The sequence below is a fragment of the Streptomyces sp. NPDC052109 genome (genome assembly GCF_040680195.1).
GTDB lineage: Bacteria > Actinomycetota > Actinomycetes > Streptomycetales > Streptomycetaceae > Streptomyces.
Genome location: NZ_JBFAWF010000002.1, coordinates 55,396 through 110,796, shown reverse-complemented (window position 1 = coordinate 110,796; position 55,401 = coordinate 55,396). Strand labels below are relative to the sequence as shown.

Here is a 55,401-nt window from a genome sequence, read left to right as displayed (position 1 = left end):
CACCGAGATCCGCAGGGCGGACACGGTGGTCGTGGCCGCCCGGTCGACGCCCTTGATCAGCTCGTTGTTGTTGCGGCGTACGACGTCCATGGCGAGGTAGCCCTGGGCGCACACCGCGAGCTGGGTGAGCAGGTCCTGGTGCTTCTGCCGGAGAGGGAAGAGCACGTCGGCGCGCAGGGCGTCGGCCTGCTGCGGGTCGCCGACCCCGGCGATGTGCTCCTCGACCGCGGTGTCCAGGGCCTCGGTGAGCACGACGTACTCCTGGAGCTTGCCCATGGTCTCCCACAGGCGGACCCGCTCGGTCTGCAACGCGGCGTTGTCGCGCCGCAGTTCGTCCTGACCGCCGCGCAGGGCGCCCACGATCCGGTTCAACGTCGCCTGCGCGGAGGCGAACTTGGCCACGTGGTCGCGCAGCCTGTTTCCGCCGGGCAGCCGGGACAGGAACTTACGGCTCCTGCTCGCGGGCAGGTCGCGCGGGTCCAGGTCCTCCACGACCCGGCGCAGCTCCACGAGTGAGCCGGCGACCTTCGCCTGGGCGTCCCCGCCCTTGTCGGGCAGGCTGCGCAGGGTCCGCTCCAGCATGCGGTTGGACTGGGCGGCGGCGGTGCGCAGCTCGCCGCAGCCGAGGCCGGTGATCTCGCCGACCTTGCCCGCGAACGCGGGCGAGCGGGCGTCGAGCGCGGCGAGCGAGGCGACATAGGCGCCGGCCTTGCGCGCCATCTCCTCGCGTACCGTGTCCTCGACGGGCACGAGACCGCCGGCCTTGTCGCGCGGCACGGGAGCCACGGGCTCCGGCGGCGTGAGGCTGAACTCACTGTTTTCATCGGTCACTTGATACGTCCCCCCGTGTCATCCGCGCGCCCGGCGGGCCATCTCGTGCAGCACCTCGGAGGTGGGCACGGGCGCCTGCCGGACGCCGGTGAGCGTCTGGTTGAGATAGCCGGACCGGCCGGCGGTGGCCGCGACGAACTCGCCGGCGTCGCCCTGCGGCCGGAACCCGTGCCGGACGGCGAGCTTGCGCAGAGTCGGATCGCTGCTGAGCAGGTCCCCGAGGGCACGGCCGGTCGCGTCCAGCGGTACGACGGTGTGGTCGCTGGTGACGGTGGTGTCCGGGTAGAGAACGACGAGGTCGTCGACGGTGTGCTGTTGGGTCAGCAGGGCGGCGACCTGCGCCTCGTAGACGAGCACCAGCGGGTTCCCCGCGCCGCTGATGAAGTCCCGGAACACCGCGTCGCTGCTGGACTGCTGGGCGCCCTGGACGCTGACCAGTTTGTGCAGCAGGGGCGCGGTGCGGTCGACGTCGGCCCCGCTCGCGACGACCTTGCCGCCGTTGGCGACGTAGGAGGCGGCGGCGAGGTAGAGCGCACCGGAGTTGGAGGACTCCGGGTCGGTGCTCGCGATGTAGAGCGTGCCGGTCAACTCGCCGTGCGCCCCTGCGCCCTTGAGCTGCTGCCAGGTCCGGTCGTGCCGTGCGGCGTCCAGATAGGCGCCCATGGTGAGCGTGCCACGGTGCCTGCCGTCGAGCACGGCCAGTCCGTTGGCCGCGAGCACCTCGGCCGCGCTGCGGTGGGCCACGACGACCAGCGGCGAGTAGAAGGGCCGGGGCAGCGGCTCCTGGGCGTGGTACTTCGCGGCCAGCGCGTCGGCCGGGGCCTGGCTGCCGGGGAAGGCGAAGTCGTAGCCCTTGAGGTCCAGGTCCTCCATGGCCCAGGACCCGGAGGACTCGACCTTCACGGTGTAGCCCTTGGCGGCGAGGGCCTTCACCACATCGGGATCGGCGAAGAAGTCCGCCTTCTCCGACCCGATCACTCCGCGCACGGTCTTCGTTGCCGTGCCCTTGTCCTCACCTTGCCGGCCCGCGACGACAGCGGCCACCACGCCGCCGATCAGCAGCACCGCGAGGACGATTCCAGCGATACGTCTCACGTCGGCGAGCGTGCTCGCGGAACCCCAAGTTCCCCGCCCCGGCAGGTGAACGGGGGGTGACGGACCGATCCCGGTATGCAACCGGAGGCAGGACGTCCGGGACGGCGTGCCGCTCGGGCCTGGTGTGGGGTACCCGCCGCCCGCGGGCCCTCGGAAGGAGGGGGCTCAAAACCGGAGGGCCGGCCGCGCACCGGCCACCGGCACGTGTGGATCTGGTGGCTCCTGCCGGCGCTGCCGGCCCTCATCCTGTTCTTCATCTTCGTCCGAGGACGGCGGCCGTCCGGGGACGGTGGTCTTCAGGGCGGGGGTCGTCCGGGACCGGCGCTTTCCATGCTTCCGGCCGGCGCCGAGGCCGGCGGTGACCCGCGGCCACGGGTCGCGGTTCACGGCGGTGAGTGGATGTCGCAAGGCCCCGCGGCGGACCGACCCCGCCCGCGACGAAACGCACCGCACCCCAGGAGGTCGGTCGAGGCCGACGCGGTGTGTGGCGCCCGGTCCGCGCGTCGCTGCGGGTGCACGCGGACCGGGGCCGATCGAGGGACCCCGGCGGGGTCAGGCGGTGGTGCTCAGTTCCTGCGGCTCCGTCAGCGCCTCGGTGTGCGCGTCCATCCGCTCGGCGGCGAGAATCGCGGCCGCCGTGTCCGCACGCGAGGCGGCGACCACGAGCGCGCGGCCCGCGAGGGCGTGTGCCCGCCCGTGCAGCGCCGCGGGGTCACCGGCCGCGGACGGCGCCGCCCGCAGGGGGGCGCGCCCTCCCCGGAGCCGGGCCACCTGCTCGGCGAGCCGCTCGGCGGCGGTCTCCAGGTCGGGCGAGGGAGTCAGTCCGCGCAGTTCGTCGGTCACGGCTAGCAGCGCCGCGAGGTGACCGGCGAGCTGGATGTCCAGCTCCTCCTCGCGCGACCGATGGGGAAAGTCGCAGGCGGTGCGGGCCATCGTACTGTGGACCGACTTGGTGCGGATCGGCTCGTACATGGGGATGGCCTCCTGTGCTCTGACAGGAAGCCATCCTAGCTTGGATTTCGTCTAAAGTTGAGCCAGGTCACGAAATGTAGCCCGTCGACTACGGCTGGCTGTACCCGTCCAGGAAGTTCCCGATCCGGGTGATCGCGTCCCGCAGGTCGACGACCGTGGGCAGGGTCACCACCCGGAAGTGATCGGGCTCGGGCCAGTTGAAGCCCGTGCCCTGGACGACCATGATCTTCTCCTGGCGCAGCAGGTCCAGGACCATCTGCCGGTCGTCCTTGATCTTGAACACCTGGGGGTCGAGGCGCGGGAAGAGGTACAGCGCGCCCTTGGGGCGGACACAGCTCACGCCCGGGATCTGGGTGAGCAGCTCGTACGCCGTGTCCACCTGCTCCTTCAGCCGGCCGCCCGGCAGCACCAGGTCGTTGATCGTCTGGCGTCCGCTGAGCGCGGCGACCACCCCGTGCTGCCCCGGCATGTTGGCGCACAGCCGCATGTTCGCCAGGATCGTCAGGCCCTCGATGTAGGAGTCGGCGTGCGCGCGCGGGCCGGAGATCGACATCCAGCCGACCCGGTAGCCGGCCACCCGGTACGCCTTCGACATGCCGTTGAAGGTGAGGGTGAGCAGGTCGGGGGCGATCTTCGCGGTCGGGGTGTGCGTGGCGTCGTCGTAGAGGATCTTGTCGTAGATCTCGTCGGAGCACACCAGCAGGTTGTGCCGGCGGGCGATGTCCGTGAGCCCCTTGAGCATCGCCTCGTCGTACACCGCGCCCGTGGGGTTGTTCGGGTTGATGACGACGATGGCCTTGGTGCGGTCGGTGACCTTGCGCTCGACGTCGGCGAGGTCCGGCATCCAGTCGGACTGCTCGTCGCACCGGTAGTGCACGGCCGTACCACCGGAGAGGGAGACGGCCGCCGTCCACAGCGGGTAGTCCGGGGCGGGTACGAGCACCTCGTCGCCGTCGTCGAGCAGCCCCTGCATGGCCATCACGATGAGCTCGGAGACGCCGTTGCCGATGAAGACGTGCTCGACGTCCGTCTCGATGCCGAGGGTCTGGTTGTGCATGACCACCGCGCGGCGGGCGGCCAGCAGGCCCTTGGCGTCGCCGTAGCCGTGGGCGCTGGAGACGTTGCGGAGGATGTCCTCCAGGATCTCCGGGGGGCACTCGAAGCCGAAGGCGGCCGGGTTGCCGGTGTTGAGCTTGAGGATGCGGTGCCCCGCCGCCTCAAGCCGCATGGCCTCCTCGAGAACCGGGCCCCGGATCTCGTAACAGACGTTGGCGAGCTTGGTCGACTGGATCACCTGCATGTCCGTGAGCTTACGGCCCGGTATCGCCTCGCGGCTCGTGTTTTCCGACACGTGAGACGCGGAGATTTGCCCGAATATCGCCCACGGCTGTCTCAGGAGCAGCTTGCGTCCCTAAAATCGCGGTGCCGCTCCACCGGGTCGGACCGGTGGGCGGGGCCGTCCGGGGTGGGCCCGAGTGGGCGGCTTGTGTGTGCGCAGCGAGGCGGAGTGGGGCGGGGATGCACGAAGAGTCGGGGACCGACGGCAGACGCGGACCGGGTGAATCCGCCCAGGATCCGCCGAACGGGTACGACCGCACGTACGGCGCCGAGCCGACGCAGGCCCTGCCGCACGCCGGTGACACGTCGGCCTCGGCTCCGCCGAACGTGTACCTCCCCCGGGCGGCCGCCGCTCCGGCGTACGGCGGGTACGCGGACCCCGCCGCCGCCCACGGCTGGCAGAACGCCTACGACGAGACCCGCGAGCTGCCCCCGCTGACCGGGCTGACGGAACCGGCCCAGCCGGCCGGCCGATCGGGGCCGGGGGACGGGCGTGCCGCGCGGCGGCGCGCCGAGCGGCGCACGGGCGGCCGGCGCCGGGTGGCGGCCCTCGCCGGGGCGGTGGGCGTGGCCGGCGCGGTCGCGGTCGTCGCCGCGCTGGCGGGCGGCTCGGACTCGCCCGCCCCGGACGGCTCCGGTCCGGCCGGCGGCGGCCGCGTCACCGCCCGGGACTCCGCCACCGCGAGCCCCCGCACGGACACCGGCTCCCCGGCCGTGGCCCCCTCGACGACGGCCGCCGCCGCGCCCTCGGCCGCGCCGGCCCGCTCGTCCGCCTCCCCGCTCGTCCGGGTGTCGCTGGCGACCGCCGCCGGCCCGACCGCCCCGACCTCGGCCCCGGCCCCGGTGACCTCCAGCGCCCCCGCGCCCACCCCGACCACCTCCGCGCCCGGCTTCCCCGGCGGCCGGGGCCGCGGTCACGGGCCCACGAAGCACCCCCGCTGACCGGAGCGCGCGCGACCCGGTGGGGGACGCGGTACGCCGACGGACGCGTGGTCCGGGCCGCTTGGTTCACGGGCGGGCACGCGGGCCTCGTCGCGCCGCGGCGCCGGCGCGGCAGCGGGCGCGACCAGGGGACCGCGGCCTTCTTCACCGGCCGGATCACCCCGAACCGCATCGAGCGGTGCGACCGGCCGGGCGCGCGGACCCGCACCTCCGGCACGGCGCCGGCCCGGAGGGCCGGCGCCTTGCCGCGGGCCGCCCCGGACGCCCTTGCGGGGGCCTGTGCGTGTCCAAGTCGCGGGAGTCGCACCCGAGTTGCATGGACCGTCTGCGCACAGGGAAACCCCTATGACCTGAGCCGGCTCCTTGTTCCCGCCCCTCGCCTGCGTTGAGAATGCGCATGACAAACGAGCGGGCGACCGGAGACCTCCGGTCGCCCCAGTCGTCAGAGGGGACCCCCACATGAACAAGCCTCTCCTTGCCGCGCTCTCCTCCCTGGCCCTAGCCGGGCTGGGTGCCGCCCCCGCGGTCGCCGCGCCGCACACCGCCGTCAAGCCCAAGGTCACCGTCGACTTCGCCGGCACCGTCTCGCTCAGCAACTGCTCCGGTTCCGTGATCCGCTTCCCCAACTCCGCCGACAGCGACCCGGCGCTGGTGCTGACCAACGGCCACTGCCTGGAGACCGGTTTCCCGGACCCCGGCGAGGTCATCACCGGCCAGTCCTCCAGCCGCACCTTCGGCCTGCTGAACTCCACCGGCAGCAAGGTCGCCACCCTGCGCGCCAACCAGGTCGTCTACTCGACCATGACGGACACGGACGTCACCATCTACCGGCTGACCACCACCTACGCGCAGATCAAGAGCGCGTACGGGATCAGCCCGCTCACCGTGAACGACACCCATCCCACCGCCGGCACCGCCATCAAGGTCGTCTCCGGCTACTGGAAGCGGACCTACAGCTGCAGCATCGACGGGTTCGTGTACCGGCTGAAGGAGGGCGACTGGACCTGGAAGGACTCGGTCCGTTACACCTCCACCTGCAACACCATCGGCGGCACCTCGGGCTCCCCGGTGATCGACACCGGCACCGGCAAGGTCGTCGCCGTCAACAACACCGGCAACGAGGACGGCGAGACCTGCACGGTCGACAACCCGTGCGAGGTGGACCAGAACGGCAACGTCACCGTCCACCAGGGCACCAACTACGCCGAGGAGACCTATCAGATCCCGGCCTGCTTCACCACGGGCAACAAGCTGAACCTCAGCGCGTCCGGCTGCACCCTGCCGAAGCCCTAGACCCTGTCGCCGAACTCCCGCCTGCCCCGCGACGAAGTTTGACGACAGGGCCTAGCGGACGTTCGTACGGCGGACGGACCGGCCCGCGAGCACGTCCGTCCGCTTCCCGTCCTCGATGACGAACCGGCCGTCGACCAGGACGTGCGGAATGCCCGTGGGAAGCGTGCGGGGCTCGGCGAACGTCGCGCCGGGCGCCACCGTCTCCGGGTCGAACAGCACCAGATCGGCCCGGTACCCCTCGCGCACCAGCCCCCGGTCCGGCAGCCGCAGCCGGGCCGCGGGCCGGGAGGTGAGGTGGGCGACGCACTCCTCCAGCGAGAGCACGCCCAACTCGCGTACGTAGTGGCCGAGATACCGCGGGAAGGTGCCGTAGGCGCGCGGGTGCGGCTTGTCGCCCCGGAGGATGCCGTCGGAGCCGCCGGTGTGGGTGCGGTGCCGCATGATCGTGCGGACGTTGTCCTCGTGGCCGACGTGCTGGAGGACGGTCGTACCGAGCCGGTCCTCGGTCAGCAGCCGGCGGGCGGTGTCCCACGGGGCCTCGCCGCGCAGCTCGGCCGCCTCCCGGACGGTACGGCCCACCAGGTCGCCGAGGGCGGGCTCGCCGACGCCGGAGATCTCGATCGTCTCCCACTCCACCGGCACGCCGTGACAGCCGTCCGAGCCGGTCACCTCCAGGTCGTGCCGGAGCCGCGCGGCCGTCGCCGGGTCGGCGAGCCGGGCCAGGATCTCCTCCGGGCCGCCCTCGCTCGCCCAGCTCGGCAGCAGCGCGGCCAGGGTGGTGCAGCCGGGCGTGTAGGGATAGGTGTCCAGGGTGATGTCCGCGCCGGCGTCCAGCGCCCGGTCCAGCAGGGCCAGCAGCTCCGGCGCCCGGCCCTCGTTCACACCGAAGTTCATCGTCGCGTGGGCCAGGTGCAGCGGACAGCCGGCCTCCCGGGTGAGGGCGACCATCTCGGCGTACGCCGCCAGGGCGCCGGCGCCGTAGGAGCGGTGGTGCGGGCAGTAGTAGCCGCCGTACGACGCCACCACCCGGCACAGCTCCGTCAGTTCGGCGTCCGGGGCGTACATGCCGGGCGTGTACGTCAGCCCGGAGGACAGGCCGACGGCGCCCTGCTCCATCCCCCTCGCGACCAACTGCCGCATCCGGTCCAGCTCCCGGGGCGTCGCCTCCCGGTCCTCCCAGCCGACGACGAGCGCGCGGACCGTGCCCTGCGGGATCAGATAGGCCGCGTTGACGGCGATGCCCCGGTCCAGCCGGTCGAGATAGCCGCCGACCGACCGCCAGTCGAAGTCGACGTCGTCGCCGTACCCGTTCCATCCGGCGATCACCCGCCGCACCTCCTCCAGCGTGCGGTCGTCCACCGGCGCGTACGACAGCCCGTCCTGGCCGAGGACCTCGAGGGTGACCCCCTGGGCCGCCTTCGCACTGTGGTCGGGGTCGCGCAGCAGGGCGAGGTCGGAGTGGGCGTGCATGTCGATGAAGCCGGGGGAGAGGACCAGGCCCTCGGCGTCCAGCTCCCGCACGGCGCGCGGGCGCTGGCAGCCGGCCGCGGCGGCCTCCTTGACGATCGAGACGATCCGGCCGTCGCCGATCACCACATCGGCCCGGTACGACGGCTCGCCGCTGCCGTCCACGACATCGGCGTCCCGGATGACCAGGTCCTCCATGTCCCGCCTCCCTTTCACCGGCCCCTAGAAGAACGTACGGACGTAGTCGACGACCGTCCCGTCGGCCTCGGCCACCGGGATCAGCTGCCACTTGTCGAACGACGTGCACGGGTGGGACAGACCGAGGCCGATCCAGTCACCGACCTCCAGGTCCGCGCCGGCGTCGGTGCGCAGCCAGGCGTGCTGGTCGGACAGCCCGGTCACGGTGATGCCGTCGGCCGGACGCTCCACACCGCTGCGGCGTACCACCTGGGCGGTGGGCAGGTCCAGGTCGTAGGCCGCGTCGCGCTTGCCCGCGTTGGCGAAGGCCTGCTCGGGCGTGGGCCGCGAGACCACCTGCGCCCACAGCCGGAAGGCGGGCTCCAGCGCGCCTTCCCGCGGAACCCGGGTGAAGGGGGTCAGCCTGCGGTAGTGCCCGTCGTCGTGCGAGACGTACGCCCCCGAGCGCAGCAGCTTCAGCACGGGCGCGGAGAGCTCGGGAATCTCCGCGAACACGTCGGCCACCGCGTCGAACCAGGCGCTGCCGCCCGCGCTCACCACGATCTCCTCCGCGTCCTTCAGGCGACCGGCCCTGTCGAGCCCGGCGGCGAGCGCCACCAGCCGCCGCAGATACGACCGCACCCGCTCCGGATCGGCCTGCGGCACCTCGCCCTCGTACCCCGCGACGCCGACGAGCCGCAGCGTCCCGGTGCGCGCCACGGCATCGGCGACGGCCCGGGCGTCCGCCTCCGTCCGCACGCCGGTACGGGCCCCGTCGCCCGCACCGAGCTCGACCACGACGTCCACGGGCCGGGCGGAGCCCCTGAGCGCGGCGTCCATCAGCTCGACACCGGGCACGGAGTCGACGTAGCAGACGAACCGGAACCCGGGATCGGCGGCGAGCTCCCCGGCGATCCACCGCAGCGCGGAGGCGTCCACGACCTCGTTGGCGAGGAAGATCCGCTGGATCCCGAACGCCCGGGCGACACGCGCCTGGTGGGGCACCGCCAGAGTGATGCCCCACGCGCCGTGCCCGATCTGTCGGTGGAAGAGCTGCGGTGCCATGGAGGTCTTGCCGTGCGGGGCGAAGGCAAGCCCGTGCCGGGCGGTGTACGTCTCCATGAGCGCCAGGTTGTGCTCCAGGCGCTCGGCGGACAGCGCGAGGACGGGCGAGGTGAAGCCGTCGGACGCGGCGAAGAGGTTGCGGCGCTGGGCGGCCAGCTCGCCCACGGTGAGGCCGTCGGCGTTCGGCGGGAGGCCCTTGAAGCGGTGGTCGACGCGTTCCTCGGCCAGCCGGGCGAGCGCTTCGCTGCTCATGGAGCCCCTCTCTCGCCGTTGCATCCTCTGCAACGGGTATTGCACGGGTTGCTGAATGGTGTCTAGCATCTCGCCGACATCGGGTCAACGGAGCCGTGACCCGGACATCGGACAGGAGTCATCATCAACGACGCTGCTTACGCCGTGAAGGGTGCGGCCATGGACGTCGTGGACGTGGTCGCGCTCGGCGAGTCCATGGTCACCTTCCTGCCCAGCCGGCCGGGCCGCCTCGCGGACGTGCCCTCCTTCGACCGCGCGATCGGCGGCGCCGAGTCCAACGTGGCCTGCGTGCTGGCCGCCGCCGGACACAGCGCGCGGTGGGTGAGCCGGGTGGGGGCGGACGGGTTCGGGCAGCATCTGATCGAGCGGATCGCGGGATACGGCGTCGACGTCTCGTCCGTGTCCCGGGACCCGGCCCGCCCGACCGGCGTCTACTTCCGCACCGCCGGCGAGCGGGGCACGGGCGCCCACGAGGTGGCGTACTACCGGGCGGGTTCGGCGGCCTCCGCCATGTCCGTGCGGAACGTGGACCCGGCGGCGGTACGGGCTGCCCGCGTCCTGCACCTGACCGGCATCACGGCGGCCCTGTCCGACGACTGCCGCGCCCTGACCGGCACCCTGACCGCACCGCGTCCGGGACGCCCTCTCCTCTCCTTCGACGTCAACCACCGCCCGGCCCTGTGGCACACCCCCGGAGGACCACTCGTGCTGCTGGACCTGGCCCGCCGGGCGGACCTGGTCTTCGTGGGCGAGGACGAGGCGGCGCAGGCCTGGGGCGTCACGGGCGGCCCGGCGGCCGTCCGGGCGGCCCTTCCGGAGCCGGCGGTACTGGTGGTGAAACAGGGCGAGAAGGGGGCAACGGCGTTCCGGAACGGTCGTGCCGTGTCGCAACCCGCCCTCCATGTGGAGGTCGTGGCCACCACCGGCGCCGGTGACGCCTTCGCCGCCGGCTTCCTCTCCGGCACCCTCCGCCGGCTGCCCCTGCGGGACCGCCTCCGGCTCGGCCACCTCTTCGCCGCCGCGGCCCTCACCACCCCCGGCGACCTGGCCACGCCTCCCACCCGGGACCACGCCGACCGCCTGACCGCCCTGGACGACACCGCATGGGGGAGACTTCGACTCGCCCCCGGCTGGACGCAGGCCGAGCGGGCCACCGAGGAGGCGAACCCCCCATGAGTCAGACCGTCGACCGCGCCCTGAGCATCCTGCCGCTGCTGGCCGAGGGCCCCGCCGACCTCGGCCAGGTCGCCGACCGGCTGGGCGTGCACAAGTCCACCGCGCTCCGGCTCCTGCGCACCCTGCACGAGCACGGCCTGGTCTACCGCCAGTCCGACCAGCGCTACCGCCTCGGCGCCCGCCTCTTCGCCCTCGCCCAGGAGGCGATGGAGAATCTCGACATCCGCGAGATCGCCCACCCCCACCTGGTACGGCTCAACGAGGCCTGCGGCCACACCGTGCACCTCGCCGTGTACGAGGAGGGCGAGGTCCTCTACATCGACAAGGTGGACAGCCGCTACCCGGTCCGCATGTACTCGCGGATCGGCAAGCCGGTCGCCATCACGGTCGCCGCCGTCGCCAAACTCCTCCTCGCCGACCTGCCCGAACCCGAGCGCCGCGCCCTCGCGGACAAGCTCGACTACCCCCTGTACACGGCCCGTTCGACCGCCGGCGCCGAGGCCTTCCTCAAGGAACTCGCCACGGTACGCGAACAGGGCTGGGCCACCGACCTCGGTGGCCACGAGGAGTCCATCAACTGCGTCGCCGCCCCCGTCCGCGGCGCCGACGGCCGCGTGGTCGCCGCGATGTCGGTGTCCGCCCCGAACGTGGTCGTCACCGCCGAGGAACTCCTCACCCTGCTCCCGCAGGTCCGCCGTACCGCGGACGCGATCAGCGGCGAGTACTCCGGAAGAACGCCCGTGACGGACCCCACGAGGGACCCGCACGACCGACCCTGACCGACAAGGACCCCTATGACCGAGAAGATCGCCCTCACCCCCAGGACCCACACCACCCCGCCGGCGAAGTTCTCGCACGGCGTGAAGAAGGGCAACATCCTCCAGGTCGCCGGCCAGGTCGGCTTCCTGCCCGCCGAGGAGGGCAAACCGCCCACGCCGGCCGGTCCCACCCTGCGCGAGCAGACCCTGCAGACTCTCGCCAACGTCAGGGCGATCCTCGAAGAGGGCGGCGCGAGCTGGGACGACGTGATGATGATCCGCGTCTATCTGACGGACGTGGACCACTTCGCCGAGATGAACGAGATCTACAACGCCTACTTCGAGGAGCAGGGCCTCACCCAGCCGCCCGCCGCCCGGACCACGGTCTACGTCGGTCTCCCGGCCGGCCTCCTCATCGAGATCGACGCGCTCGCCGTCCTGAGCTGACGTCCCCTCACCTCCCGCACCGCCCCCACGGCGCGGCGGCTCCCACTCCCGGGCCGCCGTGCCGCGATCCCCCCTGCCCGAAAGCACCATGTACTTACCCAGAGGACCCCCGTATGCCCACCCCCTCCCTGGCCGCGACCGCGCCGGCCACCCCACCCCACACCGGCGGCCTGCTCCTCCTCCTCGACGGCACCCCCGGCCTCCTCACGGTCGCCGCCCTCGGCATCGCCCTGCTGCTCTTCCTGATCATCAGGGTCCGGCTGCAGCCCTTCGTGGCCCTCCTCGCCGTCTCCATAGCCGTCGGCCTGCTGGCCGGTCTCTCCGTCACCGAACTCTTCGGCACCGTCCAGCGCTCCGACGCCGTCTCCACCATCGAGTCCGGCATGGGCGGCATCCTCGGCCACGTCGCCATCATCATCGGCCTCGGCACGATGCTCGGCGCGATCCTGGAGGTCAGCGGCGGTGCGGAGGTACTGGCGGCCCGCCTGCTGGGCCTGTTCGGCCAGGAGCGCGCGCCCCTCGCGATGGGCCTGACCGGTCTGATCTTCGGCATCCCGGTCTTCTTCGACGTCGGCATCTTCGTCCTGGCCCCGCTCGTCTACGCGGCGGCGAAGCGCGGCGGCAAGTCGATCCTCCTGTACTGCCTCCCGCTCCTGGCCGGCCTGTCCATGACCCACGCCTTCCTGCCTCCGCACCCCGGCCCCGTGGCCGCCGCGGGCCTGCTGCACGTCCAGCTCGGCTGGGTCATCCTGATGGGCGTCGTCTGTGGCATCCCGGCCGTACTGGCCGCCTGGGCGTTCTCCGCCTGGATCGGGAAGCGGATCTTCGTCGCCGTACCGCAGGACATGGTCGAGGCGGCGGAGGAGGCGAAGCGGGCGGTCGTGGCCGAACAGCGCGCCCAGGGAGTGGAGCCCCAGGAGCGCCCGGTCCCGCTCGTCACGGTCCTGGCCATCATCGGCACACCGCTGGTCCTCATCCTCGCGGCCACCTTCTCCTCGATCGCCCTCGACCCGTCCCCGGCCCGCTCGGTCCTGGAGTTCTTCGGCAGCCCGTTCGTCGCCCTCACCCTCGCCCTGCTGCTGGCCTACTACCTGCTCGGCATCCGCCGCGGCTGGTCCCGCAAGTCCCTGGAGGCGGTGTCGACTTCCTCGCTCAAGCCCGTCGGCAACATCCTGCTGGTGGTCGGCGCGGGCGGGGTCTTCGGCGCCGTACTGAAGGCGAGCGGCGTGGCCCAGGCCCTGTCGGACACCTTCCACGGCGTGGGACTGCCGGTGATCGTCCTGTCGTACCTGATCTCTCTGGTGCTGCGGGTGGCCCAGGGCTCCGCGACGGTGGCGATCGTGACGACGGCGGGCATCGTGGCCCCGCTGCTGACCGAGGGCCACCACTCCCAGGCCTTCGTGGCCCTGGTCATCATGGCCATCTCGGCCGGCTCCATCTTCGCCTCGCACGTCAACGACGGCGGCTTCTGGATGGTCGCCAAGTACTTCGGCATCAGCGAACGGGACACGCTGAAGACGTGGACGGTCCTGGAATCGGTGCTGTCGGTCGCCGGGTTCGCGGTGGCGGCGGCGGTGAGCGTGTTCGTGTGAACGTGACCTGAGTGAAACAGGGGATGAGCGGGCTGACTGGTTCCGGCACAGGGAAGTCGTCCATACTGCCGCCGTGGAGCAGCGCATAGGAGCGAGCAGCAAGCCGTCCGAGGCCGAGCCGTTGAAGGCCGAGCCCGTGACGGGCGCCGGTTTCGACCCGGCGTTCATCCCCGGCATCGCGGTCCCGGCGCCGGCGAAGCCGGACGAGCCGGCGGACGCGGAACCGGAGGCGGCGCAGTCGTCGACGGCGCCGGAGCCGGCGGACGCCGTCCCGGAATCCGCGGAGGCCGAGGAAGAAGAGGCCGGGGGCCCGGTCTTCGAGGCCGCCGACCGCCGCGCGAAGATCGTGGCCGACCGCAAGGGCGTCCGCCTCCGCCTGGACGAGGAGTCCTGCGAGTTCCGCTGGGACGAGATCGCCGCGGTCGAGACGGAGACCCCCCGCTTCGGCAAGCGCTACACGATCACCGTGCACACCCCGGACCGCCGCTGGTACCCGATCGAGATCGAGGCGGCGGCCAGGGCCCGCTTCCAGGAGTGGGACGAGCAGCTGGACGCGGTGCTGGACGCGTACTTCGAGGACGAGCGCGCCGGAGCCGAGCCCGGCGAGGACGAGGCCAACGGTCACGAGGCCGCAGGGTCGGAGTCCACAGGGGAGAAGTCCGCATAGGTTGTCGTTCACAACCTACCGGAGCTCTTCAGGGCTTCGATGAAGGGGGCGAAGGCGGTCGCCGGGAAGGCGAGGGTGGCTCTGGCCGGGGTCTTCGAGTCGCGGACGGCTGTGTGGGTGTGACGGTTGGCTGCTTCCACGCAGGCGTTGCCCTCGCCGCCGCCTGAGTGGGACGACTTCCGCCATATGGAGGGGGTGGTCATGGTGCGCCTCACCGCTCCTTGCCCGCGTACACCATGGCGCTGTCGGCGCCGGCGAACGAGTCCAGTTCGAAGGGAGTACTGGAATCCCTGGCCGCCGCCCTGCGGACCATCGACCCCGACAGTGCCGCAGTGTTCGTGCCGTTCGTCGACTCCTGCCTGGCCGACCCCCAGGCGAAGCGGATGTGAAGGGATTTGATGACGGCGATCCAGTACTTCTGGCGACACCCGCTGGCCGAACAGGTACGCGAGGAAGGCCGCGAGTGGCGGAAGTTGCCCGTGCCCGATTCCGTCCGTGAGCGGATCCAGGCTTGCACGGACCTGGACCAGTTGGAGGTCTGGGCCAAGCGAGCCGCGCCCTCTCCAGACCGTCCCGGGCCTGTGCATCTCTGCTATGGCCGAGAGAACCGCTTCTCGCGCCCATGACGTGCGGGCAGTGCGAAGGATCAGTCTGTTGATGTGTGCTCAAGCCAGCGGCTGTGAACCTCGAACGCCTTAGCGCTCGGACCCACGCCCAGGGGCGCCAGCGGCCCTATCGGGGCGGTCATCACCTCGTGCCCCGCGTTCTTCAGGCTCTGCTCACTGCTCTGCAGGGCCTTGCCGAAGGACTTCTCGCTGTAGGCGGGGCGGCAGGCGTCGGCGGTGCTGTGCGCCCAGTGGCCCCAGCTCATCTTCTCGACGTCCGCCTCGGAACAGCACCCCCTCACCCTCGCTGCCCACCTCCAGGGCCACCCCGCACGGCCCCCACAGCGGGTACCCCCGCGTCCAGCAACCGCGCACCCAGCCACCGCTGGTACGGCCACTCGCGCTCGCCCTCACCCCGCGCCGGCGCGAAACGAGCCGGCGCCGACTCGTTCGAGAAGGCGTAGATCCAGCGGATGCCGCCGTAGTCGGCCGCCAGCGGCGCGTCGTCGTCCGCGTCCGTCGGCACCAGCACCGGCGTACGACGGAACTCGCCCAGCAGCACGGCGCACGCGCGGCGCCTGCGTGCGGCGGCGTCCGAGGCGTCGGTCAAGGGTGCCGCATGCTCGGGCAAAGAGGTGCCCTCGGCTTCGTCCGGCCCGGTCGTCTCCCCCTGGTCCGCGTCGGTTGCGTCCACGTAGTCATGCAGCTTCGACCTCGGAATTCGCTCAGTCGAGCCGGTTCCGCCCCCGTATTCGGTCATGTGTCGGAGTCGCACGACGACGACGCCCGGGCCGGCGCAGGCCCGGGCGTCGTCACCTCATCAGGTGGGTGTCAGGTCACGGCAGCGCGTGCACATGCGCCCCCACCGCGTTGGACCACGCGTTCCCCGCCGACGCGTCCCAGTTCGTCGACCAGGTCATCGCACCCCGCAGGTCCGGGTAGGTCCTGGAGGGCTTGAAGGAGCCGCAGTTGGTGCCGGCCGTCAGGCAGTCCAGGGCGTTGTCGACCACCGTGGGGGACACGTAACCGCTGCCCGCCGCGCTCGTGGAGGCCGGGAGACCGAGTCCGACCTGGGACGGGGCGAGGCCGCCCTGGAGCTGGATGCAGGCGAGGGCGGTGAGGAAGTCGACCGAGCCCTGGCTGTAGACCTTGCCGTCGCAGCCCAGCATGGAACCGCTGTTGTAGTACTGCATGTTGACGACCGTGAGGATGTCCTTCACGTTCAACGCGGTCTGGAAGTAGGAGTTGGACGTCGACTGCATGTCGATCGTCTGCGGGGCCATCGTGATGATCAGGGACGAGCCCGCCTTGGCCGAGAGGGACCGCAGCGCCTGCGTCATGTACGTGGCGTTGAGGCCGTTCTCCAGGTCGATGTCGACGCCGTCGAAGCCGTACGTCTGCATCAGCGAGTAGACCGAGTTGGCGAAGTTCGTCGCCGAGGCCGAGTCGCTGATCGACACCGTGCCGTTCTGGCCGCCGATCGAGATGACGACCTTCTTCCCGGCCGCCTGCTTCGCCTTGATGTCCGCCTTGAACTGGTCCACCGTGTAGCCGCCGAGGCCGGAGGAGTCCAGGTTGAAGGTCACCGCTCCCGGCGTCGAGGTGGCGTCGGCGAAGGCCACCGCGATGATGTCGTACGACGACGGGACGTCGGACAGCTTCTGGACCGTCGCGCCGTTGTTGAAGTTCTGCCAGTAGCCGGTCACCGCGTGCTTGGGCAGGGAGCCACCGCCGCCGCCACTGCTGCCGCCGGATGCCGTCGTGCCCGTCACCGACGCCGACTTCGCCGACTCGCCCGCCGCGTTCGTCGCCGTCACCTGGAAGGTGTACGACGTGGACGCCGACAGCCCCGTCACGGTCGCCGACGTGCCCGCCACGGAGGTCACCTTCGTGCCGTTCTCGTACACGTTGTAGCCCGTCGCGCCCGACACGGTCGACCAGGACAGGGAGACGGACGAGGACGTCGTGCCGGAGACGGCCAGGCCGGACGGCGTGGCCGGGACCGTGGGGGCCGGGTCGCCGCCTCCGCCGCCGTCGGGGCCGTAGACCGAGACGTCGTCGGCGTAGTAGGCCGCCTGGCCGTACCAGCCGTGCGTGTAGACCGTGACGGACGTCGTCGACGCGCCGGTGGTGAAGGTGGTCGACAGCTGCTTCCAGGACGAGGTGTCGGGGGTCCACGTCGAGACGTCCGTCGTGCCCGTGCCCGTCACGCCCAGGTAGGAGTAGCCGCCCTGGACCCACGCGCTGAGCGTGTACGTCGAGTTGGGCTTGACCGCGACCGTCTGGGTGCACTGGGCGTTGTCCTGGCCGGCCGGGGTCGCCTTCAGGGCCGCGGTTCCGCCGTGCACCGGGGAGGAGACGGTCGTGCCGCTGCCCGCCGTGCACGTCCAGTTGGCGAGGCCCGACTCGAAGCCCGCGTTCTTGACGTTGTTGACGTCCGCCGCGGAGGCGGGGCCGGCGGCGGCGGTGAGGCCCGCGACGGAGAGGGCCAGGGCCGTGGCCGCGGACCACAGGGTGATTCGCCGTCCGCGCGGTCTGGGTATGCCTGGTGCATGGTCCACTGGGGCCTCCGGTGGGGAAGTGGAGTTCGGAGAGGGAGCCTTGGCGGGGAGGGGGAGAAGCGGTGGCCACCGTCGGCCTACAAGTTGGTCCAGACCAATCCGGGTGTCAAGAGGTCCAGACCAAATGTGTTTCCGGTTCACGGCTCAACCTGTCCGGATTTGGCGGGACTTGTGCCGGGCGAGTTCCACGCGAGCTTCACAAACGCTGTTCTCCGGTCATTCGGCCATGGATACAGTGCTCACGTAGTCACGCAGTGAAGTCGTCCTGGCGCACGGGAGTGACCTTCGTGGGCCGGCGGGTGTGAAGAGCGGGGAGCTGCGCGTGCCAACTGCCATTGCCGTGACCAGTGCCGACATGGCACTGCCGGCACAGGACGAACGGACCGTACCGGCCGTCGTGCTGAGCGGCCTCGACCAGCGGCCGCTGGAGCACGCGCTCACCGAACTGCACGCGCTCACCGACCAGTACGGATACGTGATCGTCGTCTGCTCGACCGCCACGCCCGAGCCCGTCGTGCGCCGGCTCCACACCCTGCGCTCCCTGCTGGAGAGCGACCGCATCGCCCTCTTCCGGCCGCCCGAGCTGCCCCCGCTGGGCATCGCCGTGCTCGCCCGGCAGCTGCGCCAGCTCGCCTCCTGCGATCTGAGCCCCGGCGTGCTCGCCTCCGCCGGGCGGCTGCTCACCCACTACATCCACGCCGGGGCCGTGCTCGGCTCCGTCGCCAGGCTGGACCGGGTGCCGGTCTCGCTGAAGGCGCACGCCAAGTCCTGGGTGCCCGGCAGCCAGTTCGCCGTGCTCGCGCACCCCGAGCCGCAGCTCGTGCGCACGGGGCCGGGCGTCACCCTCAAGGGGCCCGAGTTCAACACCTGGATGCTCGTCGCGAAAGGACAGCAGGCCCAGGGGGAGTGGGTCGCCGGGCTCGCGGGGCAGTGGAGCGTGCACGGGCTGCGCGAGGTCCCGCTGCCCGCCGAGTCCGCGGAGTGGTGGGGAACCGGCCGGACGACCGAGTTCTGCAGCTATCTCGCCGACCTGTCCGTTCTGTATCAACTCGTCACCTCGGTGCGGCAGTCCAGCTGCCACTGGTGCGGACTCGACGTCATCGGCGACCGCTGCGTCTTCTGCTCCGCCGCCCCGCCCGCCCCCGAACCCGCCGCGCCCCGCGCCCTGGAACAGCGCACGCCCGCCTGACCGGCCCCACCCGTCCGCATCCCGCTCGACCGATTCCCCCAATGAGGTTGCACGGTTCATGAACTCCCGTCAGCGCCGCGGCGTGATACTCCTGATCCTCTCGGTCCTGTGCGCTCTCGGCGCGTTCGCCGGCGTGCTCTCCGTCGTCCACGACGTCGATTCCAAGGTCGGCCCCGAGGTCACCGCCTACCAGGTCCGGTCCGACGTGAAGCCGTACACCGCGCTGAGCGGCAGCCAGTTCGAACAGGTCAAGATGCCCAAGCGGTGGCTGTCCGGCAACGCCGTCACCGACCTCCGGCAGATCCAGGGCAAGATCGCGGTGACCACCCTGCGCGCCGGCTCCCTGCTCCAGACCGACATGATCGTCGACCAGCCCGCCCTGCAGCCCGGACAGCAGGAGGTCGCCATCATGATCGACGCGGCGACCGGTGTGGCGGGGAAGATCACCCCGGGATCGCACGTCAACGTGTACGCCACCTTCGCCGGAAAGAAGGAGGGCGACCCGGACCAGTCGAAGATCATCGTCACCGACGCCCGGGTCCTCGACGTCGGCCAGATCACCGCCCTCGACCCGGACCAGAGCAAGAGTCAGCAGCAGCCCGGCGAGGCCGTCCCCATCACCTTCGCGCTGTCCACCCTCGACGCCCAGCGCATCACCTACGCCGAGTCCTTCGCCCAGCGCGTCCGGCTCGCGCTGGTCGCACCCGGCAGTGAGACCAGCGTCCCGGACAAGGACCGCACCTACGAACTCGCGACGGACAAGTGAGAGGCGGCCCGCATGCCCACCAGGATCCTCCCGGCCGGCGCGGACCCCGACGCGGTCCGCTCCCTCGTCACCCTGCTCAGCCAGCTCCCCGACGCCGAGCCACAGCCGCCCGTCGGCGACTCCACCCAGCTGGTCGACACCCTCGCGCGCCTGGCCGCGGAGTCCGTGGACGAACTGCCGGAAGTGGTCGTCGTCCATGAGCGGATCGGTCCCGTGCCCGCCCTGGAGCTGATCCGCGAGGTCGCCCTGCGCTTCCCCGCGGTCGGCGTCATCCTCGTCACCACCGACGCGAGCCCGGGCCTGTTCTCCGCCGCCATGGACTCCGGCGCCCGCGGCCTGGTCGCGCTCCCGCTGTCGTACGAGGAACTCGCCAGCCGCGTCCAGGCGGTCGCCCAGTGGTCGACGGGGGTGCGGCGGCATCTCGGCCATGGCGCGGACGTGTTCGGCGGAGCCGGCGGTACGGTCGTCACGGTCAGCGGCGCCAAGGGGGGCGTGGGCACGACACTGGCGGCCGTTCAGCTCGCCCTCGCCGCGCAGGCCTCCGGCCGCCCCGCCGCCCTGGTCGACCTCGACCTGCAGACCGGCGACATCGCCTCCTACCTGGACATCCAGTTCCGGCGGTCCGTCGTCGACCTCGCCGCCATCTCCGACATCTCGCCCCGTGTCCTCGCCGACGCCGTCTTCCGCCACGACACCGGCCTCGCCCTGCTCCTCGCCCCCGCGGAGGGCGAACGCGGCGAGGAGGTGACCGACCGTGCCGCCCGCCAGATCGTCGGCGCGCTGCGCTCCCGCTACGAGGTGGTCGTCGTCGACTGCGGTGCCCAGCTGAGCGGTGCGGGCGCCGCCGTGGTCGAGATGGCCGACATCGCGCTCCTCGTCACCACTCCGGACGTCGTCGCCGTACGCGGCGCCAAGCGGACGGTACGGATGTGGGACCGGCTGCAGATCCGCAAGGCCGAGGAGACGACGGTGGTCGTCAACCGGCACACGCGCACCACGGAGATCCAGCCCGCCCTCGTGCAGCGCATCACCGGCACGGCACTCGCGCGTACCGCCGTTCCCGCCAATTTCAAGGAACTTCAGGCCGTCGTGGACGCCGGGCGAGTCCATGAGCTCGACAACAAGAGCACCGTGAAGCAGGCGCTGTGGGCGCTCGCGGGAGAGCTGGGGCTGGTGAAGGCGCCCGAGGGGACGCACCGCGGGAGCGGGCGCGGCCCGGGCGGATTCCGGCGGCGGAAGGAGTGAGCGCTCCATGAGAAGGCCGGGTGGAGACCGGGGGCAGGTCAGCATCGAGTTCCTCGGCATGACGCCGCTGATCGTCCTGACTCTGGTGCTGGTGTGGCAGGCCGTGCTCGTGGGGTACGCCTTCACGCTCGCCGGGAATGCTGCGGACGAGGGGGTGCGGGCGGGGACGGCGGCGCCGCGGGGGGAGCGGTCCGGGGTGTGCCGGCAGGCGGCGCTGAAGGATCTGCCGGGGGCGTGGCGAGGGGGTGCCGAGGTGAGCGGGTGCGACCAGACCGGCTATGTGACCGCGGACGTGAGGCTCAGGGTTCCCGTCCTCTTCCCCGGCCTGATCGACTTCCCGGCCCACGTGACCGGCCACGCCGGCGCCGTCGAGGAGGTGAAGCGCTGAGATGCCGTACCGACGCGGACGGCGGGACGCGGGCCAAGTCGCCATCGAGTACCTCGGGTTCCTGCCGATCCTTCTGATCGTCGGGCTGGCCGGCATCCAGATCGGTGCCGTCGCCTATGCCGCCGAGCAGGCCAGTACGGCGGCCAGGGCGGGGGCGCGTGCCGCGTCCCTGCAGCAGTCGTACGGCCAGGCCTGCGCGGACGCGGTGAGCGGCGGGATGACGGTGAACTGTTCCGCAGCCGAGGGAGGCGACGTCGTGACCGTCACCGCCACCGTCCACATCCCCAAGATCGTGTGGGACTTCGGCAATGCCACCAAGTCCGCCACCATGCCGCTCGACCACAGCGAGGAGCCATGAGTCTGCGGGCACGCATCAGCACTCCGGAGGAGCACGGCAGCCGGGGCGAGGACGGGCACCTGGTCGCCTCCTACCGGGCCAAGCTGCTGGAGGAGATCGACCTCGCCGAGATGAGTTCGCTGGCGGCGGCCGAACGCCGGGCGCGCCTCGAGCGGGTGCTCGGGCACATCATCAGCCGCGAGGGCCCGGTGCTGTCGACCGTGGAGCGCTCGCAGCTGATCCGGCGGGTGGTGGACGAGGCGCTGGGCCTCGGCATCCTGGAGCCGCTGCTGGAGGACGCGTCGATCACCGAGATCATGGTGAACGGCCCCGACGCGATCTTCGTCGAGCGGGGCGGACGCGTGGAGCAGCTGCCGTTGCGGTTCGTCAGCGCGGACCAGCTGATGCAGACCATCGAGCGGATCGTCTCCACGGTGAACCGCAGGGTCGACGAGTCCAACCCGATGGTGGACGCCCGCCTGCCCTCCGGCGAGCGCGTCAACGTCATCATCCCGCCGCTGTCGCTGACCGGCCCCATCCTCACCATCCGCCGCTTCCCGCGCTCCTTCACGCTCCAGGAGCTGATCTCCTTCGGCTCGCTCGACGAGCACATGGTGTATCTGCTCGCAGGGCTGGTGCAGGCGAAGTTCAACATCATCGTCTCCGGCGCCACGGGCACCGGGAAGACCACCCTTCTCAACGCGCTCTCCGGGCTGATCCCCTCCCACGAGCGGATCATCACCATCGAGGACTCCGCCGAACTCCAGCTCCAGCAGACCCATGTGGTCCGCCTGGAGTCGCGGCCGCCGAACGTGGAGGGCAAGGGCCAGGTCACCATCCGCGACCTGGTCCGCAACTCCCTCCGCATGCGCCCGGACCGGATCGTGGTCGGTGAGGTCCGCGGCGGCGAGTCCCTCGACATGCTCCAGGCGATGTCCACGGGCCACGACGGTTCGCTCGCCACCGTGCACGCGAACAGCGCCGAGGACGCGCTGACCCGGCTCCAGACCCTCGCCTCCATGTCCGACGTGGAGGTCCCCTTCGTCGCCCTGCACGACCAGATCAACAGCGCCGTCGACGTCCTCGTCCAGCTCACCCGGTTCGCCGACGGCGCCCGCCGGATCACCGAGATCGCGCTCCTCGACAGCCACGGCGGGGAGCCGTACCGGCTCGCGACCGTGGCCCGGTTCGACGCCCAGCCCATGACCCCCGACGGCCGCGTCTACGGCACCTTCCGGTACTTCCCGCTGCCGCGCCGTACCGCCGACCGCCTCTACATGGCGAGCCAGCCCGTCCCCCAGGCCTTCGGAGTCGCCCGCTCCGCGGACCAGCTCGCCACCCGAGAAGCCAGGTAGGCCACCCATGCGACTCCACACCCTCGTCCAGCTCACCACCGGCGTGACGCTGCTGACCTGCGTCCTGGCGGTGGCCGGCGTGCACGCCTACGCCTCGGGCCGGGCCCAGCGGGCCACCCTCGTGGACCGCCTCACCCACACCGGCCAGGCGCCGGCGACCGGCCGCAGGCGCCGCTTCCGCGACCTCGACCGGCGGCTGCGCCGCACCCGCCTCGGCCGCTGGCTGGAACTGCGCCTCGCGGCGACGGGCCTGGACGTCACGCCGGGCGAGTTCTTCGTCTACCTGCTCGCCACCGTCGCCGCGCTGTGGCTGATCGGCCAGGCCACCCTGGCCCCCTTCTTCGGCCCGCTGGCCGGCCTGCTCGGCATCTGGGCGGCGGTCCAGTTCCTCAACTGGCAGCGCCAGAAACGCATCGAGCGGTTCATCAACCAACTCCCCGAACTGGCCCGCATCCTGGCCAACGCCACCCAGGCCGGCCTCGCCCTGCGCACCGCGATCGGCATGGCGGCGGAGGAGCTGGAGGCCCCGGCGGGTCAGGAACTGGCCAAGGTCGCCGACCAGCTGGCGATCGGCCACTCGCTGGACGACGCGCTGGGGGAGCTGGCCGACCGTCTCCACTCCCGTGAACTGGTCGTCCTGGTCACCACCTTGGTGCTGTCCAACCGGGCGGGCGGCCAGGTGGTGAGCGCCCTGCGCAACCTGACCGAGACACTGGAGGAACGCAAGGAGACCCGGCGTGAGATCCGCACCCAGCTCTCCCAGGTGACCATGACGTCGTACGCCGTCCCCGTCCTCGGCGTCGGCGCGCTCTTCCTCATGAACGCGGTCAAGGACGGGGCGCTGGCCCGCATGACCGGCTCCCCGGTCGGCCAGGCCTGCGTGCTCATCGCGTTCGCGATGTACGCCGTCGGTTTCGTCCTGATCCGGCGTCTGAGCCGGATCGACGTGTGAGGGGGCGACGACCACGATGGCATTCCTGCTCGCACTGCTGACGGGCCTCGCCGTCTGGGGCGCCTTCACCGGCGTCCGCATGTACCGCGCGGACGCCAAGCTCCCCGGCGACCTCGCCCTCGCCCTGGAGGTCGGCGCCACCCGCACCGGCGCGGTCGGCTCGGTCATCGACCGGATGGGCATGCGCTACGCCCCCGCCGTGCTGCGCCTGATGGGCCCGCGCCTGGTCGCCAAGTACCGCCGCAAGATCGACTTCGCCGGCAACCCCGGCGGCCTGACCATCGACCGCTACGCGGCCCGCCGGGCGGTCTACGGCGCGCTGGGCGCGGTCGGCTTCCTGGTCTTCCTCCTCCGCGGCCAGTGGTTCGTGGCCGTGCTGCTGCTGCTCTTCGGCGCGTTCTGGACGGAGGTCGGCATCTGGTCGGCGATCCGGGTCCGCAAGGACGTCATCGAGCGCACGCTGCCGGACTTCCTGGACGTGCTGGCGGTGGTGGTCAGCGCGGGGCTCGGCTTCCGCCAGGCCCTGGACCGCGTCGCCACGCGCTACGAGGGCCCCTGGGCCGACGAACTGCGCATCACCCTGCGCCAGATGGACCTCGGCATGAGCCGCCGCCAGGCCTTCGCCGAGCTTCGGCGCAGGAACGACTCCGAGCAGGTGGCGATGTTCGTGACGGCGTTGCAGCAGGGCGAGGAACTGGGCGCGCCGATCGTGGACACCCTCGTCTCCCTGGCCAGGGACATGCGCCGCACCGACGCCCAGAACGCCCGCCGCAAGGCCGCCCGCGCGGTCCCCAAGGCCACGCTGATGATCACCACGTTCATGGTCCCGGCCACCATGCTGCTGCTCGGCGCGGGCCTGCTGCTCGGCTCCGGCGTGGACTTCGGCTCGCTCACGGGGAAGTGAGGCGGAGGTGACGGTGGCGGGGCTGACGGGGCGCGGTGGCGCGGGAGGTGTGTTCTCCGGGGCCCGCGTGAGGGCGGCGCTCGGCCGGCTCGTAGGGCGGGTGCGCCGGGGGGAGGGGACGGCGGGTGCGGCGGCCGGTACGACGGTCGTCTCGCCGGGTACGGCGGACGGAGCCGGTCCCGCCGTACCGCCCCCGGAGAAGATCCAGATCCGTGCCCTGCAGGCCATGTGCCGGCAGGTCTTCGGCTTCCGCCTGGCCATGATCGCCCTGGCCGCCCCCGCCGCCCTCCTCCACGCGGCCCCCGGCCTGGGCGCCCGGCTGGTCGGCGCGGCCGTCGTCGTCACCTTCATGGTGTCCTACGTCCTCTTCCGCGACTGGGAACGCTTCGGCCCCCTCCTGCTGCGCCACCCGAGCCTCCTCGCCGCCGACACCCTCTTCGCCTCCTTGCTCCTCATCTCGGCGGGCCCGGACACCACCCTCGCCTACGTCAGCGTCTGCACCCCGCTCCTGGCCGGCCTGGTCTACAGCTGGCGCGGCGCGGCCTGTTTCGCCTCCCTCCAGGCCCTGATCCTCCTGCTGATCCACGCCACCCTGAAGGCGGACCGGCACGCGCCGGTGGCCGAGGCGCTCCTCCTCCCCGGCCTGTGCGTCATCGCCGGTGCCATGGGCTCGACCCTGCGCAACCTGATGCTCCGCTTCGGCGCCGCCACCCACGCCCTGACGACGGTCCAGGCGCGCCTCGCGGCGGCGGAGGCGGTGAGCGCCGAACGCGCCCGGCTGGCCCGCGAGATGCACGACTCCGTGGCCAAGACCCTGTACGGCGTGGCCCTGGCGGCGGACGGCCTGGCGGAGACGGCCTCGACCGCCGCGCCCGACCCCGACCGCATCAGACAGCAGGCGGAACTGGTGTCCCGCTCGGCACGCAGGGCGGCGGCGGAGTCGAGGGAACTGCTGACGGACCTGCGCAGGGAGCCGAACGCGCCGGACGAGACGCCGATATGGCACGAACTGTCCGACCTGGCGGAGGACTTCTCGGCGCGCACGGGCATTCCGGTCACCTTTTCCTGCCCGAAGCCCGCGAACGAGCCGGGCGCCTTCCCCGCTCTGCCGGCCCCTCAGGCCCGCCATCTCCTCTCCATCACCACGGAAGCGCTGGAGAACGCCTACCGCCACGCGTCCGCGACCCGGGTGGAGGTACACGCGGCCGTCCAAGGCGACCTGCTGTGCCTGTCGATCCACGACGACGGCCGAGGCCTGCCGCCCGGCACCACGCTCGAACGCCTCCGCGACCGCGGCCACTTCGGCATGCTCGGCATGGTGGAGCGGGCCGCGCAGATGGGTGCCCGGATCCGCGTCGGCCGGGGCGGCCACGAACGGGGCACGGAGGTGCGCGTGGAACTCCCCCTGTCGTCCCTGAACAGTTCCGGCCCCGCAGCCGGGGAAGCGTGAGAGGAGGCACCATGCAGCACCGTGACCCATGGCCCGAGGCGCCCTCGCGGGCCCCTTCCCCCTTGCGCCTGCTGGTCGCCGACGACAACCCCGTGGTCCGCGCCGGCCTGACGGCCCTGCTCTCCGGCCGCGAGGACACCACGGTGGTGGCGGAGGCGGCGGACGGCCGCGAGGCGTACGAGGCGGCGCTGCGGCACCGTCCGGACGTCATTCTCCTCGACGTCCGCATGCCCGGAGTCGACGGAATCTCGGCGTTGCCGCACCTGGTACGACTGGCGCCGGTCATGATGCTGACCTACAGCCACGAGACGGAGACCGTGCGGGAGGCGTTGCGGCTGGGGGCGGGGGGATATCTGGTCTACGGCGAGTTCACGACGGAGCAGTTGGTGAGGGCGGTGCGGGATGTCCGGGAGGGGCGGCCGCATGTCACGCCCGGTGCGGCGAAGGCGTTGCTGACGGCGCTACGGGCAAATGCACCTGCACACGCGGAACCTCAAGGACCGCTTAATTTACGGGAAACCGCCCACCAAGCTCTTTCGCAATTGCAATCCCCTGTGGGACAGTCGTTCCGTGCGCGTTTCCGGCTGAGCACGAGGGAGGCGGAGATCATGGACCTCATCGCGTCCGGCATGACCAACCAGCAGATCGCCGCCGCGTGCTTCATCTCCGAGAAGACGGTCAAGAACCACATCAACCGCATCTTCGCCAAGCTCCACACCGCCACGAGGTCACAGGCGGCCGCGAAGTGGCTGGGGGTGGCCTGAGGTGGGTGCGAGGGGGAGTGGCCGGCGAGGGGAATGGGTCCGGGGTTGGGCCCTGGGGCCCTGGGGCGGCGCGCGTGCCGGGTCGTACGGTGCCGGGATCGGAGGCGAACCCGGAGGGGACCACCATGAGCAACTGGTTCAACACCACCGTCGCGTATCTGCAGGCCCGCGTCGCTCGCAGCGACAAGGGGCAGACGGCGGTGGAGTACCTGGGCATCATCGCGGTGGTCGTGGCGATCGTGTTGGCGATCACGGGGACGAGCATCGGTCAGACGATCTTCGATGCGATCAGGAACAAGATCAGCGAGGTCACCGGCGGCTGATTCCTTCCCACCGCGACGCAGGGCAGGCCTTCCCCATCTACATCACGGTGGTGGCAGGCCTGCTCTTTCTTGCTCTCGCGTACCTTGTGGTCGGTCAGGCCGCCGTGAACCGCAGCGGAGCGCAGACGGCCGCCGACTCGGCAGCACTCGCGGCGGCCCAGAGCGAGCGTGACCAACTCACGGCGCAGTGGGTCAAGGTGCTTGCCGATCCTACGAAGTGGCGGGACATCTTCGACGGCAAGGCGGCCTTCGACATCGATCCGTGCCTGCGTGCCCGCCAACTTGCCGATCAGAACGACGCTGTGCTGAGCGGCTGCTCTCCGCCCGCGTTGCTGAAGTACAAGGCCGACGTGCAGACCAACAAGTCGGTCGGACGATCTGTCGTGCCCGGCTCGGAAAACTACAAATCCACGGCTTCCGCCATCGCCGAGATCAAACCCCTCTGTAACTACGATGCCCCTGACCAGCGTGCGGACAGTGCCTCGCTACCCGAACTCACCTGCAGGGACAAGACCTGGCATCTGAAGCCGGATCAGACGACGGGGCTCCCGCAGCCTCAAGACCTCTTCGATGTCCACCTGACCGACTCAACAGCGAACGATCAATGACGAAAGAAGCGGAGCGATGAGCATTCGGTTCACTGCGAGGGCCCGCAGGGGGATGGTCGCATTGACCGTTGCGGCTGGTCTGGCCGTCGGTGTGGCCGGTTGCGGGGGAAGCGGTGGCGACGACAAGAAGCCGGACCGTTCGGCGTCCACTTCCAAGACGACTGGTTCCGACCCCAGCGCCCAGCAGGGGCAGTCAGATCAGCCCTTGGCCGAATTGAAGGGCACGGATGGCCTGCTTCTCCAGGTCACCTCCGCGCAACGTGACTCTGGTGGCTTCGTCACGGTGAACGGCACCTTGAAGAACGACGGCGCCAAGGATCTGCTCATCCCCTCCGCCCTCAGCGGCAACGAAACCGAGATCACCAAGAACGGCCCATCCCTGGGCGGAGCAACGCTCGTCGACTCCAAGGGCAAGAAGCGTTACTACGTACTGCGCGACACCGAGGGCCGCCCGCTCACCACAACCGGCCTCGGCACGCTCAAGGGAGGTCAGTCACTGCCGGTCTTCATGCAGTTCCCCTCCCCGCCCACGGACACCACCACGGTGACCCTCCAGCTGCCGACCTTCTCCTCCGCCACCCTCAAGATCTCCGGGTGAGGCCCAAGTGACCCCCACCCGCCTCACCCTCACCGTCGCCGCCGTCGCCCTGCTCCTCACCGCCACCCCCGCCCACGCCGACGACACCGACCCCAGTCAGCCGCCCGTCACCGAACCCTCCGCCACGGCCCCCGTCAAGATCGACCCCACCGACCCCGACCTCAAGCTCCCCGAAGGCGCCACCCTCGCCGCGCCCAAGGTGCTGGACATCAAGTCGGTCGTCGAGGATCAGAGCGGGGACGAGCGGCGGGAGGACACCAACGCCGACGTCACCTTCGCGCTCCAGGCCGAAGTCCTCTTCGGCAAGGACAGCGCCAAGCTCGGTGACGAGGCCAAGAGCCGGATCGCCGCCATCGCCGAGGAGATCAAGAAGCAGAACGCGACCCAGGTCCGCGTCTTCGGCTTCACCGACAACCTGGGCTCCTCCGCCCACGGCGACATCCTGTCCAGGCAACGCGCCAACGCCGTACAGGCAGTCCTGGACCAGGACCTGAACGACCCGGACATCACCTTCGAGGTCCGCGGCTACGGCGAGCAGTACCCGATCGCCGACAACTCCACCGAGGAGGGCCGCAGGAAGAACCGGCGGGTGGAGGTGTCCTTCCCCCGCACCCAGGACTGAGCCCCGTACCGCCGTCGGCGTCACACCCCGACCGCGCCGTCGATGCGTTCGCGGATCAGGTCGGCGTGGCCGTTGTGACGGGCGTACTCCTCGATCATGTGGAGGAGCACCCAGCGCAGGGACACCGTGCCCCGCCAGGCGTCGTGGCCCTCGACGCCGAGATGCGGAGCCTCGGCGACGAACGCGTCCGCGAAGGCGACTTCGGCGTGCCAGGCCGCCCAGGACGCCGCGACGACCCCGGGGTCGGGGTCGGCGCCGTCGAAGTCGCCCTCGGGTACGTCCGTGGAGGAGAAACGCAGCTCGACGTCGTGCCCGGCGAGCACGGCCCGGAACCAGCGGCGTTCCACGTCGGCGAGGTGCCGGACGAGGCCGAGCAGGGAGAGCGAGGACGGGGACACGGACCGCTGGGCCAACTCCGGCCCGAGTCCGGAGCACTTCAGCTTCAGGGTGGCGCGCTGGGCGTCCAGCATCGCCACCAGCATGCTCCGCTCGTCGCCGGTCGCGGGTCCGCTGAACCGGTGCTCGGCGCCGGTGCCGGTGAACAGTTCGATCCGTCGGTCGGGAATCCTCATGCCCTCAGCATGGCTTCCGGTGGCGGTGCCGGAACATGCTCTGGGATACGGGGACTTGAGTCGCACCTCCGGACCGCCGGCCTTCCGGATCCCGGCAGGCGCTCCCGTCCCGCTGTCCGGCGGGACCACGAGGGACCCGGCCTCGCTGCCTGCCCTCCCGAACGGCGTCCCGGCACCCCGGCGCCCTCTCCCTCGCACCGCTGCCGCGATGCCGGGGCCCGCCATTGACGACGTCCTCAGCCCGAGCCGCCCGTGCCACCCTCGCCCTCGACCTCGATACGCACCCGTACCCCCGCCCGCAGACCCCACCCCGCCATCGTCCCTGCCGCCGCCTCCAGCACATGCCGTGCCCGCGGCCGGGGCAGGCCCAGGCGGCCCGGGGCCATCGTCCGGACGGCACGGACGGTCAGGTGCCGGTCCAGGTAGGCGACGTCGATCGGGATCCGCATCCCGAACGTGTGCACCCCGCTCGCCGGTGACAGCAGCATCGCCCCGTCGACCGCGTCCCGGCCCAGCAGTCCCTTCGTCCGGGCCCGGTAGGAGGCCGCGATCTCCAGGGGAAGGACCACCGGATCGGGCCCGCCCTCCGCGCTCGGCACGATCAGCCGTCCGGTTCCGTCCCGCCAGCGTCTGCCCATGTGCCCTCGTGCCCTCCCGCCTCGGTGGCGCGCCTCGCCGCCAACTCTCCCCCTGCGCAAAACCAGTTGTCACCCCGCTTCCTCCCCACTAGGAAGAGGCTCATGACTGGACTCGGTGTCGTCTTCCGCCCTCAGCTTCCGCCCGAGCGCCTGCGGGCGGTCGCCCGTCTCGCGGACGACGTGGGGCTCGAGGAACTGTGGCTGTGGGAGGACTGTTTCCGGGAGGGCGGCATCTCGACCGCCGCCGCGGCGCTCGCGTGGACCGAGCGGGTGCGCGTCGGGGTCGGACTGCTGCCCGTGCCCCTCAGGAACGTGGCCCTGACCGCCATGGAGGCCGCGTCCCTGGACCGGATGTTCCCCGGCCGCGCGGCCCTCGCCGTCGGGCACGGCGTGCAGGACTGGATGGGCCAGGTCGGAGCCCGCGCCGCCTCCCCGCTCACCCTCCTCGGCGAGCACCTCGACGCCCTGCGCGCCCTGTTGCGCGGCGAACGGCTCACCGTGCGGGGACGGTACGTCTCCCTGGACGACGTCGCCCTCGACTGGCCGCCGCAGGGAGCGGTGCCCGTGTTCGCCGGCGCCACCGGGCCCCGTACGCTCCGCCTCTCCGGCGCCGGGGCCGACGGTACGGTCCTCACCGCCGCCACCTCCCCGGACGGGGTGCGGCAGGCCCGGCAGCTCATCGAGGAGGGGCAGAAGGAGGCGGGGCGCGGTGAACATCACCGGGTCGTCGTCTATCTGCTCGCCGCCACGGGGCCGAACGCCGACGCCCGGCTGCGGGCCGAACTCGTCGCCGAAGGGCTGGAGGCGGCCACGGACGTGGGGGTGGCGGGCGGCGCGGACGCCGTCGCGGCGGCCGTGCGGCGGCTGGCCGAGGCCGGCGCCGACACCGTCGTGCTGCAGCCGACCGGGGACGAGCCCGACCCGGAGGGTTTCGTGCGGTTCGCCGCCGAGGAAGTCCGCCCGCTGTTGCCGTAACCGCAGGTGGTGAGGCGTTGTCAGTGGTGGCTGCCACACTGCCCCGCATGACCGGAGAGCGCGGTGAGCACGGCGAAGTGACCCTGCGGGGTGTCGCGGACGACGACCTGTACGTCTTCCTCGGCCAAGAGCACGACCCGGAGGCCGTCCGTCGGTCGAGATTCACACCCCGGCCGCGGGACGCCTTCCTGCGGCACTGGCGGGAGCGGGTGCTGGGCGATCCCGACGTTCTGGTGCGGACGGTCACGGTGGGCGGCGAGGTCGCCGGGAACGTGGTGTCCTGGACGGAGGGCGAGCGGCGGTTCGTCGGGTACTGGCTCGGACGGCCGTACTGGGGCCGGGGCGTCGGCACCCGCGCGCTCGGCCTCTTCCTGGAGCTGGACCGCGTACGGCCGCTGTACGCGGATCCCTTCCACGGCAACACCGCCTCCGTCCGTCTGCTGGAGAGACACGGCTTCGAGCGGGCCGGCACCGTCCGGCACGGGGACGACGAGCACATCCTCCTCGTCCTCGGCGAGCCCGAGGGGCCCTGATGACGCTCCTTCCCACGTCCGGGCGCCCGCCCTTCGAGCCGGACCGGGAAGCGCTGCGCGCCGGCAACCCGGCCTGCCGCACAGCGGGCGTCCACCGCTGCGGCGTACGCCCTGGCCGCTCCGTTCCTGGTCAGCCCGTGCCGGTGACGGGCGGGTGGTCCCCGGTGGCGCCGTCGATCAGCTCCCGCAGGATGTCCATGTGGCCGGCGTGCCGCGCGGTCTCCTCGACCATGTGGACCAGGGTCCAGCGCAGGCTGACGGTGATGTCGCGCCAGGCCGGGCTGCCCTGGGCGTCCAGGGGCAGCTCGGTGATCAGGGCGTCGGCGGTGGCGCGGGCGCGGCCGTAGAAGGCGACGATCCGCTCCGTCGTCTCCCCGGGGGTGACCCGCATGTCGTCGTGCGGGTCGAACCACAGCGGCTCTGCCTCGCCGCCGAACGTCTCCACGAACCAGCCGTACTCCACGCAGGCCAGATGCTTCACCAGGCCCAGCAGGTTGGTGCCGGACGGGGTCATCGGCCGGCGCAGCTGCTCGTCGTCGAGGCCGTCCAGCTTCCAGAGCACGGCGTCCCGGTGCCGGTCCAGGCTCGCGTGCAGGGTCTGCTTCTCTCCGGCGGAGTAAGTCGTCACAGGGGTCGTCATGCCGGCGGAAATTAGCAGGCCGCGCGGACAGCGTCCTGCCATCATCGGGGCATGTCCGTGACGCGTTCCTTCGAAGACCTCGTGGCCGAGGGCGCCGCCGTACCGACCGAGGGGTGGGACTTCTCCTGGTTCGAGGGGCGGGCGAGCGAGGAACGGCCCTCGTGGGGGTACGCCGTGTCGGCGGGGGAGCTGCTGGCCGGGGCCGAGGCCGTGCTCGACATCCAGACCGGCGGCGGTGAGGTGCTGGACTTCGCGCTGGGCAGGGCCGAGCCGGCCCGGCCGGTGCTGGCCGCCGCCACGGAGGGCTGGCCGCCGAACGCGGCCAAGGCCGGCGCGCTGCTGCGGCCGCGCGGCGTGGTGGTGGTCACCGCCCCGGACGACGCGCCGCTGCCGTTCGCCGAGGAGACGTTCGACCTGGTGCTCAGCAGGCATCCGGTGCGTCCGTACTGGGACGAGATCGCCCGGGTGCTGCGGCCCGGCGGCACGTACTTCGCCCAGCACGTCGGTCCGGCCAGCGTCTTCGAGCTGGTCGAGTACTTCCTCGGGCCGCTGCCCCGGGAGGTGCGCTCCGCCCGGGACCCCGAGCGGGAGCGGGCAGCCGCCGAAGCGGCGGGCCTTGAGGTGGCCGGGCTGCGGGCGGAGCGGCTGAGGATGGAGTTCCACGACATCGCCGCCGTCGTCCACTTCCTGCGCAAGGTGGTGTGGATGGTCCCGGGCTTCACGGTGGAGGCGTACGAGTCCCAACTCCACGCGTTGCACGAGCGGATCGAGAAGGAGGGGCCGTTCGTCGCGCACAGCGCCCGGCATCTCTTCGACGTCCGGAAGCCGGCGCGCTGACCAGTCCGGGCGGCGCGGGGCGAAGGTGACGGAAATCGACCGAAAACAGTCGCTGTTCACCCACGGTTTTCCCGAGGTTTCCACATCGTTATCGTCTCCGGTTCACATTCGCCCCAGCGGTCACGTAAGTTCAGACCAAGGTAATTCGCGCCAGCAAAGCTGTGCGGGTGGCACCGCGCAGTGGAGGGGGCTGCGCGGTGCTGTGGAACCGGCCGATTCCCGCGCGCTGCCGTAGCGGAACCGTCAAGTCACCGTTCACCCGCCGGGTAGCCCGTCGGGGGGACTCCCGGACAGCGCGGCGACATGACACCAAATGGCGTAAAGCGACCGGATCCCTCCGAAACGCTTCGCATCTAACCGGTTTTCCCTGGGATTCCGCTGTGAACCGGCCATGCGGCCCCCCTGAATCCGGCGTTCCGCGCCCACCGGGGCGTTGCCGGGCGATTCCGGAGAGTAGTTGTCTCGCGCCGATGCACCCACCATCCCTTACGAAGGGTTATGGTGGAAACCCCCCCTCGGGCCGGTCCGTCTCCCCCCCACGGACCGGCCCGTTTTTCGTGTCCGCCGCCGACGAGCCGTCCGGGGGCCCCGGGAACCCCGCGGCGCCCGGCGCGCGTCCCATCGAGGGGCGGACCCGCACGCGACGGCGAGACCACAAGCCCCCGAACCCCGAACCAGAACCAAGCCCCCAGCGGGGGTAGGCTCAACGGCTCCGCCACCTACCCACCCCCGCGCCACCCCACCGGAGGGCCACGTGAACCTGCGCGACAGCCTGCGCAGCCTGCTCGTCAGGCTCTACGCACGCCGGGTGGAGGGCCACCTGGACCACGCTCAGGTGCCCAAGCACATCGGCGTCATCATGGACGGCAACCGCCGCTGGGCGAAGGCGTCCGGTTCCACCACCGTCCACGGGCACCGGGCCGGTGCAGACAAGATCGAGGAGTTCCTCGGCTGGTGCACCGAGACCGACGTCGAGGTCGTCACCCTGTGGCTGCTGTCCACGGACAACTTCGACCGGCCGCAGGAGGAGCTCGTCCCGCTGCTCGGCATCATCGAGGACGTCGTCCGCACGCTCGCCGCCGACGGCCGCTGGCGCGTCCACCACGTCGGCACGATGGACTTGCTGCCGGCCGGGCTGCAGCACATCCTGAAGGAGGCCCAGGAGGCCACCGCCCACGTCGACGGCATAGTGGTCAACGTGGCCATCGGCTACGGCGGCCGGCAGGAGATCGCCGACGCCGTGCGCTCGATGCTGCTCGACGCCCACGACAAGGGTGTGACGCTGGAGGGCCTCGCCGAGTCCGTCGACACCGACATGATCGGCCGTCACCTCTACACCGGCGACCAGCCCGACCCGGACCTCGTCATCCGCACCAGCGGTGAGCAGCGGCTGTCCGGATTCATGCTGTGGCAGACCGCGCACTCCGAGTACTACTTCTGCGAGGTCTTCTGGCCGGCCTTCCGCAAGGTGGACTTCCTGCGCGCCCTGCGCGACTACGCGGCACGTCACCGCCGTTACGGCGGCTGACCCACGCCGAACGCCCCGTCGGCCGCGCGGCCGACGGGGCGTTGCGCATACCCCGGTTCGGGCAGATGTAACGAGGAGTTCACCGGCATGCCGATGGCCGCTTTTGCATGGCGGTGCATGTTCGAGGGCATAAGCCAAACAGGTCGACACCCGAACCACGGGTGTCGGATCTCAGCGGGCGGCTCGGGGCCGTCCGCCCGGGAGGCCCTTTGCACCAGCCCGATCGTGCGGTCACAGCGCGGACGAAGAGGCGGAGGGCCGGTTCTCGGCCCGCGCAGGGCGGCCGTCGACCGGTCCAGCTCGTTCTCGTCGCTCCCCGACCTCATCCGAGGGGGTACGTCCTTCCGTGGTGACCAGCACAAAGCGCCACAAGCCCGACCGGCGCACCTATGTTCTCGACACCAGCGTCCTGCTGGCCGACCCGAACGCCCTGACCCGCTTCGACGAGCACGAGGTGGTGCTCCCCATCGTGGTGGTCACGGAGCTGGAGGCCAAGCGGCACCATCCGGAACTCGGTTACTTCGCCCGCCAGGCCCTGCGCCTGCTCGACGACTACCGGGTCCGGCACGGCCGTCTCGACGCCCCCATTCCGATCGGGGACCTCGGTGGCACGGTCCGTGTCGAGCTCAACCACTCGGACCCCAGCGTGCTGCCCACCGGCTACCGCCTGGGGGACAACGACTCCCGCATCCTCGCGGTGGCCCGCAACCTGCAGGCCGAGGGGTACGACGTCACCGTCGTGTCGAAGGACCTGCCCTTGCGGATCAAGGCGTCCTCGGTCGGTCTGCTCGCCGAGGAGTACCGCGCCGAACTCGCCATCACGGAGAACTCCGGCTGGACCGGAATGTCCGAACTGACGCTCTCCGGCGAACAGGTGGACATCCTCTTCGAGGAAGGCCACGTGTACGTCCCCGAGGTCTCCGAGTTCCCCGTGCACACCGGCCTGACCATCCAGTCCGAGCGCGGCAAGGCACTCGGCCGGGTCACCGCCGAGGGCAACGTCCGTCTGGTACGCGGCGACCGGGAGGCCTTCGGTATCAAGGGCCGCAGCGCCGAGCAGCGCATCGCGCTCGACCTGCTGCTCGACCCGGACGTCGGGATCGTCTCGATGGGCGGCCGGGCCGGCACCGGCAAGTCGGCGCTGGCGCTGTGCGCGGGTCTGGAGGCGGTGCTGGAGCGCCGCCAGCACCAGAAGGTGATGGTCTTCCGGCCGCTGTACGCGGTCGGCGGGCAGGAGCTCGGCTATCTGCCGGGCACCGAGGCGGAGAAGATGAGCCCCTGGGCACAGGCTGTCTTCGACACGCTCTCGGCGGTCACCAGCCGCGAGGTCATCGAGGAGGTCACCGCGCGCGGGATGCTGGAGGTGCTGCCGCTCACCCACATCCGCGGCCGCTCGCTGCACGACGCGTTCGTGATCGTGGACGAGGCGCAGTCGCTGGAACGGAATGTCCTGCTGACTGTTCTGTCCCGAATCGGCGCCAATTCACGGGTCGTTCTGACCCATGATGTGGCGCAAAGGGACAATCTGCGCGTCGGCCGCTATGACGGTGTGGTCGCCGTCGTGGAGAAGCTGAAGGGGCATCCCCTTTTCGCGCACGTCACCCTGACCCGGTCCGAGCGGTCCCAGATTGCGGCGCTTGTGACCGAAATGCTGGAGGACGGCCACATCTGACCCTGCCTGTACGGCAGTTGGCGCCGTCCGGCAAAGGCCATGAGCCTAGCCGGGCGGCGCCTTGGTGTGCGGAGCTTTCCGGAAATCCACGGGGGCAAACGGGATGTGAGCTTTCACACTCAACGCAGAATTGCCACCCGGCGTCCGGTTACGGCAGAGTCTCAGTCCTGTCAGGCCCCGCATACGACACACCTGTACCCCCAGCGGTACAGCACCACAGAAGCACCACCAACTCCATAGAGTTCGTCGTATGCCGCCCGAGCACCACGCGGCGCTCCCTGAAGGGGGAGTTGCCCACCGGGCCCGTGCCTCCCGTGACCCCGCAGTTGGGAGGCCAGTGCCAAGGGGCACGATTGCGTCCGCCAGGGTCACCGAAGCGGGCGATGCTGGAAGGAAACCGTGTGAGCCGGATTTCGGTCCGGGGATTCGCAGTGGCCTCGGCCACCGCGGTCACCGCCGTCGGAAGCGTCGTCGGAGTTGCCTCGGGCAGCGTCGCGCAGAACAACAACGACGCCGAGGCGACGGCAGCCGACACCACGCTGCTCGCCGACATACCTCAGGGTCAGCAGGCCCAGGTCCAGTCCGCGTCACTGACGCAGCAGGCCGACGCCCAGGCCATCGCCGCCGATGCGAGCGCCAAGAAGGACGCCGAGGAGGCCGCCCGCAAGGCGGCCGCCGAGACCGCCATCGCGAAGAAGGAGGCGGCGGAGAAGGCGGCGGCCCAGCAGGCCAAGGCGCGCGCCGAGGCGAAGGCCGCGGCCAGCCGCGACAGCGCCCGCGACTCTTCCAGCTTCCCGGTCCAGAGCAGCTACACGGTCGCGCAGATCCAGGCGATGGCGCGACAGATGGTGGCCGGCGACCAGTTCCAGTGCTTCAGCAACATCGTGGACCACGAGTCCAGCTGGAACTACCAGGCGACCAACGCCTCCTCCGGCGCGTTCGGCCTCTTCCAGGCCCTGCCCGCCGGTAAGTACGCCTCCGCCGGCGCCGACTGGCGGACCAACCCGGCGACCCAGATCAAGTGGGGCCTCAACTACATGAACAGCCGGTACGGCAGCCCCTGCCAGGCCTGGTCGTTCTGGGCGGCCAACCACTGGTATTAGGCCCGCCCGGCCCCGCTCAACCTCGCGCAGCCCCTCCCCGTCCTTAGCGGAGGGGCTTTCGCCCTGTACGGTCGTACCCGAACGCCTCCAGGGGGAGGAGAGGTGGCGAGCACGCGGGGACGCGGGGGAAGAGGACGGATCATGTCGCGAGTGCCAGGGTGGCTCGGCAAGCTCGGTGCCGGTCTCACCGAGATGAGCGAGCGCCTGGACGAGCGGCGTGCGGAGGTCGAGCGGGAGCACGCCCCGGATGCCGCGGACGCCTCCGACTCCCCGAAGGCCCCGCCGCGGCCCGTCGACCCGGACCCCGCCGCCGAGATCGCCGTACCGCACGCCCGCCGGCCCGCACCCCCGGCCGGCCCCCGCCCCGACCCCGCCGAGGCCGTGCCCTGGGGTGTGCGGGTCGCGGCCGAGGCAGGCTGGCGTCTGCTGGTCCTCGCCGGCACCGTCTGGGTGCTGATGCGGGTCATCAGCGCGGTCCAGCTGGTGGTGTTCGCCTTCGTCATCGCCCTGCTCGTGACCGCGCTGCTGCAGCCGACGGTCGCCCGGCTCACCCGGCGCGGGGTGCCGCGCGGGCCGGCCACCGCGCTCACCGCCATCAGCGGGTTCGTCGTCATAGGGCTGATGGGCTGGTTCGTGACCTGGCAGGTCATGGAGAACATCGACACGCTCTCCAACCAGATCCAGTCCGGTATCGACGACCTGCGCGACTGGCTGCTGAAGAGTCCGTTCCACGTCACCGACAAGCAGATCAACCAGATCGCCAAGAACCTCCGCGAGGCGATCGGGGCCAACGCCGACCAGATAACGTCCGCCGGTCTGGAGGGCGTTCAGGTCATCATCGAGGCGCTCACCGGCATCCTGCTGGTGTTCTTCTCGACGCTGTTCCTGCTCTACGACGGCAGGCGCATCTGGGAGTGGTTCCTGAAGCTGGTGCCCGCCGCGGCCCGCCCGGGCGTGGCCGGTGCCGGCCCGCGCGCCTGGCGCACCCTGACCGCCTACGTCCGCGGCACGGTCCTGGTCGCGTTGATAGACGCGATCTTCATCGGCATCGGCATCTACTTCCTCAACGTGCCGATGGCCGTCCCGCTGGCCGTGTTCATCTTCCTGTTCTCGTTCATCCCGCTCGTCGGCGCCGTCGCCTCCGGCGCGCTCGCGGTGATCGTTGCGCTGGTGACCCAGGGCGTCTTCACGGCCGTCATGACCCTGGTGGTCGTGCTCGCGGTCCAGCAGATCGAGGGCCATGTCCTGCAGCCGTTCATCCTGGGCCGCGCGGTCCGTGTCCACCCCCTCGCCGTCGTTCTCACGGTCGCGGCCGGCGGCATGGTGGCCGGCATCGGCGGCGCGGTGGTCGCCGTACCGCTGGTGGCGGTGACGAACACGGTGGTGGGGTATCTGCGGCAGTACGCGCAGGAGGTCCAGCAGAATCCAGGCCGTCCGGCGCCTGAGGACAAGGCCGTTCAGGCCGACGGGCGGTCCGGGGACGCAGCCCCCGGCGCGAAGGCCCAAGACACCGAGAGCCCCGCCCACAAGGAGTGAGCGGGGCTCCGGAACGGCGGCTTACTCGGCGAGCAGCGCTTCCGCGTCGAGGGTGACGGCGACCGCCTGGATCACCGAGGCGATCTTGAACGCCTCCTGGACGACCTCGCGCTCCACCCCGGCCTTGCGCAGCACCTGCTCGTGCGAGTCCAGGCACAGGCCGCAGCCGTTGATCGCGGAGACCGCGAACGACCACAGCTCGAAGTCGACCTTCTCCACGCCCGGGTTGCCGATGACGTTCATCCGCAGGCCCGCGCGCAGGGTGCCGTACTCGTGGTCGGACAGCAGGTGACGCGTCCGGTAGAAGACGTTGTTCATCGCCATGATGGCGGCGGCCGACTTGGCGGCCGTGTACGCCTCCGGCGTGAGGTTCGCCTTCGCCTCCGGCTCCAGCTCACGCAGCACGATCGGGGAACGGGAGGCGATGGCGGTCGCCAGCACCGTGCCCCACAGCTGCTGCGCGGGCAGGTCGGAGTTGCCGATGACCGAGCCCAGGTTGAGCTTCAGGTCCTTGGCGTAGTCCGGGACGCGGGACTTCAGCGAGTCGAGCGACATGGGTCACTCACCAGCCAGCAGCGCGACCGGGTCCAGGGTGTTCTCGCCCTTGTTCCAGTTGCACGGGCACAGCTCGTCGGTCTGCAGGGCGTCCAGGACCCGCAGGACCTCCTTGGGGTTACGGCCCACGGAACCGGCGGTGACCATGGTGAACTGAATCTCGCGGTTCGGGTCGACGATGAAGACGGCGCGCTGCGCGAAGCCGTCCTCGCCCTCGATGCCCAGGTCGCGCATCAGCTCGTGCTTGGAGTCGGCCATCATCGGGAACGGCAGGTCGGTCAGGTCCGGGTGGTCCTTGCGCCAGGCGTGGTGGACGAACTCGGAGTCACCGGAGAAGCCGAGGACCTGGGCGTCGCGGTCGGCGAACTCGTCGTTCAGCTTCCCGAACGCGGCGATCTCGGTCGGGCAGACGAAGGTGAAGTCCTTCGGCCATGCGAACACGACCAGCCACTTGCCCTCGTAGGACTTGTGGTGGATCTGCTCGAACTCCTTGCCCTTCTCCAGCGAGACGCAGGCGGTCAGTTCGAACTCGGGGAACTTGTCACCGACAGTGAGCACACGCTCTCCTTGCAGCGAGGAATGACCCCTTTTGAGGATCCTTCCCATGGGTTGGACTGAGCCGATGCTGGCACAGGGTGCATTGATTAGGGAAATAGCTACACTCGGTCATGTTGATCGGAGGCGGTTATCAGTGACCATGAGTAACGGCAAGCGGAGGCAGCCGAGCCTCGCCCAGCTGCGTGCCTTCGCCGCCGTCGCCGAGCATCTGCACTTCCGGGACGCGGCGGCCGCCATCGGGATGAGCCAGCCCGCCCTGTCCGGCGCGGTCTCGGCGCTGGAGGAGACCCTGGGCGTGACCCTCCTCGAGCGTACGACGCGCAAGGTGCTGCTCTCGCCCGCCGGTGAGCGGCTCGCGGTGCGGGCGAAGGCGGTGCTGGACGCGGTCGGGGCGCTGCTGGAGGAGGCCGAGGCGGTCCGGGCGCCGTTCACCGGGGTCCTGCGCCTCGGGGTGATCCCCACGGTCGCGCCCTACCTCCTGCCCACCGTGCTGCGACTGGTCCACGAGCGCTATCCGCACCTCGACCTCCAGGTGCACGAGGAGCAGACCGCCAGCCTGATCGACGGCCTGCACTCCGGCCGTCTGGACCTGCTGTTGCTGGCGGTCCCGCTCGGCGTGCCCGGAGTCGTCGAACTCCCGCTGTTCGACGAGGACTTCGTGCTCGTCACCCCGCTCGACCACTGGCTCGGCGGCCGCGAGGGCATCCCCCGCGAGGCGCTGAGGGAGCTGAACCTGCTGCTCCTGGACGAGGGCCACTGCCTGCGCGACCAGGCCCTGGACATCTGCCGGGAGGCGGGGCGCGAGGACGCCCCGGTCACGACCACGGCCGCCGGGCTGTCCACGCTGGTCCAGCTGGTGGCGGGGGGCCTCGGCTGCACGCTGCTGCCGCGCACGGCGCTGAAGCTGGAGACGACGCGGAGCAGCCAGCTGCTCACCGGGTACTTCGCCGAGCCGGCGCCGAGCCGTCGCGTCGCCTTCGCGATGCGGGCGGGGGCGGCGCGGGCCGCGGAGTACGAGGAGCTCGCGGCGGCCTTGCGAGAGGCGCTGGGCGCGCTTCCGGTGCGGGTCGCCTCCGGCTAGCGCTCCGGGGAGGGCGGTTCCGGGGTGCTCGCGGCCGGGCCGCCGGGGGCGGAGCGCGCAGTTCCCCGCGCCCTTCCGGGGCGCCGCGCTACTCCGTGCGCAGCCCCTCCGGCCGCATCATCCGCACCAGCGGCGGCAGGCTCAGCAGGGTGACCGTGAGGACCACCGCCGCGCCGGCGCCGGTCAGCGACAGCACGCCCGCCCAGTCCACGCCCACCGTCGCGCCGACCATCTTCAACAGCACCGCGCCCAGCGTGAGTCCGACGGTCGCGGCGAGCAGCAGTCCCAGCGCGATCGGGATCGCCGTCTGCCACAGCACCGACAGGCTCAGGGTGCGCCGCCGGGTGCCGAAGGCGACCAGTGACGACAGCAGCTTCCTGCGCTCGCGCAGCTGCTCCAGCTGGGAGACCAGCAGACTCGCGCCGATCAGTGCCAGCACACAGATGGCGCCCGCGAACGTACCGGTGCGGATGGAGGTGAACTGCTTCGACCGCTCGGTGGCCGACCACACCATCGCGTCCGCCAGCGGGTCGATCCGCGCCGCCGTGTTGCGGACGTACTCCTGCACGTCCGGTAGCGACTCGTCGAGGGTGACGTACACCGCCCCGTTCAGCAGGCGGCTCATCCGGTCGGGCACGGCGGCCGGGGTCAGCAGGATGCCGCTGTCCCTGGTCCCGGAGGGGCCGGTGATCGCGCGGGCGGGCTTCAGGCCGGCCGGCACCGTCCAGGAGACGTCCGGGCCCCGGCCCGTGCCGTTGACCGTGTCCAGGTGGAGCGTGCGGCCCGGCCGGCCGAGCTTGGCCGTGCCGTCGTCGTTGTCCCCGCCCTTGGCCAGGAAGGCGTCCCCGTCACGGCAGGACGTCAGGCGGGCCACCTGCCGCAGCGTGTCGCAGGTGCCGACGGTGACCAGCATGGTGTTGTCGGGCCCGCGTTGCCAGTCCCGGTCGCCCAGTTCGGTGCTGCCGAACGCGGTGGCCTTCCGCACGCCCTTGGTCGTGGCGAACTTCTCGGCGGACGGAAGGAAGGGAACACCCTGCGACAGGTTGACCTGCATCTGCACCCGGTCGGTGTTCTGCGCGGTGGACTTGGTGTAGTCGCCCTGGATCCCCGCGAACAGCATCTGCATCGCGATCGCTCCGGCCACCGCGACCGCGATGCCGTTCACCATGCGCGCCGCCGTGCCGCTGCTCAACTGCAGCCTGCGGACGGCCAGTTGCCAGGCGAGACCGCCTCGGCCCAGCCGGGCCACCACCGCCTCGACGACCCACGGCAGCAGCGCGGTCACGCCGACGAGGAGCAGCAGGACGCCGCCGATCACCAGGTACTCGTTGAAGGTGCCGCTGGAGCGGCCCTGGCCGATCATCGGGGCGAGCAGCGCGAGGCCGCCCAGCGGCAGCAGCAGCCGCCACCACAGCCGGCGGCGCGTGGGCTTGGCCGTACGGACCACGCCCAGCGGCTCGATGACCACCCCGCGCAGCGCGAACAGCGTGACCAGCACCGCCGCCGCCGGCACGGCGACCGCCACCAGGGCGGCCAGCGCGGGCGAGGGGTTCAGGTAGTCGGGGAAGACGCTGATGTCCAAGATCTGGACCGAGCCGGCGAGCTGACGGCCGAGCACGAAGAGGACGGCGCCGAAGGCCAGCCCGACCAGCGAGCCGGCGAGTGCCTCGCCCGCCGCGATCCGCCGGGTCATCCGGCTGTCGGAGCCCACCAGCCGCAGCGCGGCCAGCCTGCGGTCGCGCCGCTCGCCGCCGAACCGTACGGCCGTGGCGATGAACACGGCGACCGGCATCAGCAGCACCACGAAGACGACCAGCACCAGCAGGATCAGGACCGGGTCCAGCGGGTTCGGCGAGGACGATTCCTGCGGGTGCCCGAACGCGCTGATCCGGGCCGTCCGGTAGCCGTCGATGCGCGGGGCCAGGTTCTTCGCGCCGGCGTAGTAGGCGAGATCGTGGGAGCCGACCAGCCCGGGCTCGCCGATCGTCCCGACGATCCGGTACGGCAGCCGCTCGCGCAGCAGTTTGCCGTCGCCGGAGTCGAGCAGCTTCTTCAGCGCGGGGGAGACGACCATGTCGCCCGGCGGCGGGTACGTCGTCAGGCCCGGGGCGAGCGGTGCCCGCGGCCCCTCGGGCTCGACCAGCCGGCCACGCACGTCGTCGCCGCGGTACGTCGTGTCGGCGTCGGAGATCAGCAGGGTGTTCGCGGCCTTCGGCCGCTTCGGGCCGTAGGTGTAGTCGAGCCGGGCCTCGTCGCGGTCGTGCCGTACCGCCAGCGCGTTCGGGATCGCGGTCGTGAGCAGCAGCAGCGCCACGCCCAGGCCGACACCGACGGCCGTCAGCAGCAGCCGGATCCAGCCCTCGCGGCCACCGGTGAAGGCGAACCGGACGCCCATGCCCAGATCCCTGGACCACTGGCGGGCGTTCATATCGCGCGCTCCATGTCCCGGGACTTGCCGTCTCGTACGACGATCTCGCGGTCGGAGTAGGCGGCCACCCGGGCCTCGTGCGTGACGAGGACGACGGCGGCGTTGGTGGAGCGGGCCGCGTCGGTCAGCAACTCCATCACACGCTCGCCGTTGAGGGAGTCCAGCGCGCCGGTCGGCTCGTCGGCGAAGACCACCCGGGGCCCGGTGACCAGCGCTCGCGCCACCGCGACCCGCTGCCCCTGGCCGCCGGAGACCTCGCCGGGCCGCTTGCCCCGGAGGTCGTCCACCTCCAGGCGTTCCATCCAGGTGAGCGCGGCCCGCTCGGCCTGCCTGCGGGAGGTGCCGTTCAGCCGCAGCGGCAGGGCCACGTTCTCCACGCAGGTCAGCTCCGGGACGAGCTGGCCGAACTGGAAGACGAACCCGAACTCGCTGCGTCGGAGCGCGCTGCGTTCGGCGTCGCTCATGCCGGCCAGTTCGCGGCCGTCGTAGAGGATGGACCCGGAGTCGGGCGGCACGATGCCGGCCAGGCAGTGCAGCAGCGTCGACTTGCCGGAGCCGGAGGGGCCCATGACGGCGACGACCTCGCCGGGGTGGATGGAGAACTCGGCGCCGTCGAGGGCGACCGTGGGGCCGTAGGCCTTGCGCAGGTCGTCGGCGGCGAGCAGGGAGCCGGCGGGAGCGGTCACTTGGCCACCTCCGCACGGAGCTTGTCGAGGCGCGCGGCGGTCAGTTCCAGCCAGCGCAGGTCGGCCTCCAGGTGGAACAGCGCGTGGTCGCAGACCAACTGGTCCGCGAGGTCGCCCTTGCGCTTGCGGTCGGTCAGGACCCGCATGCTGCGCAGGTGCTCGGAACGCTGGGTGTCGAGGATGTCGGCCGCGTTGCGGTGGGTCAGCAGCGCGAGGACGACCTTGGTGTACAGGGTCGACTGGAGGTACTCCTCCGGCTTCTCAGGGGTCGCGAGCCAGCGCTCGACGTCCGTGATGCCGGCGTCGGTGATGGCGTACCGCTTGCGCTCGGGGCCGCCGCCGGCCTCGATCCCGTCGACCTCCACGAGACCGTGCTTCAGCAGCCGCGACATCGTGGAGTAGACCTGGCCGTAGTGCAGCGGCCGGTCGTGACCGAACTTCTCGTCGAAGGCCCGCTTCAGGTCGTAGCCGTGGCGCGGGCCGGACTCCAGGAGCCCCAGGAGGGTGTGACCGATGGACATGCCGAGCACTCTACACATGGTGTATACGCCAGATGTATACGCGGAGTGTGGAGCTCATCGCAGGGGGTGCGGTGGCCCTGGTGGGGGCCGATTGTCACAGTTACGAAACAGGCGGCCGACCGCGGCGCGGCAGCGGTCCCGTGTCCTTCGGCAGCCGCCCCGCCTCGGCCAGCGCCTTCCGCAGCAGGAACTCGATCTGCGCGTTGGCCGACCGCAGTTCGTCACCCGCCCAGCGGGCCAGCGCGTCGTACACCGACGGGTCCAGCCGCAGCAGCACCTGCTTGCGCTGCTGCGGCCGGCGCCGGGGAGTCGACGCCTCGGACGGATCCGTCACTGGTAGAGCGTCCCCGCGTTGAGGACCGGCTGTGGGGCCCGGTCCCCGCACAGCACCACCATCAGGTTCGACACCATCGCCGCCTTCCGTTCCTCGTCGAGCTCCACGATGTCCTGCTCGGCGATCCTGGCCAGCGCGGCCTCGACCATGCCGACCGCTCCGTTCACGATCTCCCGCCGCGCGGCGACGACCGCGCTCATGGCGAGCAGGGCGGCGATGCCGGTCAGGATGCCGACGACTGTCAGAGCGGCCTTGGCGCCGGCGGCGGTGACGGACGCACCGGACGCGACCAGTCCCGCGGCGACCAGCAGGCCGAGCAGCCCGAGAAGCAGTGCCAGGCCGCCCTTGATGCTGCGCGCCGGGAGTTCCCTGACCTGCGGCGCCGGCATCTCCAGGGCGTCGGGCGCGGCGGTGGCGGGTGATGGCTCGTGGGTGCTGGACATGGCGGATTCCCCCCGTTCTCGTGCGTCGCCGTTCCTGGCGGCGGTCTATCTAAGTGATATCACTTTTTTCTCTTCCGGCAACCCTCAGCCGTCCTTGGGCGTCGGTTCCGTTTGGACGGGTGCTGATTGTCACGTCTGTAAAAGCCCGGATCGCGGGCCCTTTGTCATAGAGGGCGGTGTTAGCTTTCTGAGCTGACCTGGGCCATGAACGTGAGTGACAGCCGAGACGGAAGCGGAGCGGACGGACGCATGGGACGAGCGGAAGAGAGACGAGCGCGGCAGCACGGTGGCCGCCGCGCGGCGCCCCGGCGCTCGTCCGGGATGCCCTCGGGCGGCCACGGCGCCTCGGGTGGCCGCGCCGCGGCCCGGCGGGCGGCCGGACCGGCCAGGGGTGGGAAGAGCGGCACACGCCGGTTGTTCACGTGGAAGAAGGTGCTCGGCACGTTCTTCGGGCTGTGCCTGCTGGTGATCGCGGCCTTCATCGGGCTGTACCTGTACGTGGACATCCCGGCGGGCAACGCCGCAGCCCAGTTGCAGAGCAACATCTACAAGTACAGCGACGGCACGATGCTCGCCCGCACCGGCGACTTCAACCGGGAGAGCGTCGACCTCGCCGAGGTGCCCAAGGACGTCCAGCACACCTTCGTCGCGGCCGAGAACAAGACCTTCTACCACGACGCCGGCGTCGACCTGAGGGGCACCGCCCGCGGTGTGCTCAACACCCTCATGGGGCACGGCACACAGGGCGGTTCGACGATCACCCAGCAGTACGTCAAGAACTACTACCTGGACCAGAACCAGACCGTCTCGCGCAAGCTGAAGGAACTGGTCATCTCGCTGAAGCTGGACCGCCAGAAGTCCAAGGACTACATCCTCGCGGGTTACATCAACACCAGCTACTACGGCCGCGGCGCCTACGGCATCCAGGCCGCGGCCCAGGCGTACTACCACAAGGACGCCAAGGACCTCACCGTCCAGGAGGGCGCCTACCTGGCCGCGCTGCTCCAGGCGCCGAACCAGTACGACTGGGCCCTCGCGAGCGACACCGGCAAGCGGCTGGCCAAGGCCCGCTGGAACTACGTCCTGGACAACATGGTCAAGCAGCACTGGCTGGACGCGGGCAAGCGCCAGGCCATGCAGTTCCCGGTGCCGAAGGCGCCCAAGGCCGCGCCCGGTATGAAGGGACAGACCGGCTACCTGGTGGACGCGGCCAACGCGGTACTGGAAAAGCAGCTGGTCGCCCAGGGCAAGGCCGGCACCCTCGGGGACGCCGAGGCGCTGGTGAAGAAGGGCGGCTGGACCATCACGCTCAACATCGACCGGAAGAAGCAGCAGCAGCTTGAGCAGGCCGTCAAGGAGCAGCTGACCAGCAAGCTGGACGCCAGGAAGCGCTCCGTGGACGGCGACGTCCAGCCCGGTGCCGTGTCCGTCGACCCGAAGACGGGCAAGGTCCTCGCCATGTACGGCGGTGCGGACTACTTCAAGCACTTCACCAACAACGCCACCCGCCGCGACTACCAGCCCGCGTCCACCTTCAAGCCGGTGATCCTGGCCGCCGCCCTGGACGAGGGCGCCCAGACGCAGGACGGCCAGCCCATCACGGCGAACACGATCTACGACGGCACCAGCGGCCGCCAGGTCGTGGACCACGGCAGCAAGGTCGGCTTCGGCCCGCCGAACGAGGACCACACGGACTACGGCCCCATCACCGTCCAGAAGGCCATGAACCAGTCCGTGAACTCCGTCTTCGCGCAGATGGGCGTCGACGTCGGCATGGACAAGGTGATGAGCGTCGCCGGCAAGCTCGGCATGGACACCACGGGCATGCAGGCGGTTCCCGCGCAGACGCTGGGCTCCATGGGCGCGAGCCCGCTGGAGATGGCCGGCATCTACGCGACCCTCGACAACCACGGCAAGAAGGTCACCCCGGCGATCATCAAGTCGGTCGAGCACAAGGACAGCAACGTCACCCTCCCGGACCCGATCGGCGACCAGGTGCTCACCCCTCAGGCCGCCGACACGGTCACCTCCGTGCTCACCGGTGTGGTCGACGACGGTACGGCCAGTACGTCGGTGGCCGACAACGCCGCGCGCGACGGCCAGCAGGTCGCCGGCAAGACGGGTACCTCCGACAACAACAAGTCGGCCTGGTTCACCGGGTACACGCCCGGCCTGGTCACCTCGGTCGGCCTGTTCGGCGAGGACTCCAAGACCCACGCGCAGGTTCCGCTGACGGGCGCCACGGGCCTCATCACCGCGGGCGGCGGCCGCATCAACGGCGGCGGCTATCCGGCGAAGATCTGGGCCGCGTACACCTTCGAGGCGATGGGCGACGTCAGCACGTTCGACCTGAACACCACCCAGGGCGCGGCCGTCCAGCCGTCGCAGACGCCGTCCCGGTCCGTGACCCCGTCGCAGACGCCGTCGAAGACGCCGACCAGCAAGGCGCCGAGCAGCTCCGCGCCTCCGTCCAGGACGCCGTCGCAGACGCCGTCGCAGTCGCCCACGCAGACGCCGTCGCAGACGCCCACGCAGACGCCGTCGCAGACGCCGACGGGCCCCGTCACCGACAATCCGCTCGATCCGGGCGACGGCCGGAACTTCGGCCAGTAGGGGCGCACACGCGAAGGGCGCCCGGGGACTCCCCCGGGCGCCCTTCGCGCATGTGCGGGGCCCTCAGCCCCGGTTCAGCTCGAACCACACGACCTTGCCGGTGCTCAGCCGGGTCGCGCCCCAGCGGCGGGCCAGCTTGTTGACCAGGTACAGGCCGCGCCCGCCCTCGTCCGTGGCCCGGGCCTGCCTGAGCCGCGGCAGCTGCGGCACGTCGTCACCGACCTCGCAGCGCAGTACGTCCGTGCGCAGCAGCCGGAGCGTCACCGGCCGGGAGGCGTACCGTACGGCGTTCGTCACGACCTCGCTGACCAGCAGCTCGACCGAGTCCGACAGCTCCTCCAGGCCCCAGCGGGCGAGCGCGCGCCGGGCCAGCCGGCGGGCCTGGCCCGGAGCGGTCTCCTCCGGCTCCAGCCGCCAGTACGCGACATCGCTCGGCGCGATCCCGTCGAAGCGGGCCGCGAGCAGCGCGATGTCGTCGTCCCGGTCGCCCGGGCCGAGCATGTCGAGGACCTCGTCGCACAGGGCCTCCAGCGGCGGCGGATGGTCCGGGCCGGTCAACTGGGCGGTGGCCGCTAGCTTTTCCCGCAGCTGCTCTATGCCCGTCCACACGTCCCGAAGCCGGGACTCCACCAGGCCGTCGGTGTAGAGCAGCAGCGTGGCCCCGGCGGGCGCGTCCAGCTCGACCGCCTCGAAGTCCACCCCGCCGACACCGATCGGCGCGCCCGGCGGCACCCGCAGCACCTCGGCCCGGCCGCCCAGGTGCAGCAGCACGGGCGGCGGATGGCCGGCGTTGGCGATCGTGATGCGGTGCGTGACCGGGTCGTAGACGGCGTACAGACACGTCGCCATGCGGTCCGTGCCCAGCCGCTGCGCCTGCTCGTCGAGGTGGTGCAGCACCTCCTGCGGGGGCAGGTCGAGCCCGGCCAGGGTCTGCGCGGTCGTGCGCAGCTGGCCCATGATCGCCGCCGAGGTCATGGAGTGCCCCATGACATCCCCGACGACCAGCGCGACCCGGCTGCCGGGCAGCGGGATCGCGTCGTACCAGTCGCCGCCCACCCGCGCGGTCTCGGCGGCCGGCAGGTACCGGGAGGCGAGCCGCACCCCGGTCGGGCGGGGCAGGGTCTCGGGCAGCATGGTGCGCTGCAACTCGTCGGCGATGTACGCCTCGCGGCCGTACAGCACCGCCTTGTCGATGCCGAGCGCGCTGTGCGTGGCCAGCTGCGCCGCCACGAGCAGGTCGTCCGTCTCGAACGCGAGCCGCTCCGGGCGGCGCAGGAACAGGGCCGCGCCGATCACCCGGCGCCGGCCGCGCAGCGGCGCGAGAATCGCGTGCTGCCCGGACGGTACGACCGCCTCGGCGCAGTCACCGAGCAGCTCGGGCAGCGCGGCCCGGGCCGCGGGTGCGTCGGCGAACACCGGCCGCACCCCGCGCAGCACCTCGTTCAGCGCGCCGCCGGGGCGCACCTCGCACAGCTCGGTGGTGAGCGAGGACAGCTCGGCCAGCGCGCTCGGCTCCGGCTCGGGGTCGAAGGCGGGCGGCAGCAGCACACCGTCGGTGTCCCGCTCCTCCGGGATCCGGTCGGTACGGCGCAGCCGCAGCACCACCGGGCCGGTGGGCCGCTCGTCGCCGACCGGCAGCGGGTCACGCAGATAGACCAGGATCGCGTCCGAGAACGTCGGCACGGTGGCCCGGCACAGCCCCATCACGATCTCGTCCAGATCGAGGCCGCGCGCGATCCGCCGGGTGGCCGCGCCCACGAATCTCAGCCGGTCGCCGTCGCGCCGCATCGGCATCGGACGGCCCGGCGGCAGTCCGCGCCCGGTACGGCGTTCCTGACCGCCCGGCGCCCGCTCCTGCTCGGTGCCGGGCTGCGGCGGAATGCCCTCCGGCGCGGGGCGCGGGCGGTGTGCGCCGGGCTCGGTGGTGGCGGGCTGGGAGTGCTCGGGGCCGTTGACTGGGGGCTCCTTCCCCTTGCCGTCCTTTCCCTGGCCACAGGGCGTGGCCGTGCCCGGTCCGGAGGACGCTCCGTCCGCCCGGGCCTGCACCGGTAAGGCCGGGGTGGCGGCAGGCTTCGGGGTACGCAGGAGCGCCCCGCGGCCCTCCGCGGGGTCGGCGCCCTGAGGGCGCTCGAAGGAGGTGGGCTGCTCCGTCACGCGTGTCGCATCCATCCGTATGGCACTGCGCGTCGGGCGCGCAGTTGCTCCCGCAGAAGTCCCGATACCCGCAATACGTGCCCCAGGAACGGAATTCCCGCGCGGCCGGACGTAGTTCCTGTGCCCTGGTGCCCCTCGCTCACGTGCTGCCGCCCCTCGGTGACGATCGGTCAAGCCCGGCGAATGCTCCGGGAGTTGCACTTCTGCGCCCTTGCGGAGGACGATCCTACGTTTCTTGCCCGGGGGCGCATCAAGGGTCTCATGAGGACATGTGCGCGGGCGTACGGTCCCAGTCCTCGGGGAGAGACGGTACCGCCCAGGCCGGATCCGGGCGCCAGTGCTGCCAGCCGTCCCGGAACGGCGGCCCCCAGGCCTCGATCACCTCGACCGCCTCCCGCCCGGCCGCCCGGACCCGCTCGGCGGTCGCCGCGTCCATCAGCCCGTCCCGCTGGGCCTGTGCGAACTCGTCCTCGTCGCGCCAGTGCCAGCTGCGGTCCGGGTGCACGGAGATGTCCAGGAAGTAGTCCTCCGAGTCCACCCCGCCCGCCCAACGCGCAAGCGGCTGCTCGAGGTTGACGTACCAGTTCTTGAACTGCCAGCCCGGCTCCCAGAACAGCCACACCGACCAGGGCTTTTCGGGCTGGGCCAGCTTCAGCACGCCGGTGCCGAACCACCGGTCCCGCTGCACCGTGCGCGGCCTGGTGTAGCGGGACTCCAGCGGTTCCAGGTGTACGGGGCCGCCGTCGGCGAGGACCGGCTTCATGCACTCGGTGCCGGGCGCGAGCCACACCGCGAGCAGTTCCTCGTCGTCGCGTACGACGGTGACGGGCCGGGCGATGTGGAAGTGCTCGCCGGCGTTCTCCCGGTAGCGCCACAGGATCGGGGTCCCCGGGGTCCAGTGGCTCGCAGGTCCCGTCTCCGCCGTGTCCACGCGTGTCACCGCTCCGTCGTCCGTCATGGACAGATATTAGGTGCCGTAGGCATACGACGCTGCGGTGCACGTCACGGTTCCGGGGCGCTGACCGGAAAGGTCCGCTCTCGTTACGGGTGCGTCATGCGCAGGACATCCAGGGCCTCGTCCAGCTGCTCCAGCGTCAGGTCGCCGCGCTCGACGTACCCGCCCTCCAGCACCACCTCCCGGATGGTCTTCCGCTCGGCGAGGGACTTCTTGGCGACCTTCGCGGCCTCCTCGTAGCCGATGTACTTGTTCAGCGGGGTCACCACGGACGGGGACGACTCCGCGTACTCCCGGGTCCGCTCCCGGTCGGCGGTGATGCCGTCGACCGTCCGGTCGGCCAGCAGCCGCGAGACGTTGGCGAGCAGCCGGATGGATTCGAGCACGTTCTTGGCGATGACCGGAAGCATCACGTTCAGCTCGAAGTTCCCGGCCGCGCCGGCGGTGGCGATGGTGGCGTCGTTGCCGACGACCTGCGCGGCGACCATCAACACGGCCTCCGGCACGACCGGGTTGACCTTGCCCGGCATGATGGACGAGCCCGGCTGGAGGTCGGGCAGCCGGATCTCGGCGAGCCCGGTGCGCGGGCCGGAGGACATCCAGCGCAGATCGTTGGCGATCTTCGTCAGCCCGACCGCGATGGTCCGCAACTGCCCGCTGGTCTCCACGATCCCGTCCCGGGCACCCTGTGCCTCGAAGTGGTCGCGGGCCTCGGTGAGCGGCAGCCCGGTGACCTGGGCGATCTCCTGGATGACGGCGGCGGAGAAGCCGGGTGGGGTGTTGATGCCGGTACCGACGGCGGTGCCGCCCAGGGGCAGCTCGGCGAGGCGGGGGAGGGAGGACTTGAGCCGCTCGACGCCGTACCGCACCTGGGCCGCGTACCCGCCGAACTCCTGGCCCAGCGTCACGGGCGTGGCGTCCATCAGATGGGTCCGGCCCGACTTCACGACATCGGCGAACTCCTCCGACTTGCGGGAGAGGGAGGCGGCGAGATGCTCGAGGGCCGGGATCAGGTCGTGGGTGACGGCTGCGGTGGCCGCGATGTGGATGGAGGACGGGAAGACGTCGTTGGAGGACTGCGAGGCGTTGACGTGGTCGTTGGGATGCACGTCGCGGCCGAGCCGCTCGCCGGCGAGGGTGGCGATGACCTCGTTGGTGTTCATGTTGGAGGAGGTCCCGGAGCCGGTCTGGAACACGTCGACGGGGAAGTGCTCGTCCCACCTGCCCCCGGCGACCTCGGCCGCCGCCTCCTGAATGGCCTCGGCGACCTCCTTGTCGACCACCCCGAGCTGTGCGTTCACCTTGGCGGCGGCACCCTTGATCCGGGCCAGCGCCTCGATGTGCGCGCGTTCCAGCCGCTGGCCGGAGACCGGGAAGTTCTCGACGGCGCGTTGGGTCTGGGCGCGCCACTTGGCGGTGGCGGGGACGCGGACCTCGCCCATGGAGTCGTGCTCGATGCGGTAGTCGCTCATACCCGTCATAGCGATCGGGCGCGTCGCCTTGTTCCCGATGGTTACGCTGGGTGAGTGATCGAATGCGAGGGGGCATGTCGTGGCGACGGCGTACGGTGACTGGCTCCGGCGGCAGCGGGAGGAGGAGGGGCTGACGCAGCAGCAGCTGGCGGACGCGGCGATCATGTCGCGGACGCACATCGCGCATATCGAGGCGGGGAGGAGGGTGCCCTCGGAGGAGGATGCGCGGAGGTTGGATCGGGTGCTCAATACGGGGGGCGCGTTGACGAGTTTCCGGCCTGGGAATGAGCGTAGGCCGGTGGCGGCGCACTTCGAGGCGGCCATGGCACTGGAGCAACAGGCGTCGGTTATCCGCGAGTTCGCGCTGTCACTCGTGCCTGGCTTTCTCCAGACCGAGGCTTATGCGGATGCAGTGTTGCGAGACGGTTCGTATCCGCCGTTGTGTAAGGAGGAGCGAGCCAAGGCCGTGGCCACACGGCTCGATCGAGCGCGGATACTCGACGGTCCGGGCAACCCGGTGGTCTGGCTGCTCCTGGACGAGGCGGCGCTGCGGCGGCCGATCGGCGGGCCGAAGGTGATGGCGGATCAGGTCACCTATCTGGTACGGCTGGTGGAGGACGAGCGGATCCGGGTGCACGTGGTGCCCCTCGGGGCGGGCTGCCACCCGCTTCTCGTGAGTGGCGTCAAGCTGATGTGGTTCGAGGATCAGCCTCCCGCTGCTTACGTCGAAGCGCTGCACACAGGTGTGGTGCACGACGAACCTGCCCTGGTCGAGCGCTTCCAGGCGGCCTACCATCTCGTGCTGGGAGAAGCCCTGCCGCAGAAGGAATCACTGGCTCTGCTGCGGTCGATCGCGAAGGATTACAGCCATCATGACTGACCAGCGCATCATCCCGGACGCCGCGGTGCTGAAGGGATGGCGCAAGTCTTCCTACAGCGGCGGCGACGAGGGTAACTGCTTGGAATTCCTCGACCACCACCCCCACGGCCTCCCCGTCCGCGACTCCAAGGCCCCGCAGGGCCCGGCGCTGGTCTTCGGGCGGTCGGCCTGGTCGTCGTTCGTTTCCGCGGTGCGGGGGGCGGAGCTCGGCGCCTGAGGCGCCTGCCAGGGGGCGGAACCCCCCGGCAGGGCGCGGCGGGGGCTAGGCCAGCCCAGGACCCCGTACCGGAATCGACGTGAACGTCGGCTGCGGCGCCGGGTCCTGGAAGAAGTCGTTGCCCTTGTCGTCCACGACGATGAACGCCGGGAAGTCCTCGACCTCGATCTTCCAGACCGCCTCCATGCCCAGCTCCTCGTACTCCAGCACCTCGACCTTCTTGATGCAGTCCTGGGCGAGGCGGGCGGCCGGGCCGCCGATGGAGCCGAGGTAGAAGCCGCCGTGGGCGTCGCAGGCGTCCGTGACCTGCTTCGAGCGGTTGCCCTTCGCGAGCATGACCTTGGAGCCGCCCGCCGCCTGGAACTGCTCCACGTAGGAGTCCATGCGGCCGGCCGTCGTCGGGCCGAAGGAACCGGAGGCGTAGCCCTCGGGGGTCTTCGCCGGACCCGCGTAGTACACCGGGTGGTCCTTCAGGTACTGCGGCATCTCCTCGCCCGCGTCGAGGCGCTCCTTGATCTTCGCGTGCGCGATGTCCCGGGCGACCACCAGCGGGCCGGTGAGCGACAGCCGGGTCTTCACCGGGTACTTGGTCAGCTCGGCGAGGATGGTGTCCATCGGCTGGTTGAGGTCGATCCTGACGACGTCCGAGGACTCGTCCAGGTGCTCGTCGGTCGTCTCCGGCAGGAAGCGCGCCGGGTCGGTCTCCAGCTGCTCCAGGAAGACGCCCTCGGCGGTGATCTTCGCGACGGCCTGGCGGTCGGCCGAGCAGGAGACGGCGATGGCGACCGGGCAGGACGCGCCGTGCCGGGGCAGGCGGACCACGCGGACGTCGTGGCAGAAGTACTTGCCGCCGAACTGTGCGCCGATGCCGATCTTCTGGGTCAGCTCGAAGACCTTCTCCTCCAGCTCCTTGTCCCGGAAGCCGTGGCCGAGCGGTGAGCCCTCGGCCGGCATGTTGTCCAGGTAGTGCGCGGAGGCGTACTTCGCGGTCTTCAGCGCGTACTCGGCGCTGGTGCCGCCGACGACGATCGCCAGGTGGTACGGCGGGCAGGCGGCCGTACCGAGCGAACGGATCTTCTCCTCCAGGAACTTCATCATGGAGGCCTCGTTCAGGACGGCCTTCGTCTCCTGGTAGAGGAAGGACTTGTTGGCGCTGCCGCCGCCCTTCGCCATGAACAGGAACTTGTAGGCGCCGCCGTCGGTGGCGTAGAGCTCGATCTGGGCCGGCAGGTTGGAGCCGGTGTTCTTCTCCTCCCACATGGTGAGCGGAGCCATCTGCGAGTAGCGCAGGTTGAGCCTGGTGTAGGCGTCGTAGATGCCGTGCGAGAGGTGCTTCTCGTCCTCGCCCGCCGTCAGCACGTTCTGGCCGCGCTTGCCCATGACGATCGCGGTGCCGGTGTCCTGGCACATCGGGAGCACGCCGGCGGCCGCGATGTTCGCGTTCTTCAGCAGGTCCAGGGCGACGAACTTGTCGTTGCCGGACGCCTCGGGGTCGTCGATGATGCGGCGCAGCTGGGCGAGGTGGGCCGGGCGCAGGTAGTGCTGGATGTCGTGGATGGCCTCCTCGGCGAGCTTGCGCAGCGCCTCCGGCTCCACCTTGAGGAACGTCCGCCCGTCCGGGCCCTCGACGGTGGAGACGCCCTCGGACGTCACCAGCCGGTAGGGGGTGGTGTCCTCTCCCTGGGGGAGCAGATCGGTGTACGCGAACTCAGGCATCTCAGCCCATTCCTC

54 protein-coding genes and 2 pseudogenes (1 of these 56 only partly in view) are annotated in these 55,401 nt (G+C 71.2%); 33 read left to right on the top strand and 23 right to left on the bottom strand.

Translation table 11 applies throughout. The features are described from left to right. From AB0L59_RS06030 to AB0L59_RS06015, 4 genes are all read right to left on the bottom strand, one after another. Positions 1–831, bottom strand: partial view of a toxic anion resistance protein gene (locus tag AB0L59_RS06030; RefSeq protein WP_365579755.1) — the 5' portion only. 339 nt of this gene lie to the left of the window's left edge; the window shows 831 of its 1,170 coding nt (coding positions 1–831); the start codon lies at positions 829–831; the stop codon falls past the left edge of the window. A gap of 18 nt (positions 832–849) precedes the next feature. Then, on the bottom strand, positions 850–1,926 hold the full coding sequence (locus tag AB0L59_RS06025) for a substrate-binding domain-containing protein (protein WP_365579752.1): 1,077 nt from the start codon (positions 1,924–1,926) through the stop codon (positions 850–852). 552 nt (positions 1,927–2,478) lie between these two features. Continuing rightward, entirely contained in the window at positions 2,479–2,898 is a 420-nt protein-coding gene (locus tag AB0L59_RS06020; RefSeq protein ID WP_365579750.1) for a hypothetical protein, read from the bottom strand. Between the two features lie 88 nt (positions 2,899–2,986). Further along, complete coding sequence (locus tag AB0L59_RS06015) at positions 2,987–4,198, bottom strand: pyridoxal phosphate-dependent aminotransferase (protein WP_365579748.1); 1,212 nt, start codon at positions 4,196–4,198, stop codon at positions 2,987–2,989. 218 nt (positions 4,199–4,416) lie between these two features. On the opposite strand from AB0L59_RS06015, the gene AB0L59_RS06010 reads away from it, so the two are divergent. Both AB0L59_RS06010 and AB0L59_RS06005 read left to right on the top strand, forming a co-directional pair. After that, positions 4,417–5,178 (top strand): hypothetical protein, encoded by a 762-nt coding sequence (locus AB0L59_RS06010; RefSeq protein ID WP_365579746.1) that lies wholly within the window; start codon positions 4,417–4,419, stop codon positions 5,176–5,178. 459 nt (positions 5,179–5,637) lie between these two features. Further along, the gene (locus AB0L59_RS06005) at positions 5,638–6,471 is read left to right on the top strand and encodes a serine protease (protein ID WP_365579743.1); all 834 of its coding nucleotides are present in this window, start codon (positions 5,638–5,640) and stop codon (positions 6,469–6,471) included. Between the two features lie 51 nt (positions 6,472–6,522). On the opposite strand, the gene AB0L59_RS06000 is transcribed toward AB0L59_RS06005, so the two are convergent. Together AB0L59_RS06000 and AB0L59_RS05995 are read right to left on the bottom strand one after the other, a co-directional pair. Continuing rightward, positions 6,523–8,136 carry a D-aminoacylase gene (locus tag AB0L59_RS06000; RefSeq protein ID WP_365579741.1) on the bottom strand — a complete coding sequence of 538 codons (1,614 nt, stop codon included), beginning with the start codon at positions 8,134–8,136 and terminating at the stop codon, positions 6,523–6,525. Between the two features lie 24 nt (positions 8,137–8,160). Continuing rightward, entirely contained in the window at positions 8,161–9,432 is a 1,272-nt protein-coding gene (locus AB0L59_RS05995; protein WP_365579739.1) for an amino acid deaminase, read from the bottom strand. Between the two features lie 159 nt (positions 9,433–9,591). Here AB0L59_RS05995 and AB0L59_RS05990 point away from each other — a divergent pair, with 159 nt between their 5' ends. From AB0L59_RS05990 to AB0L59_RS05970, 5 genes are all read left to right on the top strand, one after another. Beyond that, positions 9,592–10,608, top strand: coding sequence for a sugar kinase (locus AB0L59_RS05990; RefSeq protein WP_365579736.1), 1,017 nt, complete (start codon positions 9,592–9,594; stop codon positions 10,606–10,608). Beyond that, on the top strand, positions 10,605–11,387 hold the full coding sequence (locus tag AB0L59_RS05985; protein ID WP_365579734.1) for an IclR family transcriptional regulator: 783 nt from the start codon (positions 10,605–10,607) through the stop codon (positions 11,385–11,387). The genes AB0L59_RS05990 and AB0L59_RS05985 overlap by 4 nt, the downstream gene beginning before the upstream one ends. Positions 11,388–11,402: 15 nt before the next feature. Further along, on the top strand, positions 11,403–11,813 hold the full coding sequence (locus tag AB0L59_RS05980) for a RidA family protein (protein WP_365579732.1): 411 nt from the start codon (positions 11,403–11,405) through the stop codon (positions 11,811–11,813). 113 nt (positions 11,814–11,926) lie between these two features. Then, positions 11,927–13,405, top strand: coding sequence for a gluconate:H+ symporter (locus AB0L59_RS05975; protein ID WP_365579729.1), 1,479 nt, complete (start codon positions 11,927–11,929; stop codon positions 13,403–13,405). A 73-nt stretch (positions 13,406–13,478) separates the two neighbouring features. Continuing rightward, entirely contained in the window at positions 13,479–14,072 is a 594-nt protein-coding gene (locus tag AB0L59_RS05970; protein ID WP_365579727.1) for a hypothetical protein, read from the top strand. 8 nt (positions 14,073–14,080) lie between these two features. Here AB0L59_RS05970 and AB0L59_RS05965 read toward each other — a convergent pair whose 3' ends face one another. Further along, positions 14,081–14,275 (bottom strand): DUF397 domain-containing protein, encoded by a 195-nt coding sequence (locus AB0L59_RS05965; protein ID WP_365579724.1) that lies wholly within the window; start codon positions 14,273–14,275, stop codon positions 14,081–14,083. A gap of 75 nt (positions 14,276–14,350) precedes the next feature. On the opposite strand from AB0L59_RS05965, the pseudogene AB0L59_RS05960 reads away from it, so the two are divergent. Continuing rightward, positions 14,351–14,698: pseudogene (locus tag AB0L59_RS05960) on the top strand (hypothetical protein); the annotation flags it as partial. A gap of 153 nt (positions 14,699–14,851) precedes the next feature. On the opposite strand, the pseudogene AB0L59_RS05955 reads toward AB0L59_RS05960, so the two are convergent. Together AB0L59_RS05955 and AB0L59_RS05950 are read right to left on the bottom strand one after the other, a co-directional pair. Continuing rightward, positions 14,852–15,437 (bottom strand): annotated as a pseudogene (locus AB0L59_RS05955) (hypothetical protein). Positions 15,438–15,513: 76 nt separating this feature from the next. Further along, positions 15,514–17,238 carry a glycoside hydrolase family 18 protein gene (locus AB0L59_RS05950; RefSeq protein WP_365579722.1) on the bottom strand — a complete coding sequence of 575 codons (1,725 nt, stop codon included), beginning with the start codon at positions 17,236–17,238 and terminating at the stop codon, positions 15,514–15,516. 355 nt (positions 17,239–17,593) lie between these two features. On the opposite strand from AB0L59_RS05950, the gene AB0L59_RS05945 reads away from it, so the two are divergent. The 14 genes from AB0L59_RS05945 to AB0L59_RS05880 all read left to right on the top strand — a co-directional run bounded on the left by AB0L59_RS05945 (position 17,594) and on the right by AB0L59_RS05880 (position 28,739). Beyond that, positions 17,594–18,427, top strand: coding sequence for a hypothetical protein (locus tag AB0L59_RS05945; protein ID WP_365580933.1), 834 nt, complete (start codon positions 17,594–17,596; stop codon positions 18,425–18,427). A gap of 58 nt (positions 18,428–18,485) precedes the next feature. Then, positions 18,486–19,193 carry a Flp pilus assembly protein CpaB gene (gene cpaB / locus AB0L59_RS05940; protein ID WP_365579719.1) on the top strand — a complete coding sequence of 236 codons (708 nt, stop codon included), beginning with the start codon at positions 18,486–18,488 and terminating at the stop codon, positions 19,191–19,193. 12 nt (positions 19,194–19,205) lie between these two features. Further along, positions 19,206–20,438, top strand: a complete 1,233-nt coding sequence (locus AB0L59_RS05935) for a P-loop NTPase (protein WP_365579717.1) — start codon at positions 19,206–19,208, stop codon at positions 20,436–20,438. Between the two features lie 7 nt (positions 20,439–20,445). Then, a complete protein-coding gene (locus AB0L59_RS05930; protein ID WP_365579714.1) occupies positions 20,446–20,826 on the top strand; it encodes a TadE family protein in 381 nt (126 codons plus the stop codon). 1 nt (position 20,827) lies between these two features. Then, on the top strand, positions 20,828–21,184 hold the full coding sequence (locus tag AB0L59_RS05925; protein WP_365579711.1) for a TadE/TadG family type IV pilus assembly protein: 357 nt from the start codon (positions 20,828–20,830) through the stop codon (positions 21,182–21,184). Next, complete coding sequence (locus tag AB0L59_RS05920) at positions 21,181–22,518, top strand: CpaF family protein (protein WP_365579709.1); 1,338 nt, start codon at positions 21,181–21,183, stop codon at positions 22,516–22,518. The genes AB0L59_RS05925 and AB0L59_RS05920 overlap by 4 nt, the downstream gene beginning before the upstream one ends. 7 nt (positions 22,519–22,525) lie before the next feature. Beyond that, positions 22,526–23,470: a type II secretion system F family protein gene (locus tag AB0L59_RS05915; RefSeq protein WP_365579706.1), complete on the top strand. Its 945-nt coding sequence runs from the start codon at positions 22,526–22,528 to the stop codon at positions 23,468–23,470. 16 nt (positions 23,471–23,486) lie between these two features. Beyond that, positions 23,487–24,374: a DUF5936 domain-containing protein gene (locus tag AB0L59_RS05910; protein WP_365579703.1), complete on the top strand. Its 888-nt coding sequence runs from the start codon at positions 23,487–23,489 to the stop codon at positions 24,372–24,374. A 226-nt stretch (positions 24,375–24,600) separates the two neighbouring features. Next, the gene (locus AB0L59_RS05905) at positions 24,601–25,824 is read left to right on the top strand and encodes a histidine kinase (RefSeq protein WP_365580931.1); all 1,224 of its coding nucleotides are present in this window, start codon (positions 24,601–24,603) and stop codon (positions 25,822–25,824) included. An 11-nt stretch (positions 25,825–25,835) separates the two neighbouring features. Then, on the top strand, positions 25,836–26,588 hold the full coding sequence (locus tag AB0L59_RS05900) for a response regulator transcription factor (RefSeq protein WP_365579700.1): 753 nt from the start codon (positions 25,836–25,838) through the stop codon (positions 26,586–26,588). Between the two features lie 125 nt (positions 26,589–26,713). Continuing rightward, positions 26,714–26,911 (top strand): hypothetical protein, encoded by a 198-nt coding sequence (locus AB0L59_RS05895; RefSeq protein ID WP_351239101.1) that lies wholly within the window; start codon positions 26,714–26,716, stop codon positions 26,909–26,911. A 50-nt stretch (positions 26,912–26,961) separates the two neighbouring features. After that, complete coding sequence (locus AB0L59_RS05890; protein WP_365579697.1) at positions 26,962–27,519, top strand: pilus assembly protein TadG-related protein; 558 nt, start codon at positions 26,962–26,964, stop codon at positions 27,517–27,519. Positions 27,520–27,535: 16 nt separating this feature from the next. Further along, the gene (locus AB0L59_RS05885; RefSeq protein WP_365579696.1) at positions 27,536–28,117 is read left to right on the top strand and encodes a hypothetical protein; all 582 of its coding nucleotides are present in this window, start codon (positions 27,536–27,538) and stop codon (positions 28,115–28,117) included. A gap of 7 nt (positions 28,118–28,124) precedes the next feature. Then, a complete protein-coding gene (locus AB0L59_RS05880; RefSeq protein ID WP_365579694.1) occupies positions 28,125–28,739 on the top strand; it encodes an OmpA family protein in 615 nt (204 codons plus the stop codon). Between the two features lie 20 nt (positions 28,740–28,759). On the opposite strand, the gene AB0L59_RS05875 is transcribed toward AB0L59_RS05880, so the two are convergent. Beyond that, positions 28,760–29,311 carry a DinB family protein gene (locus AB0L59_RS05875; protein ID WP_365579691.1) on the bottom strand — a complete coding sequence of 184 codons (552 nt, stop codon included), beginning with the start codon at positions 29,309–29,311 and terminating at the stop codon, positions 28,760–28,762. A 236-nt stretch (positions 29,312–29,547) separates the two neighbouring features. Continuing rightward, on the bottom strand, positions 29,548–29,949 hold the full coding sequence (locus AB0L59_RS05870) for a DUF192 domain-containing protein (RefSeq protein ID WP_365579688.1): 402 nt from the start codon (positions 29,947–29,949) through the stop codon (positions 29,548–29,550). Positions 29,950–30,015: 66 nt separating this feature from the next. Here AB0L59_RS05870 and AB0L59_RS05865 point away from each other — a divergent pair, with 66 nt between their 5' ends. After that, on the top strand, positions 30,016–30,924 hold the full coding sequence (locus tag AB0L59_RS05865; RefSeq protein ID WP_365579686.1) for an LLM class flavin-dependent oxidoreductase: 909 nt from the start codon (positions 30,016–30,018) through the stop codon (positions 30,922–30,924). Positions 30,925–30,971: 47 nt separating this feature from the next. Continuing rightward, a complete protein-coding gene (locus tag AB0L59_RS05860; protein WP_365579683.1) occupies positions 30,972–31,457 on the top strand; it encodes a GNAT family protein in 486 nt (161 codons plus the stop codon). Between the two features lie 130 nt (positions 31,458–31,587). Here the strand turns inward: AB0L59_RS05860 and AB0L59_RS05855 are convergent, their stop codons facing one another. Next, positions 31,588–32,097, bottom strand: coding sequence for a DinB family protein (locus tag AB0L59_RS05855; RefSeq protein WP_365579681.1), 510 nt, complete (start codon positions 32,095–32,097; stop codon positions 31,588–31,590). 51 nt (positions 32,098–32,148) lie between these two features. Between AB0L59_RS05855 and AB0L59_RS05850 the strand changes: the two genes are divergently transcribed. From AB0L59_RS05850 to AB0L59_RS05830, 5 genes are all read left to right on the top strand, one after another. Then, positions 32,149–32,934: a methyltransferase domain-containing protein gene (locus tag AB0L59_RS05850; RefSeq protein ID WP_365579678.1), complete on the top strand. Its 786-nt coding sequence runs from the start codon at positions 32,149–32,151 to the stop codon at positions 32,932–32,934. Positions 32,935–33,688: 754 nt separating this feature from the next. Then, positions 33,689–34,462 carry an isoprenyl transferase gene (locus AB0L59_RS05845; RefSeq protein ID WP_365579676.1) on the top strand — a complete coding sequence of 258 codons (774 nt, stop codon included), beginning with the start codon at positions 33,689–33,691 and terminating at the stop codon, positions 34,460–34,462. Between the two features lie 346 nt (positions 34,463–34,808). Next, positions 34,809–36,134, top strand: a complete 1,326-nt coding sequence (locus AB0L59_RS05840) for a PhoH family protein (protein WP_365579674.1) — start codon at positions 34,809–34,811, stop codon at positions 36,132–36,134. Between the two features lie 401 nt (positions 36,135–36,535). Then, complete coding sequence (locus AB0L59_RS05835; protein ID WP_365579672.1) at positions 36,536–37,237, top strand: transglycosylase SLT domain-containing protein; 702 nt, start codon at positions 36,536–36,538, stop codon at positions 37,235–37,237. A 141-nt stretch (positions 37,238–37,378) separates the two neighbouring features. Further along, positions 37,379–38,773, top strand: coding sequence for an AI-2E family transporter (locus AB0L59_RS05830; RefSeq protein WP_365579670.1), 1,395 nt, complete (start codon positions 37,379–37,381; stop codon positions 38,771–38,773). A 21-nt stretch (positions 38,774–38,794) separates the two neighbouring features. On the opposite strand, the gene AB0L59_RS05825 is transcribed toward AB0L59_RS05830, so the two are convergent. Both AB0L59_RS05825 and AB0L59_RS05820 read right to left on the bottom strand, forming a co-directional pair. Further along, positions 38,795–39,328 carry an alkyl hydroperoxide reductase gene (locus AB0L59_RS05825; protein WP_365579668.1) on the bottom strand — a complete coding sequence of 178 codons (534 nt, stop codon included), beginning with the start codon at positions 39,326–39,328 and terminating at the stop codon, positions 38,795–38,797. Positions 39,329–39,331: 3 nt separating this feature from the next. Beyond that, positions 39,332–39,886 (bottom strand): peroxiredoxin, encoded by a 555-nt coding sequence (locus AB0L59_RS05820; protein WP_361243930.1) that lies wholly within the window; start codon positions 39,884–39,886, stop codon positions 39,332–39,334. A 139-nt stretch (positions 39,887–40,025) separates the two neighbouring features. On the opposite strand from AB0L59_RS05820, the gene AB0L59_RS05815 reads away from it, so the two are divergent. Continuing rightward, a complete protein-coding gene (locus tag AB0L59_RS05815; protein ID WP_365580929.1) occupies positions 40,026–40,967 on the top strand; it encodes a LysR substrate-binding domain-containing protein in 942 nt (313 codons plus the stop codon). A gap of 88 nt (positions 40,968–41,055) precedes the next feature. Here the strand turns inward: AB0L59_RS05815 and AB0L59_RS05810 are convergent, their stop codons facing one another. The 5 genes from AB0L59_RS05810 to AB0L59_RS05790 form a co-directional block, all read right to left on the bottom strand. Continuing rightward, positions 41,056–43,395: an FtsX-like permease family protein gene (locus AB0L59_RS05810; RefSeq protein ID WP_365579665.1), complete on the bottom strand. Its 2,340-nt coding sequence runs from the start codon at positions 43,393–43,395 to the stop codon at positions 41,056–41,058. Then, on the bottom strand, positions 43,392–44,081 hold the full coding sequence (locus AB0L59_RS05805; protein WP_365579663.1) for an ABC transporter ATP-binding protein: 690 nt from the start codon (positions 44,079–44,081) through the stop codon (positions 43,392–43,394). Before AB0L59_RS05805 ends, AB0L59_RS05810 begins: the two co-directional genes overlap by 4 nt. Then, positions 44,078–44,602, bottom strand: a complete 525-nt coding sequence (locus tag AB0L59_RS05800; protein WP_365579661.1) for a PadR family transcriptional regulator — start codon at positions 44,600–44,602, stop codon at positions 44,078–44,080. The genes AB0L59_RS05805 and AB0L59_RS05800 overlap by 4 nt, the downstream gene beginning before the upstream one ends. A 100-nt stretch (positions 44,603–44,702) precedes the next feature. Beyond that, entirely contained in the window at positions 44,703–44,936 is a 234-nt protein-coding gene (locus AB0L59_RS05795) for a hypothetical protein (RefSeq protein ID WP_365579659.1), read from the bottom strand. After that, positions 44,933–45,379 carry a hypothetical protein gene (locus tag AB0L59_RS05790; RefSeq protein WP_365579657.1) on the bottom strand — a complete coding sequence of 149 codons (447 nt, stop codon included), beginning with the start codon at positions 45,377–45,379 and terminating at the stop codon, positions 44,933–44,935. The genes AB0L59_RS05795 and AB0L59_RS05790 overlap by 4 nt, the downstream gene beginning before the upstream one ends. 249 nt (positions 45,380–45,628) lie before the next feature. Between AB0L59_RS05790 and AB0L59_RS05785 the strand changes: the two genes are divergently transcribed. Then, positions 45,629–47,992, top strand: a complete 2,364-nt coding sequence (locus AB0L59_RS05785) for a transglycosylase domain-containing protein (RefSeq protein WP_365579655.1) — start codon at positions 45,629–45,631, stop codon at positions 47,990–47,992. 63 nt (positions 47,993–48,055) lie between these two features. Here AB0L59_RS05785 and AB0L59_RS05780 read toward each other — a convergent pair whose 3' ends face one another. The 3 genes from AB0L59_RS05780 to AB0L59_RS05770 all read right to left on the bottom strand — a co-directional run bounded on the left by AB0L59_RS05780 (position 48,056) and on the right by AB0L59_RS05770 (position 52,573). Next, on the bottom strand, positions 48,056–50,146 hold the full coding sequence (locus AB0L59_RS05780; RefSeq protein ID WP_365579653.1) for a SpoIIE family protein phosphatase: 2,091 nt from the start codon (positions 50,144–50,146) through the stop codon (positions 48,056–48,058). A gap of 259 nt (positions 50,147–50,405) precedes the next feature. Continuing rightward, complete coding sequence (locus AB0L59_RS05775; RefSeq protein WP_365579651.1) at positions 50,406–51,104, bottom strand: DUF402 domain-containing protein; 699 nt, start codon at positions 51,102–51,104, stop codon at positions 50,406–50,408. Positions 51,105–51,187: 83 nt separating this feature from the next. Further along, entirely contained in the window at positions 51,188–52,573 is a 1,386-nt protein-coding gene (locus tag AB0L59_RS05770) for a class II fumarate hydratase (protein WP_365579649.1), read from the bottom strand. A 79-nt stretch (positions 52,574–52,652) separates the two neighbouring features. Here AB0L59_RS05770 and AB0L59_RS05765 point away from each other — a divergent pair, with 79 nt between their 5' ends. After that, positions 52,653–53,453, top strand: a complete 801-nt coding sequence (locus tag AB0L59_RS05765; RefSeq protein WP_365579647.1) for a helix-turn-helix transcriptional regulator — start codon at positions 52,653–52,655, stop codon at positions 53,451–53,453. Beyond that, positions 53,446–53,670 (top strand): DUF397 domain-containing protein, encoded by a 225-nt coding sequence (locus tag AB0L59_RS05760; RefSeq protein WP_365579645.1) that lies wholly within the window; start codon positions 53,446–53,448, stop codon positions 53,668–53,670. The genes AB0L59_RS05765 and AB0L59_RS05760 overlap by 8 nt, the downstream gene beginning before the upstream one ends. Before the next feature lie 45 nt (positions 53,671–53,715). Here the strand turns inward: AB0L59_RS05760 and AB0L59_RS05755 are convergent, their stop codons facing one another. Further along, positions 53,716–55,386 carry a fumarate hydratase gene (locus tag AB0L59_RS05755; RefSeq protein ID WP_365579643.1) on the bottom strand — a complete coding sequence of 557 codons (1,671 nt, stop codon included), beginning with the start codon at positions 55,384–55,386 and terminating at the stop codon, positions 53,716–53,718. Positions 55,387–55,401 lie beyond the last annotated feature (15 nt).

Bases quoted from the DNA above. Each gene is read 5' to 3' on its own strand.
- AB0L59_RS05900 (WP_365579700.1), top strand. From the start codon at position 25,836: ATGCAGCACCGTGACCCATGGCCCGAGGCGCCCTCGCGGGCCCCTTCC.
- AB0L59_RS05980 (WP_365579732.1), top strand. From the start codon at position 11,403: ATGACCGAGAAGATCGCCCTCACCCCCAGGACCCACACCACCCCGCCG.
- AB0L59_RS05930 (WP_365579714.1), top strand. From the start codon at position 20,446: ATGAGAAGGCCGGGTGGAGACCGGGGGCAGGTCAGCATCGAGTTCCTC.
- AB0L59_RS05920 (WP_365579709.1), top strand. From the start codon at position 21,181: ATGAGTCTGCGGGCACGCATCAGCACTCCGGAGGAGCACGGCAGCCGG.
- AB0L59_RS05825 (WP_365579668.1), bottom strand. From the start codon at position 39,328: ATGTCGCTCGACTCGCTGAAGTCCCGCGTCCCGGACTACGCCAAGGAC.
- AB0L59_RS06000 (WP_365579741.1), bottom strand. From the start codon at position 8,136: ATGGAGGACCTGGTCATCCGGGACGCCGATGTCGTGGACGGCAGCGGC.
- AB0L59_RS05905 (WP_365580931.1), top strand. From the start codon at position 24,601: ATGTGCCGGCAGGTCTTCGGCTTCCGCCTGGCCATGATCGCCCTGGCC.
- cpaB (WP_365579719.1), top strand. From the start codon at position 18,486: ATGAACTCCCGTCAGCGCCGCGGCGTGATACTCCTGATCCTCTCGGTC.
- AB0L59_RS05830 (WP_365579670.1), top strand. From the start codon at position 37,379: ATGTCGCGAGTGCCAGGGTGGCTCGGCAAGCTCGGTGCCGGTCTCACC.
- AB0L59_RS05925 (WP_365579711.1), top strand. From the start codon at position 20,828: ATGCCGTACCGACGCGGACGGCGGGACGCGGGCCAAGTCGCCATCGAG.
- AB0L59_RS05770 (WP_365579649.1), bottom strand. From the start codon at position 52,573: ATGAGCGACTACCGCATCGAGCACGACTCCATGGGCGAGGTCCGCGTC.
- AB0L59_RS06010 (WP_365579746.1), top strand. From the start codon at position 4,417: ATGCACGAAGAGTCGGGGACCGACGGCAGACGCGGACCGGGTGAATCC.
- AB0L59_RS05850 (WP_365579678.1), top strand. From the start codon at position 32,149: ATGTCCGTGACGCGTTCCTTCGAAGACCTCGTGGCCGAGGGCGCCGCC.
- AB0L59_RS05975 (WP_365579729.1), top strand. From the start codon at position 11,927: ATGCCCACCCCCTCCCTGGCCGCGACCGCGCCGGCCACCCCACCCCAC.
- AB0L59_RS05860 (WP_365579683.1), top strand. From the start codon at position 30,972: ATGACCGGAGAGCGCGGTGAGCACGGCGAAGTGACCCTGCGGGGTGTC.
- AB0L59_RS05885 (WP_365579696.1), top strand. From the start codon at position 27,536: ATGAGCATTCGGTTCACTGCGAGGGCCCGCAGGGGGATGGTCGCATTG.
- AB0L59_RS06015 (WP_365579748.1), bottom strand. From the start codon at position 4,198: ATGCAGGTGATCCAGTCGACCAAGCTCGCCAACGTCTGTTACGAGATC.
- AB0L59_RS05775 (WP_365579651.1), bottom strand. From the start codon at position 51,104: ATGACGGACGACGGAGCGGTGACACGCGTGGACACGGCGGAGACGGGA.
- AB0L59_RS05855 (WP_365579681.1), bottom strand. From the start codon at position 32,097: ATGACGACCCCTGTGACGACTTACTCCGCCGGAGAGAAGCAGACCCTG.
- AB0L59_RS05915 (WP_365579706.1), top strand. From the start codon at position 22,526: ATGCGACTCCACACCCTCGTCCAGCTCACCACCGGCGTGACGCTGCTG.
- AB0L59_RS05875 (WP_365579691.1), bottom strand. From the start codon at position 29,311: ATGAGGATTCCCGACCGACGGATCGAACTGTTCACCGGCACCGGCGCC.
- AB0L59_RS05935 (WP_365579717.1), top strand. From the start codon at position 19,206: ATGCCCACCAGGATCCTCCCGGCCGGCGCGGACCCCGACGCGGTCCGC.
- AB0L59_RS05945 (WP_365580933.1), top strand. From the start codon at position 17,594: ATGGCACTGCCGGCACAGGACGAACGGACCGTACCGGCCGTCGTGCTG.
- AB0L59_RS05815 (WP_365580929.1), top strand. From the start codon at position 40,026: ATGAGTAACGGCAAGCGGAGGCAGCCGAGCCTCGCCCAGCTGCGTGCC.
- AB0L59_RS05800 (WP_365579661.1), bottom strand. From the start codon at position 44,602: ATGTCCATCGGTCACACCCTCCTGGGGCTCCTGGAGTCCGGCCCGCGC.
- AB0L59_RS06020 (WP_365579750.1), bottom strand. From the start codon at position 2,898: ATGTACGAGCCGATCCGCACCAAGTCGGTCCACAGTACGATGGCCCGC.
- AB0L59_RS05755 (WP_365579643.1), bottom strand. From the start codon at position 55,386: ATGCCTGAGTTCGCGTACACCGATCTGCTCCCCCAGGGAGAGGACACC.
- AB0L59_RS05910 (WP_365579703.1), top strand. From the start codon at position 23,487: ATGGCATTCCTGCTCGCACTGCTGACGGGCCTCGCCGTCTGGGGCGCC.
- AB0L59_RS05985 (WP_365579734.1), top strand. From the start codon at position 10,605: ATGAGTCAGACCGTCGACCGCGCCCTGAGCATCCTGCCGCTGCTGGCC.
- AB0L59_RS05790 (WP_365579657.1), bottom strand. From the start codon at position 45,379: ATGTCCAGCACCCACGAGCCATCACCCGCCACCGCCGCGCCCGACGCC.
- AB0L59_RS05995 (WP_365579739.1), bottom strand. From the start codon at position 9,432: ATGAGCAGCGAAGCGCTCGCCCGGCTGGCCGAGGAACGCGTCGACCAC.
- AB0L59_RS05785 (WP_365579655.1), top strand. From the start codon at position 45,629: ATGGGACGAGCGGAAGAGAGACGAGCGCGGCAGCACGGTGGCCGCCGC.
- AB0L59_RS06005 (WP_365579743.1), top strand. From the start codon at position 5,638: ATGAACAAGCCTCTCCTTGCCGCGCTCTCCTCCCTGGCCCTAGCCGGG.
- AB0L59_RS05870 (WP_365579688.1), bottom strand. From the start codon at position 29,949: ATGGGCAGACGCTGGCGGGACGGAACCGGACGGCTGATCGTGCCGAGC.
- AB0L59_RS05895 (WP_351239101.1), top strand. From the start codon at position 26,714: ATGAGCAACTGGTTCAACACCACCGTCGCGTATCTGCAGGCCCGCGTC.
- AB0L59_RS05760 (WP_365579645.1), top strand. From the start codon at position 53,446: ATGACTGACCAGCGCATCATCCCGGACGCCGCGGTGCTGAAGGGATGG.
- AB0L59_RS05810 (WP_365579665.1), bottom strand. From the start codon at position 43,395: ATGAACGCCCGCCAGTGGTCCAGGGATCTGGGCATGGGCGTCCGGTTC.
- AB0L59_RS05965 (WP_365579724.1), bottom strand. From the start codon at position 14,275: ATGACCACCCCCTCCATATGGCGGAAGTCGTCCCACTCAGGCGGCGGC.
- AB0L59_RS05990 (WP_365579736.1), top strand. From the start codon at position 9,592: ATGGACGTCGTGGACGTGGTCGCGCTCGGCGAGTCCATGGTCACCTTC.